The 56,739-nt window shown below is 72.3% G+C and carries 51 protein-coding genes (2 of these 51 only partly in view); 27 read left to right on the top strand and 24 right to left on the bottom strand.

All coding sequences use genetic code 11. The features are described from left to right. Positions 1-861, top strand: partial view of an LAETG motif-containing sortase-dependent surface protein gene (locus tag KBY32_RS16135; protein ID WP_210980525.1) — the 3' portion only. 69 nt of this gene lie to the left of the window's left edge; the window shows 861 of its 930 coding nt (coding positions 70-930); the start codon falls outside the window, past its left edge; the stop codon is at positions 859-861. 56 nt (positions 862-917) lie between these two features. Here the strand turns inward: KBY32_RS16135 and KBY32_RS16130 are convergent, their stop codons facing one another. Then, positions 918-1,889, bottom strand: a complete 972-nt coding sequence (locus tag KBY32_RS16130; RefSeq protein ID WP_308293742.1) for a nucleoside hydrolase — start codon at positions 1,887-1,889, stop codon at positions 918-920. 275 nt (positions 1,890-2,164) lie between these two features. Here KBY32_RS16130 and KBY32_RS16125 point away from each other — a divergent pair, with 275 nt between their 5' ends. Then, positions 2,165-2,929, top strand: coding sequence for a hypothetical protein (locus tag KBY32_RS16125; protein ID WP_210980523.1), 765 nt, complete (start codon positions 2,165-2,167; stop codon positions 2,927-2,929). A 22-nt stretch (positions 2,930-2,951) separates the two neighbouring features. On the opposite strand, the gene KBY32_RS16120 is transcribed toward KBY32_RS16125, so the two are convergent. The 3 genes from KBY32_RS16120 to KBY32_RS16110 all read right to left on the bottom strand — a co-directional run bounded on the left by KBY32_RS16120 (position 2,952) and on the right by KBY32_RS16110 (position 5,473). Continuing rightward, a complete protein-coding gene (locus KBY32_RS16120) occupies positions 2,952-3,230 on the bottom strand; it encodes a ribosomal protein L7/L12 (protein WP_055621149.1) in 279 nt (92 codons plus the stop codon). Between the two features lie 32 nt (positions 3,231-3,262). Further along, positions 3,263-4,012: a GAF and ANTAR domain-containing protein gene (locus KBY32_RS16115; RefSeq protein ID WP_308293741.1), complete on the bottom strand. Its 750-nt coding sequence runs from the start codon at positions 4,010-4,012 to the stop codon at positions 3,263-3,265. Positions 4,013-4,123: 111 nt separating this feature from the next. Beyond that, positions 4,124-5,473 carry a helix-turn-helix domain-containing protein gene (locus KBY32_RS16110; RefSeq protein WP_210980522.1) on the bottom strand — a complete coding sequence of 450 codons (1,350 nt, stop codon included), beginning with the start codon at positions 5,471-5,473 and terminating at the stop codon, positions 4,124-4,126. Between the two features lie 98 nt (positions 5,474-5,571). Here KBY32_RS16110 and KBY32_RS16105 point away from each other — a divergent pair, with 98 nt between their 5' ends. After that, positions 5,572-5,742 (top strand): hypothetical protein, encoded by a 171-nt coding sequence (locus KBY32_RS16105; protein ID WP_210980521.1) that lies wholly within the window; start codon positions 5,572-5,574, stop codon positions 5,740-5,742. A 32-nt stretch (positions 5,743-5,774) separates the two neighbouring features. Here KBY32_RS16105 and KBY32_RS16100 read toward each other — a convergent pair whose 3' ends face one another. Together KBY32_RS16100 and KBY32_RS16095 are read right to left on the bottom strand one after the other, a co-directional pair. After that, complete coding sequence (locus tag KBY32_RS16100; protein ID WP_210980520.1) at positions 5,775-6,839, bottom strand: hypothetical protein; 1,065 nt, start codon at positions 6,837-6,839, stop codon at positions 5,775-5,777. Between the two features lie 69 nt (positions 6,840-6,908). After that, positions 6,909-8,102 carry a PP2C family protein-serine/threonine phosphatase gene (locus KBY32_RS16095; RefSeq protein WP_210980519.1) on the bottom strand — a complete coding sequence of 398 codons (1,194 nt, stop codon included), beginning with the start codon at positions 8,100-8,102 and terminating at the stop codon, positions 6,909-6,911. A gap of 110 nt (positions 8,103-8,212) precedes the next feature. Here KBY32_RS16095 and KBY32_RS16090 point away from each other — a divergent pair, with 110 nt between their 5' ends. The 3 genes from KBY32_RS16090 (at position 8,213) to KBY32_RS16080 (ending at position 10,810) form a co-directional block, all read left to right on the top strand. Continuing rightward, positions 8,213-8,656: a hypothetical protein gene (locus tag KBY32_RS16090; protein ID WP_055621144.1), complete on the top strand. Its 444-nt coding sequence runs from the start codon at positions 8,213-8,215 to the stop codon at positions 8,654-8,656. A 206-nt stretch (positions 8,657-8,862) separates the two neighbouring features. Further along, positions 8,863-9,780 (top strand): hypothetical protein, encoded by a 918-nt coding sequence (locus KBY32_RS16085; RefSeq protein ID WP_210980518.1) that lies wholly within the window; start codon positions 8,863-8,865, stop codon positions 9,778-9,780. 52 nt (positions 9,781-9,832) lie between these two features. Then, positions 9,833-10,810, top strand: coding sequence for an endonuclease/exonuclease/phosphatase family protein (locus KBY32_RS16080; RefSeq protein ID WP_210980517.1), 978 nt, complete (start codon positions 9,833-9,835; stop codon positions 10,808-10,810). Positions 10,811-11,059: 249 nt separating this feature from the next. Here KBY32_RS16080 and snpA read toward each other — a convergent pair whose 3' ends face one another. Beyond that, positions 11,060-11,725, bottom strand: coding sequence for a snapalysin (snpA, locus tag KBY32_RS16075; RefSeq protein ID WP_210980516.1), 666 nt, complete (start codon positions 11,723-11,725; stop codon positions 11,060-11,062). A gap of 172 nt (positions 11,726-11,897) precedes the next feature. Between snpA and KBY32_RS16070 the strand changes: the two genes are divergently transcribed. Then, entirely contained in the window at positions 11,898-12,845 is a 948-nt protein-coding gene (locus tag KBY32_RS16070) for a LysR family transcriptional regulator (RefSeq protein ID WP_210980515.1), read from the top strand. A gap of 6 nt (positions 12,846-12,851) precedes the next feature. On the opposite strand, the gene KBY32_RS16065 is transcribed toward KBY32_RS16070, so the two are convergent. After that, positions 12,852-14,906 carry a PhoX family phosphatase gene (locus KBY32_RS16065; protein WP_210980514.1) on the bottom strand — a complete coding sequence of 685 codons (2,055 nt, stop codon included), beginning with the start codon at positions 14,904-14,906 and terminating at the stop codon, positions 12,852-12,854. Positions 14,907-15,171: 265 nt separating this feature from the next. Here KBY32_RS16065 and KBY32_RS16060 point away from each other — a divergent pair, with 265 nt between their 5' ends. Both KBY32_RS16060 and metG read left to right on the top strand, forming a co-directional pair. Next, positions 15,172-16,551, top strand: coding sequence for a VWA domain-containing protein (locus KBY32_RS16060; protein ID WP_210980513.1), 1,380 nt, complete (start codon positions 15,172-15,174; stop codon positions 16,549-16,551). Between the two features lie 156 nt (positions 16,552-16,707). Continuing rightward, positions 16,708-18,417: a methionine--tRNA ligase gene (gene metG, locus KBY32_RS16055; RefSeq protein WP_210980512.1), complete on the top strand. Its 1,710-nt coding sequence runs from the start codon at positions 16,708-16,710 to the stop codon at positions 18,415-18,417. Here the strand turns inward: metG and KBY32_RS16050 are convergent. Together KBY32_RS16050 and KBY32_RS16045 are read right to left on the bottom strand one after the other, a co-directional pair. After that, positions 18,390-18,608, bottom strand: a complete 219-nt coding sequence (locus KBY32_RS16050) for a DUF397 domain-containing protein (protein WP_210980511.1) — start codon at positions 18,606-18,608, stop codon at positions 18,390-18,392. The genes metG and KBY32_RS16050 overlap by 28 nt on opposite strands. Then, positions 18,605-19,456, bottom strand: coding sequence for a helix-turn-helix transcriptional regulator (locus tag KBY32_RS16045; RefSeq protein ID WP_210980510.1), 852 nt, complete (start codon positions 19,454-19,456; stop codon positions 18,605-18,607). The genes KBY32_RS16050 and KBY32_RS16045 overlap by 4 nt, the downstream gene beginning before the upstream one ends. Before the next feature lie 155 nt (positions 19,457-19,611). Here KBY32_RS16045 and KBY32_RS16040 point away from each other — a divergent pair, with 155 nt between their 5' ends. From KBY32_RS16040 to KBY32_RS35860, 7 genes are all read left to right on the top strand, one after another. After that, positions 19,612-20,157: an ATP-binding protein gene (locus KBY32_RS16040; RefSeq protein WP_210980509.1), complete on the top strand. Its 546-nt coding sequence runs from the start codon at positions 19,612-19,614 to the stop codon at positions 20,155-20,157. Positions 20,158-20,308: 151 nt separating this feature from the next. Next, positions 20,309-21,184, top strand: a complete 876-nt coding sequence (locus KBY32_RS16035; protein ID WP_210980508.1) for a helix-turn-helix domain-containing protein — start codon at positions 20,309-20,311, stop codon at positions 21,182-21,184. Positions 21,185-21,218: 34 nt separating this feature from the next. Then, a complete protein-coding gene (locus KBY32_RS16030; RefSeq protein WP_210980507.1) occupies positions 21,219-21,827 on the top strand; it encodes a Uma2 family endonuclease in 609 nt (202 codons plus the stop codon). Between the two features lie 79 nt (positions 21,828-21,906). After that, a complete protein-coding gene (locus tag KBY32_RS16025) occupies positions 21,907-22,383 on the top strand; it encodes a hypothetical protein (RefSeq protein ID WP_210980506.1) in 477 nt (158 codons plus the stop codon). A gap of 37 nt (positions 22,384-22,420) precedes the next feature. Next, entirely contained in the window at positions 22,421-22,786 is a 366-nt protein-coding gene (locus KBY32_RS16020; protein WP_055621131.1) for a PH domain-containing protein, read from the top strand. A gap of 18 nt (positions 22,787-22,804) precedes the next feature. Beyond that, positions 22,805-23,560 carry a nucleotidyl transferase AbiEii/AbiGii toxin family protein gene (locus KBY32_RS16015; RefSeq protein ID WP_055621130.1) on the top strand — a complete coding sequence of 252 codons (756 nt, stop codon included), beginning with the start codon at positions 22,805-22,807 and terminating at the stop codon, positions 23,558-23,560. A 132-nt stretch (positions 23,561-23,692) separates the two neighbouring features. Continuing rightward, positions 23,693-26,869 carry a VCBS repeat-containing protein gene (locus KBY32_RS35860; RefSeq protein WP_210980505.1) on the top strand — a complete coding sequence of 1,059 codons (3,177 nt, stop codon included), beginning with the start codon at positions 23,693-23,695 and terminating at the stop codon, positions 26,867-26,869. 80 nt (positions 26,870-26,949) lie between these two features. On the opposite strand, the gene aspS is transcribed toward KBY32_RS35860, so the two are convergent. Further along, a complete protein-coding gene (gene aspS / locus KBY32_RS16005) occupies positions 26,950-28,713 on the bottom strand; it encodes an aspartate--tRNA ligase (RefSeq protein ID WP_115504456.1) in 1,764 nt (587 codons plus the stop codon). Between the two features lie 190 nt (positions 28,714-28,903). On the opposite strand from aspS, the gene KBY32_RS16000 reads away from it, so the two are divergent. Further along, entirely contained in the window at positions 28,904-31,087 is a 2,184-nt protein-coding gene (locus KBY32_RS16000) for a SpoIIE family protein phosphatase (RefSeq protein WP_210980504.1), read from the top strand. Here the strand turns inward: KBY32_RS16000 and KBY32_RS15995 are convergent. From KBY32_RS15995 to KBY32_RS15985, 3 genes are all read right to left on the bottom strand, one after another. Beyond that, entirely contained in the window at positions 31,021-32,115 is a 1,095-nt protein-coding gene (locus KBY32_RS15995) for an AI-2E family transporter (RefSeq protein ID WP_210980503.1), read from the bottom strand. The genes KBY32_RS16000 and KBY32_RS15995 overlap by 67 nt on opposite strands. A gap of 127 nt (positions 32,116-32,242) precedes the next feature. Beyond that, positions 32,243-33,223 carry a pirin family protein gene (locus KBY32_RS15990; protein ID WP_055621125.1) on the bottom strand — a complete coding sequence of 327 codons (981 nt, stop codon included), beginning with the start codon at positions 33,221-33,223 and terminating at the stop codon, positions 32,243-32,245. 212 nt (positions 33,224-33,435) lie between these two features. Further along, the gene (locus KBY32_RS15985) at positions 33,436-33,921 is read right to left on the bottom strand and encodes an SseB family protein (protein ID WP_210980502.1); all 486 of its coding nucleotides are present in this window, start codon (positions 33,919-33,921) and stop codon (positions 33,436-33,438) included. A gap of 194 nt (positions 33,922-34,115) precedes the next feature. On the opposite strand from KBY32_RS15985, the gene KBY32_RS15980 reads away from it, so the two are divergent. The 3 genes from KBY32_RS15980 to KBY32_RS15970 all read left to right on the top strand — a co-directional run bounded on the left by KBY32_RS15980 (position 34,116) and on the right by KBY32_RS15970 (position 37,723). After that, the gene (locus tag KBY32_RS15980; protein ID WP_055621123.1) at positions 34,116-35,942 is read left to right on the top strand and encodes an acyl-CoA dehydrogenase; all 1,827 of its coding nucleotides are present in this window, start codon (positions 34,116-34,118) and stop codon (positions 35,940-35,942) included. A gap of 141 nt (positions 35,943-36,083) precedes the next feature. Then, positions 36,084-37,379, top strand: a complete 1,296-nt coding sequence (locus KBY32_RS15975; protein WP_055621122.1) for a M18 family aminopeptidase — start codon at positions 36,084-36,086, stop codon at positions 37,377-37,379. Between the two features lie 98 nt (positions 37,380-37,477). After that, complete coding sequence (locus tag KBY32_RS15970) at positions 37,478-37,723, top strand: DUF6458 family protein (protein ID WP_115504452.1); 246 nt, start codon at positions 37,478-37,480, stop codon at positions 37,721-37,723. Here KBY32_RS15970 and KBY32_RS15965 read toward each other — a convergent pair. Beyond that, entirely contained in the window at positions 37,711-39,537 is a 1,827-nt protein-coding gene (locus tag KBY32_RS15965; RefSeq protein ID WP_210980501.1) for an NHL domain-containing thioredoxin family protein, read from the bottom strand. The genes KBY32_RS15970 and KBY32_RS15965 overlap by 13 nt on opposite strands. 87 nt (positions 39,538-39,624) lie before the next feature. Between KBY32_RS15965 and KBY32_RS15960 the strand changes: the two genes are divergently transcribed. After that, a complete protein-coding gene (locus tag KBY32_RS15960) occupies positions 39,625-40,122 on the top strand; it encodes an LURP-one-related/scramblase family protein (RefSeq protein WP_210980500.1) in 498 nt (165 codons plus the stop codon). Positions 40,123-40,165: 43 nt separating this feature from the next. Here KBY32_RS15960 and KBY32_RS15955 read toward each other — a convergent pair whose 3' ends face one another. Further along, on the bottom strand, positions 40,166-40,960 hold the full coding sequence (locus KBY32_RS15955; protein ID WP_210980499.1) for a carbon-nitrogen family hydrolase: 795 nt from the start codon (positions 40,958-40,960) through the stop codon (positions 40,166-40,168). Positions 40,961-41,190: 230 nt separating this feature from the next. Between KBY32_RS15955 and KBY32_RS15950 the strand changes: the two genes are divergently transcribed. Both KBY32_RS15950 and KBY32_RS15945 read left to right on the top strand, forming a co-directional pair. Then, on the top strand, positions 41,191-42,012 hold the full coding sequence (locus tag KBY32_RS15950; RefSeq protein ID WP_210980498.1) for a maleylpyruvate isomerase family mycothiol-dependent enzyme: 822 nt from the start codon (positions 41,191-41,193) through the stop codon (positions 42,010-42,012). 79 nt (positions 42,013-42,091) lie between these two features. Then, positions 42,092-42,868: a cyclopropane-fatty-acyl-phospholipid synthase family protein gene (locus tag KBY32_RS15945; RefSeq protein WP_210980497.1), complete on the top strand. Its 777-nt coding sequence runs from the start codon at positions 42,092-42,094 to the stop codon at positions 42,866-42,868. A 1-nt stretch (position 42,869) separates the two neighbouring features. Here the strand turns inward: KBY32_RS15945 and KBY32_RS15940 are convergent, their stop codons facing one another. Beyond that, the gene (locus tag KBY32_RS15940) at positions 42,870-44,186 is read right to left on the bottom strand and encodes a nitrate/nitrite transporter (RefSeq protein WP_210980496.1); all 1,317 of its coding nucleotides are present in this window, start codon (positions 44,184-44,186) and stop codon (positions 42,870-42,872) included. Further along, on the bottom strand, positions 44,183-44,845 hold the full coding sequence (locus tag KBY32_RS15935) for a GntR family transcriptional regulator (RefSeq protein ID WP_210980495.1): 663 nt from the start codon (positions 44,843-44,845) through the stop codon (positions 44,183-44,185). The genes KBY32_RS15940 and KBY32_RS15935 overlap by 4 nt, the downstream gene beginning before the upstream one ends. A gap of 231 nt (positions 44,846-45,076) precedes the next feature. Here KBY32_RS15935 and KBY32_RS15930 point away from each other — a divergent pair, with 231 nt between their 5' ends. Then, positions 45,077-45,955, top strand: a complete 879-nt coding sequence (locus tag KBY32_RS15930; protein ID WP_055621114.1) for a D-alanyl-D-alanine carboxypeptidase family protein — start codon at positions 45,077-45,079, stop codon at positions 45,953-45,955. Positions 45,956-46,031: 76 nt separating this feature from the next. On the opposite strand, the gene KBY32_RS15925 is transcribed toward KBY32_RS15930, so the two are convergent. The 4 genes from KBY32_RS15925 to KBY32_RS15910 all read right to left on the bottom strand — a co-directional run bounded on the left by KBY32_RS15925 (position 46,032) and on the right by KBY32_RS15910 (position 51,640). Further along, complete coding sequence (locus KBY32_RS15925; protein ID WP_210980494.1) at positions 46,032-47,447, bottom strand: dihydrolipoamide acetyltransferase family protein; 1,416 nt, start codon at positions 47,445-47,447, stop codon at positions 46,032-46,034. Between the two features lie 10 nt (positions 47,448-47,457). Beyond that, positions 47,458-48,438, bottom strand: coding sequence for an alpha-ketoacid dehydrogenase subunit beta (locus KBY32_RS15920; RefSeq protein ID WP_055621112.1), 981 nt, complete (start codon positions 48,436-48,438; stop codon positions 47,458-47,460). Position 48,439: 1 nt separating this feature from the next. After that, on the bottom strand, positions 48,440-49,618 hold the full coding sequence (pdhA, locus tag KBY32_RS15915) for a pyruvate dehydrogenase (acetyl-transferring) E1 component subunit alpha (RefSeq protein WP_055621111.1): 1,179 nt from the start codon (positions 49,616-49,618) through the stop codon (positions 48,440-48,442). 465 nt (positions 49,619-50,083) lie between these two features. Then, a complete protein-coding gene (locus KBY32_RS15910; protein ID WP_210980493.1) occupies positions 50,084-51,640 on the bottom strand; it encodes a protein kinase in 1,557 nt (518 codons plus the stop codon). Between the two features lie 351 nt (positions 51,641-51,991). On the opposite strand from KBY32_RS15910, the gene KBY32_RS15905 reads away from it, so the two are divergent. Next, positions 51,992-53,647: a protein kinase gene (locus KBY32_RS15905; protein ID WP_210980492.1), complete on the top strand. Its 1,656-nt coding sequence runs from the start codon at positions 51,992-51,994 to the stop codon at positions 53,645-53,647. A gap of 67 nt (positions 53,648-53,714) precedes the next feature. Here the strand turns inward: KBY32_RS15905 and KBY32_RS15900 are convergent, their stop codons facing one another. After that, entirely contained in the window at positions 53,715-54,254 is a 540-nt protein-coding gene (locus tag KBY32_RS15900; protein WP_055621108.1) for a bacterial proteasome activator family protein, read from the bottom strand. A 224-nt stretch (positions 54,255-54,478) separates the two neighbouring features. On the opposite strand from KBY32_RS15900, the gene KBY32_RS15895 reads away from it, so the two are divergent. After that, positions 54,479-55,201, top strand: coding sequence for a hypothetical protein (locus KBY32_RS15895; protein WP_210980491.1), 723 nt, complete (start codon positions 54,479-54,481; stop codon positions 55,199-55,201). Here KBY32_RS15895 and KBY32_RS15890 read toward each other — a convergent pair whose 3' ends face one another. After that, on the bottom strand, positions 55,202-56,182 hold the full coding sequence (locus tag KBY32_RS15890; protein WP_210980490.1) for an NAD(P)H-quinone oxidoreductase: 981 nt from the start codon (positions 56,180-56,182) through the stop codon (positions 55,202-55,204). Positions 56,183-56,352: 170 nt separating this feature from the next. Between KBY32_RS15890 and KBY32_RS15885 the strand changes: the two genes are divergently transcribed. Further along, on the top strand, positions 56,353-56,739 hold the start of the coding sequence (locus KBY32_RS15885) for an ATP-binding cassette domain-containing protein (protein WP_055621105.1). Its footprint extends 621 nt past the window's final position; the window shows 387 of its 1,008 coding nt (coding positions 1-387); its start codon is at positions 56,353-56,355; its stop codon lies beyond the right edge, outside the window.

Raw genomic sequence — 56,739 nt, 5'->3', positions numbered from 1 at the left:
GCCGCCACCGTCGCCGCCGCGCCCGGCGCCTGGGCCCACGGCTCGGGCGGCGACGGCTGGAACTCCGGCGGCAGCTACCGGCCCGGCACCGGCGCCGGCACCCGGACGGCCACCGACCGCTGCGAGTTCTCCCTCGACGGCACGCACTTCACCGCCTCCGTCAAGGTCGACGACCAGAACCTGAAGGTCACCGGGGACGGCAAGGCCCACATCACCGTGCGCGCCGCCGACGACGCCACCACCTGCACCGCCTCGCTCGCGTCCTACCTGGCCCACGGCCCGTCCTTCGCCACCTCCGGCGAGCAGGTCTTCGTCGACTTCGACACCGTGACGGTGAAGCCGGGCGCCACCGACACCCTCGACATCGCCGTGCCGGACGCGGGCTGCTTCGCGCAGATCGACCTGTACCGCGGGGCCGTGAAGTTCGACGGGAAGCACGACGCGAACGACGGCTTCGAGCACGGCGACCTGCCCAAGGGACCGGACCGCCCGGTCATCAAGGACAAGCTGATCGCGGCCTGGAACGGCGGCACGAAGGACTGCACGACCGAACCGCCGGCCACCGAGGAGCCCCCGACGACGCCTCCGGCGGAGCCGTCCGAGCCGGCCACCGACGAGCCGTCGACCCCGGCCGACGAGTCGACCCCGCCCGCCTCGGACACCCCGTCGACGGATGCCCCGTCCCCGGAGCCCTCGGACTCGGCGTCCGCCGCCGCCCCGTCCCCGAACGGCGGCGGCGACCTCGCGGAGACCGGCGGCAGCAGCGCGACCGGGCCGATCGCGCTCGGTGCCGTGGTGCTGGTCGCGGGTGGCGCGGCGTTCGTCGTCGCCTCGAAGCGGCGCCGCTCGGCCCGCTCCTGAGCGAGCCGCCGACGGGGGCCCGGGGACCACTCCCCGGGCCCCCGCCCGCAAGCGGGTCAGACGCCCGCGACCGTCTCCAGATAGAGCTTCACGAACCGGTCGACGTCCACGTCCAGCGCCACGTCCACCAGCGACTGCTCGCGCAGCCCGTCGTGGATCTCGGACTCGCCGGGGCGGGGACGCCGGTCCACGAGGGTCTGGCCGCGGGTCGGTCCCGGCGCCAGGGACACCTCCACGGGCAGCAGCCGCGTCGCGATACCCGCCGGGTCCACGACCGCGCAGACCGCGCCCGCGTCCCCGACGCCGCCGGCCTCCGGGTCGCCGTCGACGTCCGGCGCGGCGGGGCGGTGCGCGAGCAGGTCCCCGGCGAGCCGGGCGCCCGGCTCCGCGCTCTCCCGCAGTGCGCGGACGTCCGCGCCGGGCACCACGACCCGCTGGAAGACGTCCAGGCCGTACATGGTGATCGGCACCCCGGCGGTGAGCAGGATCGCCGCGGCCTCCGGGTCGTGCCACACGTTGAACTCCGCGACCGCCGTGGCGTTCCCGCAGGCCACCGCGCCGCCCATGAAGACGATCCGCTCGATGTGGTCCGTCACCTCGGGGTGCGTGCGCAGCAGCAGGGCGATGTTGGTGAGGGGCGCCGTCGGGATCAGGGTCACCGGGCGCGGGGACGCCAGGATCTCCCGGCGCAGCAGATCGACCGCGCCGAGGTCGGAGGGGACGCGGGCCGGGGCGGGCAGACCGATGTCGCCCATGCCGTCGTCGCCGTGCACGTGCCGCGCCGAGCGGGACGGCTCGATCAGCGGACGGGCGGCCCCGCGGGCCACCGGGATCTCGGGGGCGCCGGCCACCTCCAGCACGGTCAGGGTGTTGCGCACGACGCCGGCCACGTCCGTGTTGCCGGCCACGCAGGTCACCGCGCGCAGGTCCAGCCCCGGATGGCGTACCGCGAACAGCAGCGCGAGGGCGTCGTCCACGCCCGTGTCACAGTCGATGATCACCGGGATCGGCCGGCCGTCGTTCGTCACGGCGGGTCTCCTGTCTGGAGCAGTGCGGTGGCGGGCCCTACGAACCGACCTTACGGTGTCGTACAGGTGGAGTGCGTCGCCGTATGACGTCGCCACGCGGAAGCGCGTGCGCGGCGTCATGCGGCGTCTCCGCTGTTCGGGCCCCCTATGTGTCGGGCCGGGCGGGCGTCACCCGGACGGACCGGCGCGCTGGTGGGCCCGGGCCCACGGTGGTGCCTTGGGAACACGTGCCGATCTTGAGCGCGCCCCTCACCCCAGCCCAGGGAGGCCCTGCGATGCCCCGTCCCCCGGCCCGTGCACTCGTCGCCCCGGCGCTCTCGGCCGCCGCCCTGCTGTCCGTCTCCGCGTGCGCGCTCGCCGGTCAGGAACAGGCCCCGCCCCCGCCCGTGAACGCCCCGGCGTCCGCCGCCCAGTCCCCGGCGGCCGCCCCGACGCTCACCGAGGCGCAGGCCCGGGCCGCGCTCGTCACCGAGGCCGACCTCGGGGAGCCGTGGGTGCCCACCCGGGGCTTCGCGACCTGGCGGGAGGCCATGCTGAAGGCGACCGCCGAACCGGCGGAGTGCGGGGACCTGCTCGACGCCCTGTACGCGGAGGAGTTCTTCGGCGCCGACGCCACCACACGGGCGTCGGTCGGCCTGGACGACGACTGGGGCGGCGCCCAATTGCGCTATCAGGTCGTCGCCCATCGCCCGGACGCCCTGGACCGGGCGATCGAGCGGCTCGGCGACTTCTCCCGGCGATGCGGCTCGTTCACCGCCACCGCGCCGGGCGGCCCGATGTCCGTCGAGGTGAGGACGGTGGGACTGCCGAAGCTCGGGGACGCCCGGCAGGCCCTGCGGATCGTCCTGAGCGCCGTCTCCGAGTACGGGGACGGGCCCCGGCTCACCCTGGACGTGGCCGCCGTACGGGTGGGCGACGACGCGATCGCCGTGACCAACGGCAGCCTCGGCGAGGTGCCGTCCGACGCCACGCTGACCGCCGTCGAGCTGGGCACGAGCCGGCTGGACGAGGTCAGGAAGCGAGGGCGGGCCGAGGTCTGAGCCGGGCCTCCTGGCGTACGTACTACGCCATACGGTCCACGGCGTTCTTGGCCTCCGCCAGGCCCGCGCCGGTGACCTCCCGGTAGACCTTGATCGCCTGGATCCTCTTGTCGTCCCGCAGCAGCGCCGCGACCTCTTCCAGGCGCGGGTCCTCCTCGCGCAGTCCGAGATGCCCGAGGACCAGGTCGAGCTTCTGCTCGATCCGCGCCGCGCGGCGCTCCGCCTGGGACATCCGGCTCTGCAGGCTCAGCAGGAGCAGGACAGCGGCGGCCACGGCGAAGATCATTGCCATCGTCTCCATACAGGGGAGGACGTCTCCGGGACCGCCGGGGTTCACTCGTCGTCGTCGTCGAAACGCAGCCGGTGGGCCACCACGTCGTGGGAGACGTCCAGCGCGGTACGGCCCTGTGCGAAGGCGTGCGCCCGCAGCCGGGCCAGCGCCTCGTCCGTGCCGACGGCGAGCTGGGCCATGATCATGCCGGCGGCCTGGTAGAGCGGGTCGTGGTCGGCGGCGAGCCCGCCCAGCCACACGTCCTCGTCCTGCTCGCCCGTCGCCTCCTCGTGCGGCAGCGCCATCAACGCGATCGTCATCATCCCGGCGACCAGCCGGGCCGTGCGCAGCTCTCCCCGGGTGAGCGTGCCGGGGGTGTCGCCGTAGAGGTCGAGGGTGCCGACGCAGACCCGGGCGTCGCCGAGCGGCAGCGAGTAGACGGCGCTGACGCCGGCCGCCGTGGCCTGCTGGGCGAAGACCGGCCAGCGCGCCACGTCCCCTCCGGTGGTCAGATCGCCGGCGAGCACGGGCGAGCGGCTGCGCGCGGCCCACTGGCAGGGGCCGTCGCCCAAGGTGGCCTGAATCTCGGTGACATACGCGGCCCGGGGGCCGCTCGCGCCGAGCTGGACGGGCATCCCGTCGCAGTGCAGCGACACGCTGGCGCCGGTCACGGGCAGCAGGTCGACGGCGACCCGGCACAGCCTTTCGGGCACCTCGCCGGGACCGGCGCCGCTCATGCACGCGGCGATGGCGTCCGCGGCACTTCGGGGTTCCGGGTCCGGTTCCCCGCGGTGCTCGTCTCCGCGCCGCACGACTGCCTCCCGGTAGTACCGCACACGGGCGGCCCGGTCACTCCCGGCCGCCCGCCCCGGACGCGCCCCGACTACCCCTGCGCCTGCGCGTGAAACCCGCCGGGGGTTCCGTCAGAGCGGCGGCTGTGCGGGTGCCGGGCCCAGGGTCGTCGTACCGGGGGCCGTGCGGTGGCCGAGGCCGGTGCGGTAGGCGTCCAGGGCCGCCTCGACGCGGCCGGTACGGCGGAGGAGGTCGCCCAGGAGGCGGCACAGGTCGGCCAGGTCACCGGCCGCGCCCGCGCGCTCCAGCAGGCTCAGGGCGCGGACGTAGTGCTCCTCGGCGGTGTCGGTCTCGCGGGCGTCCTCGGCGATGATGCCGAGCAGCCGGTGGGCGGCGGCGGAGTGCAGCGCGCCGCGCTCGGAGCTGAGGTCGCTGAGCACCTCGTGGAGGAGGGCGGCGGCCTCGGCGGACTTGCCGCGCCGGTGCAGGACGTCGGCGAGCTCGACGGCGACCTGGCTGGTGTAGAGGGCGGCGCGCTGGGCCGTGAGCATGGTCTGCGCCTCGCGCATCTCCGCCTCGGCGCGCTCCAGGTCGCCGTTCTGGGCGTAGACGTACCCCCGCATCCAGTGGCAGTTGGCGAGTTCGGTGCGGATCTGGAGCTGCCGGTACAGCTCGGCGGCCTTCGCCAGGGAGGCGTCGGCCTCGGCGATCCGGCCCTCGGCGAGCAGGGTGCGGGCCACGGCCCGGTGCATCCGCGCCACCAGCGCCGGGTCGCCGGCCTGCGGGGCCAGGGCGAGCGCGTACTCGGCGGCCTGCGCGGCGCGGGCGTGGGCGCCCATGTCCATGTAGGGGCCGATGACGCTGGCGTACAGCATCAGCAGGGCGTCCGGGTCGTGCAGTCCGCCGCGGTTGAGCTCGTCGAGAGCGGACTCCAGGAGGTAGACGGCGTACCGGAGTTCACCGGTGAGGTAGTGCGCCACGGCCCGTCCGCGGACGGCCGGGGCGCGGGCGGGCAGCGGTGCCCCGGCCGCCGTGAGGACCTGCTCGGCCTGCTCGAAGTGGCCGCGCGCTGCGTCCAGTTCGCCGGCGTCGAGACCGCACTCGCCGAGTCCGAGAAGGGCGGCGGCCCGCTCCTCGGCGAGGTCGTGGGCGCTCGCCTCGGCGAGCAGCGCGGTGAACTGCCCGGCCGCCGCGGCGGTGCCGCCGGTGGCGAGGAGGCGCTGGGCCTCGGTGAGCCGCAGCCGCAGATCGGTGCCGAGGTGGGCGGGGCGGCCGGTGGCCAGCTCCTCGAAGGCGACGCCGAGCCGGTCGGCGATGTGCCGCAGCGCCTCGTCGGAGGCGCGGACCCGGCCGGCCTCCAGGGTGGAGATGTAGGCGGGGGTGTACGCCGGTTCGGCCAGCTGCCTCTGGGTCAGGCCCCGGTCGGCGCGCAACTGCTGCACTCTGCGCCCGATCGTCCCCGGATCGTCACGTTCCGACACGCTCAACTCCCCCTGGGGCCCTTGCCGTTCGAGTGCGACAGCCCCTAGGTTAAACCGCGTATTAAACGTGGTTAACCCTTGGCTGTTGCGAGGTCGCCGTGCAGCAACGCACCAGCACCACCGAGCGCTACACCCGAGGCGTCGCCGCCGCGGTGGTCGCCGTGACGACCCTGATCCTGGCGGCCAACGCGGGTCCGGCGAGAGCGACGGAGCTGAAACCGGCACAGCAGCGGACTCAGCATGTCATTCCGGCGGCCCCCACACCGTAGGTCTCACACAATCGCCGTACCCGGCCGGGTGTTCACCCGCTGACCTGGAGCTGGCGCAGCTGACGGTGCACGTTCTCCAGGGCGCCCCGCCGGCGCCCCGGCACCCGGCCGCGCAGCTCCATCAGGATCGGGCCGAGCTCCCGGGCGAGCGCCGGGTCGTCGATCCGGCCCCACTGGTGGTGGGCGTGGTCGACCGCCGACTCCACCGCGGGCGCGTCCGGCGACTGCCCCGCCGTCAGCCGCGCCGAGGCGACCGTCAGCCAGGTGCGGCAGCTGCGCACCGGGTCCCCCGCCAGCATCGCCAGGTCCGCGCGGACCTCGATCCAGTGCAGCGCCTGCTCGGAGGCGGGCCCATGGGTGTGCACGGCGGTCCGCTCGTGCCGGGCGGCCAGCGCGTCCGCCTCCGTGTGCCGCCCGGCCTGCGCGGCGGCGGCGATCTCGGCGTGCGGGTCGTCCGGCGCGGGCGGGTACGCGCTCAGCACCAGGTCGACGCCCAGGCCGGCCTCCGGCGCGATCCGGGCCAGCGCCTGCTCGTGGAGCCGGTCGAGCGGCGGCCGGTGCCCGCTGCGCAGCAGTGCGGCGACCGCCTTCATGTACACCGGGCCGGCCGGCGCCCGGCGCCCCGGGGGCGGTGCGATCCGGCCGAGGACGGTGGTGCCGCGCCCGCAGTCGAGGGGCCGGGTGCGCAACAGCTCCCAGGTCTCGGCGTCGGCGTGCAGATCGAGGATCAGGGCCGTCGACCCGGGCGGGCGCAGCCGCAGCTCCTCGCCGATCCAGTGCCAGGGGAGCCCGGTGTAACGGACGGTGGCCGGTGTCGAGCGGGCCAGCGCGAGATGCGGCAGACGCTGGCGCCGGTCCAGATGCAGCTGGCCGGTGACGAACACGGTGAGCGGGCCGGGGGAGACGGCGGCGGCCCGCAGCCGGGTCAGCACGGCCTGCGGTTCCAGGGGGTCGGCGAGCTCGACGACGTTCGCGGTGTCGGTGCCCGCCAGCACCGGCGGCGGCACGGCGGCCAGCACCGGGAGCACGGAGGCCGCGTCCACCAGGCGCGCCCGGCCGGCCGGAGCGGCGGCGAGCAGCAGCACTGTTCCGGGCATCGGTCCCTCCCCGTCCCCGTCGATCACGTACGGCAGCACCGTAACCGCTGTCCGTGCGGGACGGGCATCTCAGGGCGGCGAACGGCCGTCCCCCGGTGGCTCGTTCCCCTCTGGGGGGATGCGCCGGACCGCGAACACCGTGGTGTCGTCGCCGAGATGGCCGCCGCCGTGCCGCAGCGTGCTCTCCCGGACGAAGTCGACCAGCCGCCCGGGCTGCGCCACGCCCGGGTCGGCGGCGACGGCCTCGGCGACCGCGCCGGCCAGCGGGAAGAAGGCGCCGTGCGCGTCCCGCGCCTCGGTGACCCCGTCGGTCGTCATCAGCAGCGTCTCGCCGTACCGCAGGGGCGCCCGCAGCACCGGCGGCGGCCCGGCGGACGGGTCCAGCTCGCTCATCCCGACGGGGAGACGGGGGCGGCACTCCAGCGCCCGTACCCCGTCGGGCCCGACGACGAGGGGACTGTCGTGACCGAGCACCACGGCCTCGACGGTCTCCGGCTCGGCGTCGGGGAACCCGACCAGGACGACCGTGGCGAACCGGTCGCCGTCCTCCCGCCCGAGCGCGGCCCGCATCCGCACATGCCGCTGGAGGCGCAGCTCCAGCCGGGCGGCGATCGTCGGCAGATCCGGCTCGTGGTACCCGGCCTCGCGGAACGTGCTGAGCAGCGCGGCGGCCACCTCGACCGCGCCGAGCCCCTTGCCCTGGACGTCACCGAGGATCACGCGCGTGCCGTGCAGACCGGTCTGGATGTCGTAGAAGTCGCCGCCGACCCGGGCCTCGCTGTCGGAGGCGAGATAGACGGCCGCGTGCTCCAGACCGCCCCAGCCCGGCGGCAGCGGGCGCAGCACGGTGCGCCGGATCGTGGCCGCCACGTCCTCGATGTGCAGCATCCGCTGCTCGCCGCGCACCCGGACCACGCAGGCCAGCGTGGCCAGCACCCCGCCGATGGCGGCGAGCACCAGATCGGGCAGCCCGGCCTGGAACTGGTGCGGCAGCAGCGCGTCGGCCGCGATGTACGTCAGGGGCGCCAGCACCGCGTACACGGCGGTCCCCCACACCCCGCAGATCGCGGCCGCGGTGCCCGGCACCAGCACGATCCAGGACAGGATGCGGAAGTCGCTGCTGGTGCGGAAGTCGACGGCGACGATCGCGACGAGCAGCAGCAGCGGGGCCAGCCAGGCCACGCTCCGGCCCCGCACACGCAGGGGCCGCGCCCGGCGCGCGTCGCCCAGCGGGCTGACTTCACCGTCGCTGACGGCCCTCATCCGCTCAGCGAAACACGGTGTCCCACGCCCCGCATCCGGGTCGCCGACTTGCCAGGCCGCCGCCCCAGGTGTGCTCTGGAGTGCGGGGGCGGAGAGGAAGGAGTGCTCCCATGGCTCATGCGGCACCCGCGTCCCGGCGGCGGACGGCGCGCCCCCGCCCGTCGACCGACGTCTTCAGCCCGCGCGCGCACCGGATCGCGAGCATCGCCGTCCCGGTCGTCCTCGGACTCGTCTACGGCTACTGGGTGGCGGCCGACCGCCGGTCCGGCGGCGAGATCACCGGCTGGAACCTGCTCCTGGGCTTCGTCTCCGCGGTCGTGTTCATGCTGCTGTTCGTCGCTGTACGGACCGTCTCCCGCCAGATGCCGCGCGAGACGCACGCGATCATGTGGGCCGCCTTCACCGGCTGCGCGGTGGGGTTCCTGTACAGCCAGACCGGCCACAGCGTGGTCAGGTCCTCGCTGATGGGGCTCGCGTTCGCCGCGGCCTGCTTCATCGTGCTGTTCTACCGCTACTACACGCACGAGGACGCCAAGGGCCGGCCGACGTCCTGACCCCGCACATGGTTCGGCCCCGGCCGCGCGCCGGGGCCGAACCCTTTCCCCTGTATCCGCCCACCCGGGGGTCCGGGGGTTTCTCCTCGCTCCCCTCTCTCCATGACACACCCGTTCGGGTGAACGCTCCACCGGAGAGGGAACCGGCGCGCCCGGATGCAGGCGCCCACCGCGCGCCCCGGACCGCCCGGCCCTTGGCTTGAGGGGTGTCCACCCGGCTGCGCGACGCCCTGTCGGCAGCGCTGATCGCGCTGTCGTGTCTCCTCCTGCCGTGCGGCGCCACGGCGGCCTGGGCGGCGTACGGGCTCGCCGACACCGGCCGCTACGTCACCGCCATGGCGCCGCTCGCCTCCGATCCGGCCGTGCGCGGCACGGTCGCCGACGCCCTGGGCACCGGCATCCTGCACGAGGTCGACCGGCGGCTGGGCGGCGCCCCGGGAGCACCCGAGCCCCGCACGGTCCGCCCCTTCGTCCGGGACGCCGCCGACTCCTTCACCCGCACCGCGGCCTTCCAGGCCGCCTGGGACGCCGGCAACCGGGTCGTCCACGAGGCCGTCCTGGACGCGCTGCGCAGCCGCCGCACCGGTCCCGTCACCGTCGATCTGGCGCCGGTCACCGCGCAGGTCAGACAACGGCTGCTGGACGACCACGTGACCGTCGCCCGGCACATCCCGGTCGAGCACACCGAGGTGCCGGTGCTCGGCGCCGACGAGCTGGCCCGGCTCAGAAAGGGGTACGACGTGCTGGAGGTCGCCGGTCTCTGGCTGCCCGTCGCCGCGGGCGTGCTCGCGGCGGCCGGCATCGCCGTCGCCGCCTGCCGCCGCCGCGCGGTCACCGCGACGGCGCTCGGCACCGCGCTGGGCGGCGCCCTCCTGGTCCTCGCCGTGTCCCTCGGACGCCGGCTGACCCTGGCCGACCTGCCCGAGGCCGCCCACCGCCCGGCCGCGGGCGCCGTCTACGACGCGCTGACCGGGCCGCTGCGCTCGGTGGCCTGGTCCCTGGTCGCCCTCGGCCTGGCCGTCGCCCTCGCCGCCCGTCTCACCGGGCACCTGTCCCGGCGCCGCCGCCGGCCCGCCGGACCGGCCACCGACCCCGCCCACCGGCCGACCCGCGCCCGGGTCTGACGAGGCCCGATGCTCCTGGCACCGGCGGACCCGACCTCGTAACGTCGTCGCCGTGACAGCACGGGGGACCTATGACGGACACGGACGCCATCGCGCCGGGCGGTGGCTCGCCGGGCTGCTCCTGCTCGGCGTCACCGTCGTCGGCGCCTGCCGGGCCGCCGACACCGACGCCCTGACCCCCGTCACGCAGGCGCTCGCCTTCCTGCCGTGGCTGCTCGTGCCCACGGTGACCGCTCTGCTGCTCGCGCTGCTCGCGCGCTGGTGGACCGGGCTGGTCTGGGCGGTCGCCGTGATGGGCCTGCTGGCCTGGTACATCGAGCCGTACGGCAGGACCCGCCTCCCGGACGGGCCGCCGCTGGCCTCCCTGCGGATCCTGACCGCGAACGTCGAGTTCGGGCAGGCGGCCGGCGCGCTGGCCGCCGCCGTCGGCGACCAGGACCCGGACCTCGTGTTCGTCCAGGAGTGCGACCAGCCCTGCGACGAGCTGCTCCGCCGGGAGCTCGGCGCCAGTCATCCGCACCGGGTGGCGGAACCGGCCGCCGGGTCCCACGGGTCGGTGCTGCTCAGCAAGTTCCCGCTGACCCCCGCCGAGGGCGTCGACGGCACGATGGCCATGCCGGGCGCCGTCGCCGACGTCCGCGGGCAGCCCGTACGGCTCCAGCTCGCGCACCCCATGCCGCCGCTGCCCGGCGGGACCGGGCCCTGGCGCCGCGAACTCGGCGCCCTGCGCGACCTCGCCGCCGGACACGGGCGCACCCCGCTCGTGCTCGCCGGGGACTTCAACGCCTCGCAGGACCACGCGGCCTTCCGCCGCGTCCTGGACACCGGCCTCCAGGACGCCGCCCGGCTCGGCGGTCACGACCGCACCCCGACCTGGCCCGCCCGCACGACCCCGGCGTTCGGCGCGCAGATCGACCATGTGCTGCTCTCCCGGGACTTCTCCGTGCGCACGATCCGCTTCCTCGACCTGCCCGGCACCGACCACCGCGCCGTGCTCGCCCACGTCACCCTGCACCGGCCGAGCGGCTGAACACATGGGCGCGGCCGCCCTGTGCAGGAGGGCGGCCGCGTCATGTGGGGGGTGGAACGAGGAGGAAGCTCCCTAGGTCGTGTCCGTAAAGTCGCGTCGTCCGCCCGGAGGGCGGGCCGAGCGGCGTCCGGTGCGTGCTCTCGGCGTGCCGGACGGGCTCCCGCGTACTGGTTGTACGCGGGTGGCCGGCCGGTGCGGCGAGAGTGCGTGCCGGGCGTCGAACGGCAGGCGGGACTTTGCGGACACGGCCTAGCGCAGGGCTCCCTTTTCGAGGGCCTTGTCGAGGGCGGCGGCGAACCCGTTGGCCCACAGCTGGTCGACGCGGGCCCGCTCGTTGGCGTCCGGCTGGGAGTTGGTGCACGAGGTGCCGGGACCGCCGCCCGACATCAGCTCGCTGCACGGGCCCTGGTAGTGGTCCGGCAGCCCGAGCACATGGCCCGTCTCGTGCGCGGTGACGCGGGTGGAGTCGTACTGCTGGTTCTGCGCGTAGTCGAGGAAGATGTAGCCGTTGCCGTGCCCGTCCGTCGACGCGTACGAGCCACGCGAGTCGTTGCCCTCGCGGTAGCTGAAGTCGGCGTTCGAACCGGCCTGGAGCTTGACGTTGGAGACCGAGCTGTTCCAGATCTGGGCGCTGCGGGATATCTGCGCGCTGAACGTAGGGGCGCCCGAGGCGTCGTAGACGACGGTGACGGCCGCGGCGGCCTTCGGGCGGACGGCCTGCTTCTCGGCGACCGACTTCAGCACGGCCTGGAAGAAGGCCCGGGTGGCGGCGGAGTCGGCCGAGTCGGCGGTGAAGCCGGCCTGGACGGGAGCGGGGGCCGCGGTCGCCGGGGCGACCATGCCGAGGCCGAGGGCCGCGACACCGAGAGCGGCCGCCGTCGTCGTGCGTGCGGACAGGGTGAAGGACATGCGCATCGAGGACTCCTAGGTGGGGGGTGAGTCGTCAAGGCGAGTGTCCGCGTCCGAAAAGCCCCTGTGATGATGGCAATCGGCGATAGCACGGGCCTATCAGGGCCCCGATTCGCCGCGTTCCAAGGGGATTTGGGTGGCTGGTGAAACCAGTCCTTCCGCTTTAGTCTCCCAGGGCATGGAGCTCGAGGTGAGACACCTCCGCGCGCTGTGCGCGATAGCCGACACCGGCAGTCTGCACCGGGCCGCGCGGCAACTGGGCGTCGCCCAGCCATCGTTGAGCACCCAACTGCGCCGGATCGAGCAGGAGCTGGGCGGCGAGCTGTTCCTGCGGGCCCGCACCGGGTGCCGCCCCACCCCGCTGGGCCGGCTGGTCCTCAGCCGTGCCCGCCCCCTCGTCTCCGACATGCGGGCCCTCGTCGCCGAGGCGCGGGCGGCCGCGATGGGCGGCGCCGCCCTGCGCGTCGGCTCGACCGCGAGCAAGGCCCTGGCGGGCTGGCTGCGCCGGCTGCGCGGTCACGGCCAGGACCCCACCCTCCATATGAACGTCTCCCCGAACGCCCTGCTGCGCATGGTCGCCGACGGTCAGCTCGACGTCGCCTTCGTGCACGAGGTGGAGGGCTGCCCCCTGCGCATCCCGCCCGAGCTGCGGATCCGCGTGCTCATGGACCGCGAACCGCAGTTCGTGTCCCTGCCCACCGACCACCCGGCGGCGGCCCGGCGCGAGGTCGACCTGCGCGACCTCGCCGGCGACCGCTGGATGGTCGACCCCACGGTCGACGGCGAATGGGACGCCGTGCAGCGGATGTTCCGCGCGGCGGGCGTCAGCCCGCAGGTCCTGCACGGCGACTACTACACGGCCGACGCCCTGGTGGCCACCGGCGAGGTGGTCGCCGTCTGCCAGCCCACCCACGCCGACAGCCCCACGATGGCCGTACGGCGGCTGCGCGGCGACCCCCTCGGCGTACGGCTGCTGCTGGCGGCCCGCACCGAGACCGACCTGGACGGCGTCTACCCCGCGCTGGAGGCGGCGTACTGGGAGGCGGCCCGCCAGGCACCGGCGTACCGGGACTGGCTGGAACACGACGGCGACCGCCGCCCGCCCAGGGTCCCGGCACTCCCCTGACGGGCCTCAGATGCCGATGTCCCGCCCGTCCGCCCGCCACACGGCCACCACCGCGGGCCGGTTGATCCGCCCCGGCCCGTCGGGCCAGGTACTCAGCGGCTTCTCCGCCGTCGCCCCGTCGATCTCACCGGGGTGCTGCACGGACACGAGGACCCGCCGGTCCTGGACGAGCGGTCCGCAGGTCTCGGCGCCCTTCGGCATCGTCAGGAACTGCTTGAGCTCCCCGCGCCGGTCCCCGCGCGTGGCGACGCCGAAGAGGCCGTCGTGGTGGCCGAGGGCGTTGCCGTCCGTGGAGATCCACAGGTTGCCGTGCGGGTCGAAGGCCACGTTGTCCGGGCAGGAGATCGGCGAGACCTGGTCCTTCGGGAACCCGGCGAAGTAGGTGGCCGGGTCGTCCGGGTCACCCGCCACCAGGAACAGCGACCAGGCGAACCGCTCGCTGTCGGCCCGTCCCCGGTGCTCGGTCAGCTCCAGGATCTGGCCGTGCTTGTTGGCGACGCGCGGGTTGGCCTCGTCGGGCTTGGGGTTCGACCCGACGCCCCGGTTGCTGTTGTTGGTCAGGGCCACGTACACCTTGCCGGTGTGCGGGTTGGGCTCGATGTCCTCGGGCCGGTCCATCTTGGTGGCGCCGACCTTGTCCCCGGCGAGCCGCGTGAAGACGAACACCTCTTCCGCGCTCATTCCCTCGACGTGCGAGACGGCCCCGTGCGCGGTGGCGGTGGCCAGCGGGATCCACTCGCCGCTCCCGTCGAACTCACCGTCCGCGGGCAGCTTCCCGGTCCCGTCGACCTCGATGGCGGGGGAGTCTCCGCTCAGCCGGGCGACGTACAGCGTCCCCTCGTCCAGCAGGGACAGGTTGTGTTCCCGGACGGCCCGGCCCGCCCCCTTCCGCATCCGCTTGCTGCCGACGAACTTGTAGAAGTAGTCGAAGCGCTCGTCGTCACCGGAGTACACGACCGGCCGCCCGTCGCCGGTCAGCCGCACGGTGGCGCCCTCGTGCTTGAACCGGCCGAGCGCGGTGCGCTTGCGGGGCGCGGCGGTCGGGTCGTACGGGTCGAGCTCGACGACCCACCCGAAGCGGTGCGACTCGTTCGGCTCCTGGGCCACGTCGAAGCGCCGGTCGAACCGCTCCCACTTGCGCTCGGTCGCGCCGCTGCCCAGCCCGTACCGCTTGTCGGTCGCGCGGGTGGCGTGGGCGAAGTACTGGTTGAAGTTCTCCTCGCCGTGCAGGGTGGTGCCCCACGGGGTGACGCCGCCGGAGCAGTTGTTGAGGGTGCCGAGCACCTTGGTGCCGGTGGGGTCGGCGGAGGTCCTCAGCAGCTCGGACCCGGCGGCCGGCCCGGTCACCCGGAACTCGGTGGTCGCCGTCACGCGCCGGTTCAGCGGGTGCCGGGGCACCGGAGTGAGCTTCCCCGACCGGCGGTCCTCCTCCACCACGACCGCGGACAGCCCGTGGGCCGCCCAGGCGACCTCGACCTGCTGCCGGGTCGGGTTCTCGGGGTCGTAGCCACGGAACATGAGCACCTCGTCGGTGTACTCGTGGTTGGCGACGAGGATCTGCCGGTGGGGCTCGCCGTGCAGCGGGAGCAGGGCGAGGAAGTCGTTGTTGTAGCCGAACTGCCCGGCCTGCGCCTCGGCGGTCTGCCGGTCCGGGTCGAAGGCGGGCGCACCGCGCAGGATGGGCTCGCCCCAGCGGATGACGACGTTCTGGGCGTAGCCGTCCGGGATCGTCACGGTGTCGGCGGTGTTGGGCGCGACGGGCGCGAACCGCAGCCCACGCGCACCCCGGCCCCCACGGTGACCGCCCACGGCGCTCGCCTCCGGAGCGGCGACGGTCGCGGAGGCCCCGACCGCGGCGGCCGCGGTGACGACGGCGGCGGCCCGCATCACCGTACGGCGGCTCAGGGCCCCGGCGACGACGTCCCCTACGTACAGGTTGGCACTGGTATTCGGAACCTCGTGGAAACAGGCGTCCCCACATCGGAAACGGCAGGTGAGGGCTGCTCTGCCCCCGTGGTGCGCGGCGCCGTCGACGCCGACGATGGGCAACTGGATACGCATGGCTGCTGGTACTCCCCTTGCTTCCCCTGGAGATACGGCGTGGGGGACGCTAGGGGCGCGGCCGAGCGGACGCGGGGCGCGCGCGTGAACACAGAGTGAACCGAAGGTGGCTGTCCGAGACGCCGGGAGGCGGCTCGATGCGACCTTGACGAGGGGGAGCGCTTGTGTTCACCCCTCCCCAAGATCACCACCAGGGGCCGCTAACCTTACGTGTCCGTCCTGGCCAGGGATCTACGGGCATCAACTCACGCGAAGGGTTGCGCACATGGGCATTCTCACTCTCCTGCGGAACGCGTTCGGCCGATCACGCAAGGGGCGGACCGCCGAGGCGGAGGGTGCGACTCCTTCCCAGGAACCGCAGCCGACCGCCACGACGACCGCTACCGCGACGGTCCCGGAGCCGCGCTCGTCCGAGCCGGAGAAGTCGGACACCGAGAACGAGCACGACTTGGTCTCGGCAGCCTTCGACAACGTAACGGTCCCCAAGCAATCGCCTGCGGCAGCAGAATCGGAGCCGGCGGCCCAGGCCGAGGAACCGGCCACGGAGCCGAAGCCGGCGGCCGAGGCGGCCACGGAGACCCCGAAGCCCGAGCAGCCGGCGACCGAGGAGCCGAAGGCGGAGGCGGAGACGCCGAAGGCGGAGGAACAGCCGGAACCGACCGCCGAGCCGGAGCCCGCGCCCGTCGCTGAGGCGGAGCCCGAGCCGTCCCCGGAGCCCGAGACTGCGCCCGAGCCGGTCGCGGAAGCCGAGCAGCCGGAGGCCCCCAAGGCCGAGGAGCAGCCCGAGCCCGCCACTGCCGAGCCGGAGCCGGTCGCCGAGGCCGCCCCTGAGCCGGAGGCCGAGGTCGAGGAGCCGGAGGCTCCGAAGGCTGAGGCAGAGCCGGAACCCGCCGCAGCCGCCGACGACGAGGAAGCCCCCCAGGGGCCACCCGCACCCGACGACGAAAGCAGCACGGGTGGTGCGGGTGGGAACGAAAAGGCCGAAGGCGAAGCCGAGGCCGAAGAGACACCCGTCCCCACAAACCTCCGCACCGCCCACACCGCCGCCGCCAAGGCCCTCGCCACCCACAACCTCACCGGCACCCGCGCCAAGACCTACCTCGTCCTCGACCGCTCCGCCTCCATGCGCCCGTACTACAAGGACGGCTCCGCCCAGGCCCTCGCCGAGCAGACCCTCGCCCTCGCCGCCCACCTGGACGACAAGGACCCGTCCGTCCACGTCGTCTTCTTCTCCACCGAACTCGACGGCACCGGCGAGCTCACCCTCACCGAGCACGAGAACAAGATCGACGAGCTCCACGCCGGCCTCGGCCGCATGGGGCGCACCAGCTACCACGTAGCCGTGGAGGAGGTCGTCGCCCACCACGCCAAGACGGCCCCCGCCACCCCCGCCCTGGTCGTGTTCCAGACGGACGGCGCCCCCGACGCCAAGACCCCGGCCAACCAGGCCCTCACGGACGCCGCGAAGAAGCACCCGAACGTCTTCTTCTCGATCGTCGCCTTCGGAGACCCCGAGCAGAAGGCGTTCGACTACCTCCGCAAGCTGAAGACGGGCAACACCGCCACGTTCTTCGCGGGAGAGTCCCCCTTGGAGCTCACGGACGACCAGCTCTACGACGGCATCCTGTCGTCCTGGCGCCCGTAGGACCCACAGACACCCGAGCCGCCCGCTTCCCACCCCTCAAAACGGGAGGCGGGCGGCTCGCCCATGTCGGCTACGATTTCAAGGTTCGAAAGTGACGGCAGCGGCCGCAGAACCCGGCACCCGTCACCCCACGTAACGACTTGGGAGCAGCCCGCGATGGCTCGACACCTCATCACCAGCGCCCTTCCGTACATCAACGGGATCAAGCACCTGGGCAACATGGTGGGGTCCATGCTCCCGGCGGACGTGTACTCCCGCTACCTGCGCCAGCGCGGCCACGACGTCCTGTACATCTGCGCGACGGACGAGCACGGCACCCCCGCCGAGCTGGCGGCGAAGGAGCAGGGCCTCCCCGTGGACGTGTTCTGCGCCCAGGCGCACGACGCGCAGAAGGCGGTCTACGACGGCTTCGCCCTCGCCTTCGACCACTTCGGCCGCAGCTCCAGCGCCGAGAACGTCGAGATCACCCAGCACTTCGCCCGCAAGCTGCACGAGAACGGCTTCATCGAGGAGCGCGCGATCCGCCAGGTGTACAGCCCGGCCGACGGCCGCTTCCTCCCGGACCGCTACGTCGAGGGCACCTGCCCGCACTGCGGCTACGACAAGGCCCGCGGCGACCAGTGCGAGAACTGCACGCGCGTCCTGGACCCGACCGACCTGATCGAGCCGCGCTCGGCGATCTCGGGCTCCACGGACCTGGAGGTCCGCGAGACCAAGCACCTCTTCCTCCTCCAGTCCAAGCTGCAGAACGAGGTCGCGGAGTGGGTGACCCGGCACGACGGCGTCTGGCCGCACCTGGCCTCCTCCATCGCCCACAAGTGGCTGACGGAGGGCCTGCACGACCGGGCGATCACCCGTGACCTGGACTGGGGCGTGCCCGTCCCGGCGGACACCTGGCCGGAGCTGGCGGCCGAGGGCAAGGTCTTCTACGTCTGGTTCGACGCCCCGATCGAGTACCTGGGGTCGACGAAGGAGTGGGCCGACCAGGACCCGGAGAACCGCGACTGGAAGTCGTGGTGGTACGACGTCGACACCGAGGTCCGCTACACGCAGTTCATGGCGAAGGACAACGTCCCCTTCCACACCGTGATGTTCCCGGCGACGGAGCTGGGCATCCGGGAGCCGTGGAAGAAGGTCGACTTCGTCAAGGCGTTCAACTGGCTGACGTACTACGGCGGCAAGTTCTCGACGTCCCAGAAGCGCGGTGTCTTCACGGACCAGGCGCTGGAGATCCTGCCCGCCGACTACTGGCGGTACTTCCTGATCGCCAACGCCCCGGAGTCGGACGACGCGTCCTTCACCTGGGAGCACTTCACCGCGACGGTGAACAAGGACCTCGCCGACACCCTGGGCAACTTCGTCAACCGCGTCCTGTCCTTCTCGAAGAAGCGCTTCGGCGAGGAGGTCCCGGCGGGCGGCGAGCCCGGCGAGGCGGAGACGAAGCTGGGCGAGCAGATCGCGGAACTGCTGGCCGAGTACGAGTCGCACATGGAGTCGCTGCAGTTCCGCAAGGCGGCGTCGGCCCTGCGGGCCCTGTGGTCGGCGGGCAACTCCTACCTGGAGGAGAAGGCCCCCTGGCTGGAGATCAAGACCGACAAGGACGCGGCGGCGCTGACGCTGCGCACGGCGATGAACCTGATCCACCTGTACGCGGTGGTGTCGGAGCCGTTCATCCCGACGACGTCGAAGGCCATGCGTGAGGCGTTCTCCCTGCCGGACGACACGGCGACCTGGGTGACCCCGGACGAGGCCAGGTCCCTGACCGCCGTCCCGGTCGGCACCCCCTTCATCGTCCCGCCGGTCCTCTTCGCCAAGCTGACGGACGACGACCTGGAGCTCTACAAGGAGCGCTTCGGCGGCGAGTAGTCCGACACCGGCCACCCGACGAAGCCGGCCCACGCCTCCGCCCCGAGCGCGAGGCGCGGGCCGGCTTCGCCGTACTTGGAGTCACGTACGTGCACGGTGCCGGGGGCGAGGGCGAGCTCGACACAGGAGTTGCCGTCGTTGCCGCCGCTGTAACTGCTCTTGAACCACACCAGCTCGGTCTCGCGGTTCATGTCTCTCCCAGCATTCGCTCGATCAGGGCCAGCGACTCCCTCGGCGAGAGCGCCTGAGCCCGGATGGTGCCATACCGCAGTTCGAGGATGCGCAGGTGTTTGGGCTCATGGGTCGGCCGCCCGTTGAACGCTCCGTCCGAGCGGCCCACCGCCGTGCCGTCCGGGAACTTCAGCAGCTCGATCCGGCCGTCCAGACCGGAGTGGGTGTCGCAGTCCATCGGCATCACCTGCAGCACGACGTGGTGCAACCGGCCCACCTCCAGCAGACGTTCGAGCTGCTGACGCCACGCCATTGTGCCCCCGATGGGACGCCGCACGACCCCTTCTTCCAGGACGAAGCTCATCGCGGGCGCGGGTGAGCGCTGGAAGACCGACTGCCGGGCCAGACGGGCGGCGACCATGCGTTCCGCGTCATCAGGCGAGTACGGGGGTTGCGCCGCACCGATCACCGACCGGGCGTGATCCGGCGTCTGGAGCAGGCCGGGAATGATGTGGCACTCGTACAGAGCGATCTCCACCGCCCGCGCCTCCAGTTGCCCCAGCTCGCGAACCCTCTTCGGGTACCGGACCCTCTTCACGTCCTCCCAGGCCGCGGCGATGAGCCCACCCGCCCCCAACACCTCGTCCGCCCTGTCCAGATACTCCTGCCGGGGAATCCGCTTGCCACTCTCGATCTTGTAGACGAGGTCCTCCCCGTACCCCACCGCCCTGCCGAACTCCCCGGCCCGCATCCCCACCGCCTCGCGCCGGAGCTTCAACTGCCGCCCCACGGTGGCGACCACGGCCACGCCCCACTCGTCGTCCGGGTCCACCTCCCACCCCGGCTCGTCGGCCTCCGTCCTCAGCATGCGCACCCCTCCGTCGTCCGCCTCGCACCGCTCACGCCCTACCCGTACGCAACGCCCCGACAGGCCCGGACAGCACCGGACAACGACTGGACAGTGACCGTACGCAACCACGGCATCACTCCCCACGGTAGGCACATGCGACCACTCTGAGTGACGTGAATCAGAAGCCCGACGCCCCCGGACACCCCGTCCGCAACTTCAGCGTGCTGCTGTCCCCGACCCCCCGGGGTGCCCGCCTCGCCCGCCTGCTCGCCACGGAACAACTCCGCCGTTGGGGACTCCCGTTGGACCCGGCCCAGCTCATCGTGGCGGAACTGGCCAACAACGCCGCCACCCACGGCCGCGTCCCCGGCCGGAACTTCCAGCTCCTGCTCTACGTGGTCGGCACGACGCTCCGCATCGAGGTCACGGACACGTGCGGTGACGAACTCCCGCACCACGAAGCCCCCGACCCCACCGCCGAATCCGGCCGCGGCCTCACCCTCGTGACCGCCCTCGCCGACCGCTGGGGCGTCGCCCGCAGCCTGCCACCCCGCAAGACGGTCTGGGCCGAAGTCACCGTCCGCACCGCGCTGTCACCGGAACTTGACCGCCCAATCTCCGGTCCCACCTGCGCTCCCTATGTACTACCCACTGGGGAGAAAGCACCCCGCCAAGCCCCACCCCTCCCTCCCGCCGAGCAAACTCACTCCCGCGAGTGAATATGCCCAAGTGGGCTGGATATGGGCCCGGTTGCCTGCCTTACGCTCAGCGCCAGCAGCACACGACAACCCCAAGACATGCGACGGCCCTCGCCGGGACTAGCACTCCCAAGGCGAGGGCCTGACCACCGAGGAAGAAGAGAGCTTCCCGATGGATAGCGAAAACCCTAGCGCGCCCGCGCGCGCCCAGTCCCGTATCCGGCGCAAGAACCACCCCGACGGGCACCGGACCGCCGGCGTCGTCCACGACCACGTCCGCCACACCGAGAACTTCACGGTGATCGGCAACGACCTGGTCCAGCACCCGGACCTGTCCCTGCTCGCCATCGGACTGGCCTGCCACATCCAGTCCGTACGGCCGGGCACCGCCGTCGACATCAAGACGCTCGCCGCCCGCTTCCCCGAGGGCCCCACAAGGATCGCCGCCGCCCTGCGCGAGCTGGAAGAGCGCGGCTACCTGCGCCGCACCCGCGAACGCACGGCGACGGGCCGGATCGTCACCCGCACGGTCTCCTGCAACCGGCCGGGCCACCGGGGCGCCCGCGAGCAGACCACCCGCAGGCCCGCCCGCCGCACCTCCCCCGAGGAGCCCGCGCCCCGCAAGCGACTGCCCACCGTCCCCCAGCCGTCGCGCCCCTGGACGGCCCTCCTCCAGACGGCCGTCGACGTCCTGTCGGGCCTGCGCCGCGAGGACCCGCGCCTGCTCCTGTCCGCCACGGACGCCGAACACCTCGCCCCCGGTGTCGCCGCCTGGCTGGAGCGCGACATCACCCCCACCGCCGTACGGCGCGCCCTCACCGAGAACCTGCCGCACGAGCCCCTGATCCGCCCGGCGGCCTTCCTGGCCCACCGCCTGACGGCCCAGCTCCCACCCCCACCCCCGTTCCGCCCCCCGGCGCCACCGGCCCCTGAACCCCGCCACCGGCTCCAGACCTGCGAAGGCTGCGACCGAGCCTTCCGCTCCCCCACCCCAGGCCACTGCCGCGACTGCCGATCCGCTCGACATGTCGCAGGGCGCCTAGCATGAAGCCCCTGGGCAGAGACGACGAGGAGCGAGCGCCATGACCATCGCACCGGACAACGCGCAGCGGGGCGCTTCCCTCCTGTACCGGGCCATGCGCGACTTCGTGGAATCCACGGCCGGCACCCTCCCGGGCAAGTTCGAGATCACCAAAGAAGGAATCGTCGTCGACATGACGTCGCCTGTGCGGCCGCACGAGCTCACCGCGCTGCGTCTTCGGAAGCGCCTGGAGAAGGTGATGCCCGAGGAGATCGTGGCGCACGCGGGCGAACCCGACGTCGAGATGGTGCCGGAAGGCATCATGCGCCGCCCCGACCTCATGGTGATCGCCGAGGCCGACATGGAGGGGCAGGGCTCCTTCGATCCTCGGACGCTCATCGCCGCCGTCGAGATCGTCTCGCGCTCCAACCCGGACAACGACTGGGTCACCAAGCTGCGGGACTACCCCCTGATCGGCGTCCCGGTCTACGCGATCTTCGATCCCCGCACGGGGACGGGCGCCGTCCTCACCGACATCCACGCCACCCCCGACGGCCCCCGCTACGCCACCCGCAAGGATTTCGTGTACGGCGAGGACGTCACGATCGCCGACTGGACCATCTCCACCGACGACCTGCCCCGCTACGAGGACGCCAACTCGGGAGCTTAGAGAAGAATCGCCCCGCCGCTCGGCAACGATCCGACCCCACCGCCACCACCACCCCCGCTACGACCGTATGGTTTTCGCCATGGCAGTCCCAGAGGTCATTCCGATCGCCTACGAGCCCCACGGCCGCACCGAGGCGATCGGCTGTTACGAGGACGGGCAGTTCATGGGCTCCGTCACCTACGCCTTCCCCAAGGGCTTCGAGCTCGGTCCCGGCTGGGAAGAACAGAAACGCCTCTACGCGGTGCTGCACACCTTCGAATCCGACGGCACGTACCGCGACTCGGAGATCTGGTGCGCGGGCACCTGGGCCGAGCAGCAGCGCGACCCCGACGGCCCGGACTCGGTGCTCTCCCGGGCCCGCGTGCACCTCGCGACCCGGCTGCGCGGCCTCCCCCGGCGCACGTACACGGACATCGCCGTACGGCCCTTCCAACTGACCGTCGACAACGTCCTGTTCGGTCTCGTGACCGGCGAGGACGACGGGGAGGGCTGGGCCGAGCTGTACCCGGACCACCTGGGGTTCGGCGAGCCGTGGGACGGAACGTACGACACCTGATCCCATACGATGGCTGGCCTACCAAGGGGGGTCATCCATGGCACTGTTCGGCAACGCCCACACCATCGACCAGGGGCAGGCGCAGCAGGACTACGCGCGGCTGCTGGGGCACGGGGAGCAGGTGCACGCGGCGTACCTGCTGATACGGGACACCATCCTGTTCACCGACCGGCGGCTGATCCTGGTCGACAAGCAGGGGATCACCGGCAAAAAGGTGGAGTACCACTCCATCCCGTACCGCAGCATCACGCACTTCGCGGTGGAGACCGCCGGGACCTTCGACCTCGACGCCGAGCTGAAGATCTGGGTCTCGGGCAACTCCGTCCCGATCGAGAAGACGTTCACCAAGGGCGTCGACATCTACGAGGTGCAGGCGATCCTGACGCAGTTCGTCGCCGGGTAGGACCATAATCGGCGGATCATGATCCCGAGCCGCCGTCATCTCACCACCGACGTCCTGACCGTGGGCGCCCGTTACGCACTCGTCCTGGCCGGCGAGTGCGCCGTACGGGCCCACGGGCTCGCGCCCGCGCCGCGGCGGGAGGCGCCCCCGCGCGACGTGGGCGCGGAGGCGTTGGAACTGCCGGGCGCGGAGGACCACCGGCGTCGGCGCCGGCCGCGCCCGCTGGAGTTCGCCACGCAGGCCGCCGAGCCCATGGACCGGCTAGCAGCCGTGCTCCGCGCCGGGCTCGCCGAACGCGGCTGGGACGTACGGCCCGTGGAGACCGACCCGCTGTCGGCGCGGCTGCTCGTCACCGACCCCGACACCGGCGAGGAACGCACGGTCGACGTCGTCAAGGAGACCTTCTGGCGGCCCCCGGTCACCACCGACCTGGGCCCGGCGCTCGCCCTGGAGGACGTCATCGGCACCAAGGTCCGGGCCCTGACCGACCGCGGCACCGCCCGGGACGTCGTCGACGTGTATCTGGCCGCGCCCGGCTGGAGCTTCCCCGACCTGGAGGAACAGGGCCGCCGGCACGCCTGGGACACGTTCGACCCCGCCGATCTGCAGTCCCGGCTGGAGGCGACGGACCTGCTGGACGACCGCGAGTTCACCGCCCGGGGCCTCGCCGAGGACGCCGTGCCGGAGCTGCGCCGCTGGATCCGTGCCTGGGCCGACGACATCGCGGAACGCCTGCTGGAGGAGGAGGCCCTGCGGCCACCCCCCGAGGAGTGAGAACCGGCCAGGCCCACCTCGCCATTCACCCGGCTTCACCTGCGCAAACGCCCTCCCGGGAAGATCCCTGCCACTGGTAGCATTCGGCCACTTGTGCGAGGGCAGGGGCCCTCGTAGGGGAGGGAACCTCACGTGGGCAGACACGCCCTGAGACGGGGCGGTCGCGCCGTCCTGGTCTCCACGCTGACGGCCGCCCTTGCGGCCGGCACCATCACCTTCTTCTCCGGGGCGCGGGACGGCCGCGCCGAGGCGGCCACCACGAACGCGGCGCCCGCCACCACGGAGATCGTCCTGGACGCCCCGCGCGACGAGACCCGGCGCAGCGACCGGGTGCTCGTGGCCGGCGAGACCGGCTTCCTGCACCGGCAGGCCAGTGTCGCGGGGCTGCTCTGGACGGACTACGACGACGGCACCACCGTCACCGTCGAGGACGCGTCCGGCGTCTACAAGCCGACCACCACCAGCTGCTACGACCTCGGGTCCCGCTGCGCCTCCGGCGTGTTCGGGCAGGGCGCCGACACCGTCGCCCTGCCGCACCGCAGCTACGGCGACCCGGTGACCCTGTGGAGCCCGGGCGGCGGCGCCCTGCGGACCGTGGACCTGCGCTCGTCCGCGTCCCGGATCGGCACCTACGGCACGACCACGGTCGCGATCGAGCGCGAGGGCGAGGGATACGTCCCGCACCTGGTCGACCTGGTCGACGGCGCCCAGCGCGACCGGGCGGTCACCGGGTTCCCGGCCGGTGGTGTGTGGGAGAACAACTTCGGGCGCACCGGCGACGCGAAGGGCGCCCTGCTGACCTACCCGGACCGCGACGCGAACGGCGACCTGACGACGTACACCGTCGCCTACCTGGACTTCGCGGACGCGCACCTCACCCCCGTCTTCACCGGCCTGTCCCGCGAGACGACCCCCGAGGTGCTCCTCACCGAGGACCGCGTCGGCTGGTACACCAAGGCCGCCGGTCTGCACCTCAAGCCGCGCGCCGACCTCACCGCGGCGGAGACCGTCCCGGTGCCCGGCTCCGACGACACCACCACACCGGTCCCCACCCCGGCCCTGGTCGGCGACTGGCTGGTCCTGGCGGGCGCCCCCGGCGTCAAGGCGGTCTCGCTGACCGACGGCACCAGCAGAACGCTGCTCAGCGCGTCGTACGCCAACCCGGTCGCCACTCCCGATGGCGGCGCCCTCGTCACCGGCGGCACCACCTCCGCCGACTGGTGGGTGCAGCGCGTGAGCGCCGGACCCGACGGCACCCCGCAGCTGACCAAACTGGTCAAGGTGGCGCCGTACGAGAACACCAAGACCGGCATCGCCCTCGCACGCGGCAGTCTGCGCGTCGCCGAGGACGACCCGAACCGCTCGGCCGACAGCACCTCCGTGCGCGCGCTCACCACCGACGGCGGCGCGAAGCTCACCGCGTCCGCCGCCACGGCGAGCACCTCGATCGTCGCCAAGTGCCCCTACCCGGACACCGCCTGCTCGGCGCTGTGGGGCCGCTACCGCGACGGCCGCTCCAGCGACGTTCACCTCAGCACGTACTACGACGGCGACGAGGGCGGCAGCGGCCTGGACAACGCCGACCGGATCGACTCCATCGGCTCGCACACGCTGGAGTTCCACACGGCGGGCGGCACCCTCGTGGACGTCTCCGACGACCACGCCGTCTACAACTCGGGCGGCTCCTCCCCGATGCAGTACATCGGCGAGTTCGGCCAGGGCCAGCAGCTGAAGCGGTCCGTCCGGGCCGCCGCGCTGAACGGCCCCACCCTGTGGAGCGCCACCACGACCGCCGGGCAGCTCACCTCGTACAGCCTGATCACGGACAAGACCCTCGCCACGGTCACCGTGCCCGGCCTGTCCTGTGTGCCGAGCGAACTCCAGGCGGCGGGCCGCTGGGTGTACTGGGCCTGCGGGACCGCCTCGGCGGGCGTGTACGACAGCACGGCCCGCACCTCCCGGGCGGTCACCCCCGGCGACGTACTGCTCGGCGACGGGTTCACCGTCCGCCACGACCACGCGGCCGGCCGGCTGGTCCTCACCGAGGCGGCGACCGGCACCACGCGGATCATCGCCTCCGGGCTGCCGGACAAGGGACCCGCCGACCGGCGCTACCGCTGGGCCGTCGACGAGTACACCGGCCTGGTCGCCTGGTTCGACTCCTTCGAGCAGACCCATGTCGCGACGACCGGTGTCACGCCGTCGCCGCTGACGGCCTTCGAGACCAAGGTGTCGAGCTATGTGGACAGCGCCGAGCCGCTCACCGGCTTCTGGTACCTGTCCCGTCCGGTCGGCTCGTGGTCGCTGACCCTGACGTCGCTGCAGAGCGGCGCCGCGGGCAAGGCCACCCGCACGATCACCGGTGGCGCCGCGCAGGACCTGGTGTCGGCCACCTGGAACGGCAAGACCTCGGGCGGCAGCTGGTTCCCGACCGGGAAGTTCACCTGGACGCTGAAGGCGACCGCCCAGGGGACGTCCTCCGCGCTCACCGTGAGCTCGGGCTCCGCCTTCCTCTCGCGGGGCGCGGCCGTCCGCCACGACCACACCAGCCCCGACGGGCCCGACGGCCGCGGCGACCTGCTCACCCTCAACTCCTCGGGCGGGCTGACGTTCCACAGCGGCACCGGCACCGGCAAGTTCAGCTCGAAGTACACCGGCAGCGGCTGGGCGACGAGCGTTCTGGCCGTTCCGTTCGGCGACCTGAGCGGGGACCGCTGCAACGACGTCCTGGTCCGCTACAGCAGCGGCGCGCTGCGGCTGTACAAGCCGGGCTGCGGCAAGGCGGTGACACCCTCGACGTCGTACACGACGCTGGCGAGCAGCGGCTGGACCCAGTACAACGTGCTGACCTCGCCCGGTGACGTCACCGGGGACGGCCGTCCGGACCTGATCGCGCGGGCGTCCTCGACCGGCACGGTCTATCTGTTCAAGGGCACCAGCACCGGCAAGCTCTCCTCCCGGGTCACGCTCTACTCGAACTGGAAGAGCCACCGGAAGATCGTCGGCGTCGGCGACATCACCGGCGACGGCAAGGCGGACCTGCTCGTGCAGGACTCGGCGAACACGCTGTGGCGCTACAACGGCAAGGGCGACGGCACCTTCGCCGCCCGCGTGAAGGTCTTCTCCGACTGGGGCGGCTCCTACAACACCGTGGTCGGCGTCGGCGACATCACCGACGACGGCAAGCCGGACCTGGTCTCCCGGGACAGCAACGGCTACCTGTGGCGCAACAACGGCGACGGCAAGGGCTCGTTCGGCTCGCGGACGCAGATCGCGACCGGCTGGAAGGGCTACAAGTTCGTGTCCTGACCCTCCTCGGGCCGGCCATGCGAAAGGGCGGTGGCCCGGAACCCCGCGGTTCCGGGCCACCGCCCTTTTGTGCGTCGCGACTACTTCGGCTGGGGCTTGCGCACCGACAGGTGCAGCTCCTTCAGCCGGGCCTCCTCCAGCTCCGTCGGCGCGCCCATCATCAGGTCCTGGGCGTTGCCGTTGAGCGGGAAGGCGATCGTCTCGCGGATGTTCGGCTCGTCGGCGAGCAGCATCACGATGCGGTCGACGCCGGGGGCGATGCCGCCGTGCGGCGGGGCGCCGAAGCGGAACGCGCGCAGCATGCCGGCGAACTTCTCCTCGACCGTCTCACGGTCGTAGCCGGCGATCTCGAACGCCTTGAGCATGATCTCGGGCTCGTGGTTCCGGATCGCGCCGGAGGACAGCTCGACGCCGTTGCAGACGATGTCGTACTGCCAGCCCAGGATGTCCAGCGGGTCCTGGGTCTCCAGGGCCTCAAGACCGCCCTGCGGCATCGAGAAGGGGTTGTGCGAGAAGTCGATCGTGCCGGTCTCCTCGTCCTTCTCGTACATCGGGAAGTCGACGATCCAGCAGAAGCGGAAGACGTTCTCCTCGAAGTGGCCGGCGCGCTTGGCGGCTTCGACGCGGACCGCGCCCATGATCTTCGAGACCTCGTCGAACTCACCCGCGCCGAAGAACACCGCGTGGCCGGGGGCCAGTGCGAGGCGCTTGGTCAGCTCGGCGACGTTCTCCTCGGTGAGGAACTTGGCGATCGGGCCGGTCAGGCCGCCGTCCTCGCCGACCCGCACCCAGGCGAGGCCCTTGGCGCCCTGGGAGACCGCGAAGTCACCGAGCTGGTCGAAGAACTTGCGGGGCTGGGCGGAGACGTCCGGCACCGGCAGCGCGCGCACGTGCTTGCCGGCGAACGCCTTGAACTCCGAGCCCTCGAAGATGTCGGTGATGTCGACCAGTTCGAGCTGAGCGCGCAGGTCCGGCTTGTCGGAGCCGTACTTCAGCATCGCCTCGCGGAACGGGATGCGGGGGAACGGCGAGGTGACGTGGCGGCCGTTGCCGAACTCCTCGAACAGCTCGGTCATGAGCTTCTCGATCGGCTGGAAGACGTCCTCCTGCTCGACGAAGCTCATCTCGACGTCGAGCTGGTAGAACTCGCCCGGCGAGCGGTCGGCGCGGGCGTCCTCGTCGCGGAAGCAGGGCGCGATCTGGAAGTAGCGGTCGAAGCCCGAGATCATCAGCAGCTGCTTGAACTGCTGCGGCGCCTGCGGCAGGGCGTAGAACTTGCCGGGGTGCAGCCGGGACGGGACCACGAAGTCGCGGGCGCCCTCGGGGGAGGTCGCGGACAGGATCGGCGTCGCCATCTCGTTGAAGCCGAGGGCGACCATCTTCGAGCGGATCGAGGCGATGACCGACGACCGCAGCATGATGTTCTTGTGCATGCGCTCGCGGCGCAGGTCCAGGAAGCGGTACTCCAGACGCCGCTCCTCGTTGACCCCGTCCTCGGCGTTGATCGTGAACGGCAGCGGGGCGGCGGCGCCGAGCAGCTCGACCTCGCCGACCTCGACCTCGATCTCGCCCGTGGGCAGGTCGGGGTTCACGTTCTCGGCGCCACGGGAGACGACCTTGCCGTCGACGCGGACCGTGGACTCCTTGGAGACCTTGTCCAGGGCCTCGTAGGCGGGGGTGCCGGGGCGGGCCACGAGCTGCGTGATGCCGTAGTGGTCGCGCAGATCGATGAAGAGGATGCCGCCCAGGTCGCGCCGATTGTGCAGCCAGCCACTCAGCCGGACGTCGGTGCCGACGTCAGAGGAGCGGAGCTCGCCGCAGGTGTGGGACCTGTACCGATGCATCGTCGTTCATCCAGTCTTCGCGGATCGGGGGCGTGGTTCCCGTGAGGGAGAGGCTTTGTTTCACGTGAAACTCCACCCAAGCCTACCGGGCAGCCCGTGATCGCCTCCCCACCGTTTTCCCGCGCCCGGAACCGCCGGACCGCGACGGCTTCGGTGGCAGTAAGCGATCAGCTCTTCTTAGAGTGGGGCCATGCGCACTGGTGAGGCCCTGCCCGCCGTGGAGGAGGTCCTCACCGTCCTCGCGACGGGTTTGTGGCACTGGGACACCGAGACGGGGCTGGTCACGGTCGACGCGGAGGCGGCACGGCTGCTCGGGCTGCCGGCCGAACCCCGCACGCTCAGTCAGGCCCAGGTCCGCTCGCGTCTGCATCCGGTGGACTGGAACGAGATCACCTCCGTGATCCAGCTCACCGTGGCCGAGGGCACGCTCGGGGAGGTGCGCGTACGGATCATGGACGACCGGGGGAGGGTCGTCCGGGTCGGGCGCAGCCGTTTCCATGCCGCCTTCGACCAGGAGAAGCACACGTTCGAGGTGACCGGCTCCCTCCAGGAGGTCACCGAGCCGGCGCCGGGCACCTCCTCGGAGCGCACCGCCGTCACGGGTGACTGGCGCCGCTCACGGGAGGCGTTCCTGCTGGACGCGGGCCGGGCGCTGGCGGAGGCGCGCTCGACGTCGGAGGTGCTGCGGGTCGCGGCGGGCCTGGCCATGCCGGGCTTCTCCCCGGACGGGCTCGCGGTGTTCGGCGTGACGGGCGACCGGCTGACGGTCATCGGCTATCACGGGTACGAACCGGGCGACGAGGACCCCTTCAAGGGGCTGACCCTGGAGTCGGACTACCCGGCGTCCGAGGTCATCCGCGCCGGCCGCGCGGTCTATCTGTCCTCCCCCGAGCAGTACAAGGAGCGCTATCCGGCGACCTGGCCGATGGCCGCGCGCTTCCACCGGCGGTCCTGGGCGTTCCTGCCGCTGGTCGTGGCGGGCCGCACGATGGGCGCCTGGATGGCGGCGTTCGCCTATCCGGTCGCGTTCACCCCGGACGAGCGCTCGGTGCTGACGACGGTGGCCCGCATGCTCGCCCAGGCCCTGTCCCGGGCCGAGGCCGCCGAGACCGCGCGGGAGCTGACGGACGGCCTCCAGCGGTCGATGCTGCCCCGGCTGGGCCCCGAGATACCGGGGATGGCGGTCGCCGCACGCTATGTCCCGACCGGCGGCGGGCTCCAGGTCGGGGGCGACTGGTACGACATGATCCCGCTGCCCGGGGGGCCGTCCTCGGGCGGTGGCCGTTTCGCGCTGGTCATCGGCGATGTGCAGGGCCATGACGTGCGGGCCGCCGGGCTGATGGGCCAGCTGCGGATCGCCCTGCGCGCCTACGCCTCCGAGGGCCATCGCCCGGACGCCGTGCTGTCCCGCGCCTCCCGCTTCCTGCACGGCATGACGTTCGGCACCGCCGAGGAGGACCCTGCCGCGCTGCGCTTCGCGACCTGTCTGTACGTGGAGGTCGATCCGGTGACCGGGGTGCTGGAGGTCGCCCGCGCCGGTCACCCGGACCCGGCCATCCGGATGGCCGACGGCACGGTGCTGAACCGCTCGACGGCCGGCGGGCTGCCCCTGGGCATCGACCCGGACGCCGACTACCCCACGACCACGCTCACGCTGGAACCGGGCGAGACCATGCTGATCTGCACGGACGGCCTGATCGAGACCGGCGGCCACGACCTGGGCACCGGCTGGCGCCGGATCCGTACCGTCCTGGAGGGCCACGACGGCGATCTGGAGTCCCTCGCCGACGCGCTCGTCCAGGCCGTCCACGGCCCGTCCTCCCATCACACCCCCGGCCCGCTCGCCGACCGGCGCGAGGACGACATCGCGGTCCTGCTGCTGCGCCGGCAGGGCGAGGGCCCGTCCGGCACCCGGGCTCCCGGACGGCCCGCGGTCCGTCGCACGATGATGTCGGTGGCACAGGCGGAGCCGGAGCGCGTGGCGGCGGCGCGGCAGCAGCTGCGGGAGCTGCTGCACGACTGGGCGGTGCCCGACCAGGTCGACTCGGCGGTCCTCCTGCTCTCCGAGACGCTGACGAACGTCCTCGTGCACACCGACGCGGACGCCCTGCTGCGCGCCGAGGTGCGGGGCGGGACGGGGGACCGCCGGCTGCGGATCGAGGTGTCCGACACCAGCGACGACCTGCCGCACATGCGCCGGCCCGGAGAGCTGGCGTCGTCCGGGCGGGGGCTGATCCTGATCGAGCTGCTGGCGCACGCCTGGGGCGTCGACCCCCTGGGCGAGGGCAAGACCATCTGGTTCGAGCTCTACGAGTCCGGCGGCGGCGACGGCTCCGGCACGGCCGTGGCGCCGGGCGGGTCGGGACGGGCGTAACGCTCCCTCAGTTCATGGGCGACGCCGGTGGCGGCGGCCGTCAGGGGCACGGCGAGCAGCATCCCGAGGATGCCGGCCACGGACGCGCCCGCGGTGATCGTCACCATGACGACGGCCGGGTGCATCTGGACCGTGCGGCTCTGGATCATCGGGGTCAGCACATGCCCTTCCAGCTGCTGCACGGCGAGCACGATGCCGAGGACCCACAGCGCGATGACGAACCCCCGGTCGGCGAGCGCGACCAGCACGGCGACGGCACCCGAGATGAACGCGCCCAGATAGGGGATGTACGCCCCGATGAAGACGAGCGCGCCGAGCCCGACCGCGCCCGGTACGTCGAGGATCAGCAGGCCGACGGTGATGCACAGGGCGTCGATGAGGGCGATGAAGGTGGTCCCCCGCATGAACCCCTCGACGGCCCGGAAGGCCCGCCGGGCCATGGCCTCGGTGAGGTCGCCGCTGTGCCGGGGCACCAGGGAGCGCAGCACGCCGGCGGCCCGGTGGGAGTCGCGCAGGAAGAAGAACACCAGCAGCAGCGCGAGCACGCCGATCGCGATGGTCTCGCCGACCACGCTGACCCCGCTGATGACACCGGAGGCGGCGGTCCCGCCGAACTTGGAGAGCAGTTCGCGGGAGTTGCCGGCGAGGTCGTCCAGCGAGGTCCCGGCGGGCCCGAAGCGCTCGGTGAGATCGCGTCCGGCCTGCTGGAGCGAGGCGACGATCTCGTCACCGCTCTCCACGACGGCGGCGGCGACGATGTAGACGGCCCCGCCGACCACGGCCACCACGGCGACACAGGTGAGCCCGGCGGCCAGCGACCGGTTCACGCCCGCCTTGACCAGCCGCCGGTGCAGCGGGCCCAGCAGAGCGGTCCCGAGCAGCGCGAGCAGCACGGGGACGACCGCCGTGCTCAGCTCCACCGTCAGCAGGACGCCGACGTAGACGACCCCGGCGACGAGCAGGAAGACGGCACACCACGCGGCGAGGCGGCGGACGGGCCCGGGCAGCAACGGTGGGGGAGCCTGCACCCCTCCAGCGGATCATGAGCCGGGCCGGGTGTCGTGCGCGGCGATCCGGGCGGGTGACGGACGGGAGAAGGCCCGCGGCCGCACCGTGTCGGTGCGGCCGCGGGCCTCTTCGTGCGCCGTGCGCCGGTCAGTCCTGGTCGGGACCGTCGGCGCTCATGCCGTGCACCGCCGGGACCGTTCCGAGGCGGCCCTTCTGGAAGTCCTCGAAGGCCTGCATCAGCTCGTCCTTGGTGTTCATCACGAACGGGCCGTAGTGGGCCATCGGCTCCCGGATGGGCCGGCCGCCCAGGAGGACGACCTCCAGGTCCGGCGTGTGGGAGTCCTGCTTCTCGTCCGCGCGGACGGTCAGCGAGCCGCCGGCGCCGAAGACCGCGGTCTGGCCGAGATGGATCGGGCGGCGCTCGGCACCGACCGAGCCCTTGCCCGCCAGGACGTACGCCAGACCGTTGAAGTCCTCCCGCCAGGGCAGGGTGATCTCGGCGCCCGGCGCCACCGTCGCGTGGATCATCGTGATCGGCGTGTGCGTGATGCCGGGACCGGCGTGCCCGTCCAGCTCACCGGCGATGACACGCAGCAGCGCGCCGCCGTCGGGGGTGGTGAGCAGCTGGACGCTGCCGCCGCGGATGTCCTGGTAGCGCGGGGCCATCATCTTGTCCCTGGCCGGGAGGTTCACCCACAGCTGGAGGCCGTGGAAGAGGCCGCCGGACATGACGAGGGCCTCCGGCGGCGCCTCGATGTGCAGGAGGCCCGAGCCCGCGGTCATCCACTGGGTGTCGCCGTTGGTGATCGTGCCACCGCCGCCGTTGCTGTCCTGGTGGTCGAAGATCCCGTCGATGATGTAGGTGACGGTCTCGAAGCCGCGGTGCGGATGCCAGGGGGTGCCCTTCGGCTCGCCCGGCGCGTACTCCACCTCGCCCATCTGGTCCATCATGATGAACGGGTCCAGATGGCGGTAGTTGATCCCGGCGAACGCGCGGCGCACCGGGAAGCCCTCACCCTCGAAACCGCTCGGCGCGGTCGTGACGGTGAGCACGGGACGGGCCACGGCCTCCGCGGGCGCGGCGACGCGGGGCAGCGTCAGCGGGTTCTCGACGGTCACTGCAGGCATGTCGGTACCTCCTTGTGCGGCCAGTTTAGTTGAGCGTTGAACTTCTTGCCACCCCGAACGCAGAAAGCCCGGAGGGCATTCCCTCCGGGCGCTTGATCCGGGAAAGCGGCTCAGTGTGACAGCAGGCGAGCGGCGGGCGCGCCGGGGTCACCCGCTCCGGACCACCTGGTCCGGTGCGTTCCGGCCGTGCGGGCGGGCCGTACCGGCGGTCACTAGCCGTACATACGGCGCATGGCGAACTCGACCATCTGCTCGACGGCCTTCGCGTCGAAGACCATGCGGTGCTCGCCCTCCATGTCGAGGACGAAGCCGTAGCCGGTCGGCAGCAGGTCGATCACCTCGGCGCCGGTGATGACGAAGTACTTGGACTCCTTGCCCGCGTACCGGCGCAGCTCCTTCAGCGAGGTGAACATCGGGATCACCGGCTGCTGGGTGTTGTGCAGGGCGAGGAACCCGGGGTTGTCGCCGCGCGGGCAGTAGACCTTCGACGTGGCGAAGACCTGCTGGAAGTCCTCGGCGGTCAGCTGGCCCGTGGTGAACGCGCGCACGGCGTCCGCGAGGGACGGCGCGGACGGCTCGGGGTAGAGCGGCGGCTGCTGGCCGTACCCGCCGACGCCACCGGCCATGGGCTGCTGCGGCGGCGGGGCGTACTGCTGCTGCGCAGCACCACCGTCCATGGGCTGGCCGTATCCATACATGCGCGCAAGCGTACCCACGGCGACCGCGTCCATGGACCGGTACGGGCACCAAGGTCGTCCCGGTGGGACCTGTCACAGATCCGGGATCGGGGTTGCGTCTTATTACTGGCGGGTAGCATCATCGTAGCTACTTGTTGGTACGTGAACTAGCGCGAGGATCCAGTGCCTCGCCGACCCGCTACGGAGCCGTGACCATGGGGCACTACAAGTCGAACCTCCGCGACATCGAGTTCAACCTCTTCGAAGTACTCGGACGCGACAAGCTGTACGGCACGGGTCCGTTCGAGGAGATGGACGTCGAGACCGCGAAGAGCATCCTCGAGGAGCTGACCCGCCTCTCCGAGAACGAGCTCGCGGAGTCCTTCGCCGACGCCGACCGCAACCCGCCGGTCTTCGACCCGGAGACCAACACCGCGCCCGTCCCGGCGTCCTTCAAGAAGAGCTACCAGGCCTTCATGGACTCCGAGTACTGGCGGCTCGGCCTGCCCGAGGAGATCGGCGGCACCACCGCGCCCCGCTCCCTGATCTGGGCCTACGCCGAGCTCATCCTCGGTGCGAACCCGGCCGTGTGGATGTACTCCTCGGGCCCCGCGTTCGCCGGCATCCTCTTCGAGGAGGGCAACGAGGTCCAGAAGCACATCGCGAAGTTCGCCACCGAGAAGCAGTGGGGCTCCACCATGGTCCTCACCGAGCCGGACGCCGGCTCGGACGTGGGCGCCGGCCGCACCAAGGCCGTGCAGCAGGAGGACGGCTCCTGGCACATCGAGGGCGTGAAGCGCTTCATCACGTCCGGTGAGCACGACATGTCGGAGAACATCCTCCACTACGTGCTCGCCCGCCCCGAGGGCGCGGGCCCCGGCACCAAGGGCCTGTCCCTCTTCCTCGTCCCGAAGTACCTCTTCGACTTCGAGACCGGCGAGCTGGGCGAGCGCAACGGCGTCTACGCCACGAACGTCGAGCACAAGATGGGCCTCAAGGCCTCCAACACCTGCGAGATGACGTTCGGCGACAAGCACCCCGCCAAGGGCTGGCTGATCGGCGACAAGCACGACGGCATCCGCCAGATGTTCCGCATCATCGAGTTCGCCCGCATGATGGTCGGCACGAAGGCGATCTCCACGCTGTCGACGGGCTACCTGAACGCGCTGGAGTACGCCAAGGAGCGCGTCCAGGGCCCCGACCTGGCGAACTTCATGGACAAGAGCGCCCCCAAGGTCACCATCACCCACCACCCCGACGTGCGCCGCGCCCTCATGACGCAGAAGGCGTACGCGGAGGGCATGCGCGCCCTGGTGATGTACACGGCCTCCGTCCAGGACGCGATCCAGGTCAAGGAGGCGGCCGGCGAGGACGCCAAGACCGAGCACGCGCTCAACGACCTGCTCCTGCCGATCGTGAAGGGCTACGGCTCCGAGAAGGCCTACGAGCAGCTCGCCCAGTCGCTGCAGACCTTCGGCGGCTCCGGCTTCCTGCAGGAGTACCCGATCGAGCAGTACATCCGGGACGCCAAGATCGACACCCTGTACGAGGGCACCACCGCCATCCAGGGCCAGGACTACTTCTTCCGGAAGATCGTCCGCAACCAGGGCGCGGCCCTGAACTCGCTCGCCGAGGACATCAAGAAGTTCCTGGCGGTCGGCGAGGGCGGCGAGGAGCTGGCGGGCGCCCGCGAGCACCTGGCCAAGGCGGCCGTCGAGCTGGAGGCCATCGTCGGCCTCATGCTCACCGACCTCGCGGCCACCGAGCAGGACGTCAAGAACATCTACAAGGTGGGCCTGAACACCACCCGCCTGCTGATGGCCTCCGGCGACGTCGTCGTCGGCTACCTGCTGCTCAAGGGCGCCGCGATCGCCGCCGAGAAGCTCCCGACGGCCTCCGCCAAGGACAAGGCGTTCTACACCGGCAAGATCGCGGCGGCGAAGTTCTTCGCGGCCAACGTCCTGCCGGGCGTCACCGGCGCGCGCAAGCTCGCCGAGAACGTCGAGCTGGACCTGATGGAGCTGGACGAGGCGGCCTTCTAGTCCTTCGAAGGACCCGCCGGACGCGGGAACGGCTCACCGGCAACGGGCCGTTCCCGTCACTCACGGACAATCCACATCGCCCGCACGAGGGCCCGCTCCCCTTCCCGGGAGCGGGCCCTCGCACGTCGTTAAGGTGAACCCATGAGCGCACCCCCCCGCTTCGACCGCGGCCACACCGACGACCTCATGTCCTTCCTCGCGGCGAGCCCGTCGCCGTACCACGCCGTGGCGAACACCGCCGAACGGCTCGAGAAGGCCGGCTTCCGCCAGGTCGCCGAGACGGACGCCTGGGACGGGTCGAGCGGCGGCAAGTACGTGCTGCGCGGCGGGGCGATCGTCGCCTGGTACGTCCCCGAGGGCGCGGCGCCCCACACGCCGTTCCGCATCGTCGGCGCCCACACCGACTCCCCCAACCTCCGGGTCAAGCCGCTCCCCGACACCGGCGCGCACGGCTGGCGCCAGGTCGCCGTCGAGATCTACGGCGGACCGCTGCTCAACTCCTGGCTCGACCGCGACCTCGGCCTCGCCGGCCGGCTCACCCTGCGGGACGGCTCGACCCGGCTGGTGAACGTCGACCGGCCGCTGCTGCGCGTCCCCCAGCTCGCCATCCACCTCGACCGCGCGGTCTCCACCGACGGCCTCAAGCTCGACAAGCAGCGCCACCTTCAGCCCGTGTGGGGCCTCGGCGACGTCCGCGACGGCGACCTGATCGCCTTCCTGGAGGAGACCGCCGGGATCGCCCCCGGCGAGGTCACCGGCTGGGACCTGATGGTCCACTCGGTCGAGCCCCCCGCCTACCTGGGCCGCGACAAGGAACTCCTGGCCGGTCCGCGCATGGACAACCTGCTCTCCGTCCACGCCGGGACCGCCGCGCTGACCTCCGTGGCCGGCTCCGGCGCCGGGCTGCCCTGCATCCCGGTGCTCGCCGCCTTCGACCACGAGGAGAACGGCTCCCAGAGCGACACCGGCGCCGACGGCCCGCTGCTCGGCGGCGTCCTGGAGCGCTCGGTGTTCGCGCGCGGCGGCTCGTACGAGGACAAGGCGCGCGCCTTCGCCGGCACCGTCTGTCTCTCCTCGGACACCGGCCACGCCGTGCACCCCAACTACGCCGAGCGGCACGACCCCACGCACCACCCGCGCGTCAACGGCGGCCCGATCCTCAAGGTCAACGTCAACAACCGCTACGCCACGGACGGTTCGGGCCGTGCGGTGTGGGCGGCGGCCTGCGAGAAGGCGGACGTCCCCTTCCAGTCGTTCGTCTCCAACAACTCCATGCCGTGCGGCACCACGATCGGTCCCATCACCGCCGCGCGGCACGGCATCCGCACCGTCGACATCGGCGTGGCCATCCTCTCCATGCACAGCGCACGGGAGTTGTGCGGCGTCGACGACCCGTGGCTGCTCGCGAACTCCCTGGCGGCCTTCCTGGAGGGCTAGTTGAGGACCGCCCGCCGAACGCCTCGGTGTGAGCGCCGCCGACCGGGGTACCCGGACGTCCGGACCGGATCGTCCGGACCGGACAGGAGGCGACACTCATGGGCCTCGGCGGGTGCATCATCCTCATCGCCGCGGGAGCCATCCTCACGTTCGCGACCGACTGGGAGATGGACGGGGTGAACCTCGACCTGGTCGGGGTCATCCTGATGATCGTGGGCCTGATCGGCGTCACGACCTTCAGCAGCATCGCCCGGCGCAAGCGCGTGGTGGTGCCGCCCGCGACCCCGGTCGTCAGCGAAGAACCCCACCGGCGGGACGGCTACAGCGACGGCTACGGCGTCTGAGCGTCCGGCTCCGCGAACACCAGTGGCAGACGCTCGGCGCCCCGGGCGGCCGGCCGGACGGGGACGTCCCAGTCGCGCCGGTGCACATGGCAGGCCGGATACGGGATCGCGGGGTCGTCGTCGCAGGACACGACCGTCGCCGAGACACGCAGGACGCCCGGCCCGGCGGACGGGCCGAACACGAGGGTGCGGGAGAGCGACGTCCCCGCACCCTCGCCCGTGCGCAGCAGCTCCGGGGGCGTCGCGGACACCAGCAGCCGGGCCGGCGGCCCGTACCGGTCGTCCGCCCGCTGCCCCGCCGGGGCCTCGAAGACCACGTCCAGCACGACCTCGCGGGCCACGTCCATGACGTCCCGCCGCGTTCGGCGCTCCGCCGCGCCCTCCAGGGCGTCCTCCGGCAGCCGCAGCCGGGTCAGCCGGTGCCGGGCCGACTCCACGACCACGATGTCCGCGCCCACCGTCACCGCGTCCGACGGCTCCCGCAGATCCGTGGCCAGCGTGGAGAGTTCGCCGGTCTCCGGGTCGTAGCGGCGCAGCACCTGGTTGTAGGTGTCGGCCACCGCGACCGAGCCGTCCGGGAGCGCCGTGACGCCCAGCGGATGCTGGAGCAGTGCCTGCCCGGCCGGACCGTCGCGGTACCCGAAGTCGAACAGTCCGGTGCCGACCGCCGTACGGACCACGCCGTCCCGGTCCACCCAGCGCAGCGCGCTGGTCTCCGCGTCGGCCACCCACAGCCGGTCACCGTCCGGTGACACCGCGAGCCCCGACGGCTGGGCGAACCACGCCTCGTCCGCCGGGCCGTCGACCAGCCCCTCGTTCGCCGTCCCCGCCGCCACCGCGGCGGTGTCCGCCGCCGGGTCGTACGTCCACAGCTGGTGGACGCCCGCCATCGCGATCCACACCCGCCCGGCGAACACCGCCACGTCCCAGGGCGAGGACAGGTCCGCCTGCAGCGCCGGGCCCGCCGTCGCCGCGCCCCGCCGCCACGGGCGTCCGGTGCCCGCGAGCGTCGTGACGGCGCCGGTCGCAAGGTCGAGGCGGCGCAGCGCGTGGTTGACGGTGTCGGCGACCACCACCGACCCGTCGGGCAGGAGCGCCAAGCCCTGCGGCTCGGCGAACGACGCCGCCTCCGCGGGGCCGTCGGTGAACCCGCGCGCACCGGAGCCGATCCGCCGTACGACGCTCTCGCCGTCCTCGGCGAACTCCACGAGCTGGTGCCGGGTGGTGTCGCTGACCAGGAATCCGCCGCCGGGCAGCGCCATGAGCTTCCCGGGGTGGCGCAGCACGGTCGGCTCCGGTTCCGGCGCCACGTACGGCCCGTCCCCGCGCCGCAGCGTGCCCTTCGCCGTGTGCTCGGCCTCCAGCCCGGTCACCAGCCGCTCGATGGCGTCCGCGTGCCCCTCGCCGGAGAGCTGCGCGACGACGTACCCCTCCGGGTCGATCACCGCGAGCGTCGGCCACGCCCGTACCGCGTACTGCCGCCAGGTCGCCAGCTCCGGGTCGTCCAGGACGGGATGCTCGACGCCGTACCGCTCGACGGCGTCGGCGACGGCGGTGTGCTCCTTCTCGTGCGCGAACTTCGGCGAGTGCACGCCGACCACGACGACGGTGTCCCGGTGCTTCGCCTCCAGCTCCCGCAGTTCGTCGATGGCGTGCAGGCAGTTGACGCAGCCGGACGTCCAGAAGTCGAGGATCACGACGCGTCCGCGCAGCTCGGCCAGGGTGTACGGGCGGCCGCCCGTGTTGAGCCAGCCGCCCGCGCCGGTCAGCTCGGGGGCGCGGACGCGGGCGTGCCGGGGTGCGCGGTCGGTCATGTCCCCAGGGTGCCACCGGCCGCGCGGAGTCAGCCCGACGGCCTACAGGCGTGGTTCCGGGGCCGGTGGCGGGGAAGCCCTCGTGGCATGAGATTTCTCGTGCGGGACCGGCTGCTCGGCTTCGGTGACGACTACTGGATCGAGGACGACCGGGGCAACAAGGTGTTCCTCGTCGACGGCAAGGCCATGCGGCTGCGGGACACCTTCGAGCTGAAGGACGTGCAGGGCCGCGTCCTCATCGACATCCGCCAGAAGATGCTCGCCCTGCGCGACACCATGGTGATCGAGCGGGACGGCCGGCCGCTGGCGACGATCCGGCGCAAGCGACTGTCGCTGCTGCGTAACCACTACCGGGTGACGCTCGCGGACGGCAGCACCGAGCTGGACGTCAGCGGCAGGATCCTCGACCGGGAGTTCGCCGTCGAGTACGACGGGGAGCTGCTGGCCGTGGTCTCGCGCCGCTGGCTGCACGTCCGGGAGACGTACGGCGTGGACGTGGTGCGCGAGGACGCCGACCCGGCGCTGCTGATCGCGGTGGCGGTGTGTGTGATCCACCTGGCGGAGAAGGAGCGCGGGGACGACTGAGGCGCGGCCGGCACCGGCGCGGGGCTCGGCGCCGGGGCGCGGTTCAGCGCCGGGGCGGGTCGAGCCCGAGCACCCGGTCCTTCAGGGCCGGGAACTGATCCCGTGTCATCGCGACCCGGCCGGGGTCGAACTCCACGGTGAGGACCTCTTCGCCGGGTCCGGCCTGGGCCAGCACCTCGCCCCAGGGGTCCACGACGATGGAGTGGCCGGCCTGTGGAACTCCCGCGTGCGTCCCGGCCGTTCCGCAGGCGAGCACATACGCCTGGTTCTCCACGGCGCGGGCCTGGGCGAGCAGCGTCCAGTGCGCCCGGCGGCGCTCCGGCCAGCCGGCGGGGATCACGAGGGTCTCGGCGCCGGCGTCGACGAGACCGCGGAAGAGTTCGGGGAAGCGCAGGTCGTAGCAGGTGGCGAGGCCCAGGGTGGTGTCGGGCAGCCGGACCGTCACGAGGTCCCGGCCGGCGCCCATCAGGACGGCCTCGCCCTTGTCGAAGCCGAACCGGTGGATCTTGCGGTAGGCGGCGGCGAGGTCGCCGGAGGGGGAGAAGACCAGCGAGGTGTTGTAGAGCGGGCCGTCGGGGTCGCGCTCGGGGACGGACCCGGCGTGCAGCCAGACACCGGCGTCGCTCGCGGCCTTGGCCATCGCCTCGTACGTGGGTCCCCCGAGCGGTTCGGCCTCGGTGCCGAACCCCTCGTAGGCGAAGGCGCCGGTGGTCCACAGCTCGGGCAGGACGACGAGATCCGCTCCGGCTTGATCTCGTACCAGGGAGGCGACCCTCACCCGGCGCGATTCCACCGATTCGTCCTCATTCACGTCGATCTGGAGCAAAGAGGCGCGCACACTACCACCGTCCTGGCATTCGAGCCGTCCACACGGGCCTACGATCGTCACACGAAAGCACTGCCGGGGTGCCTCACAGCAGCGTAACTTTGGGGGTCCCCCCTGTTCGAGCGCAGCCGAGAACGTGGGGGGACAGCCGAGACACCCGCCGACAGCCGCCGCCGCCCACTGGCACCGCCGCCAGAACCTGCCCGCGAACCGACGTACCAACCGCCGAGGGGTCCCGTTCCGTGAGTCTGCATCCCACCCTCCAGCCCTACGCCGACGCCTGGACCCACTCCATCGAAGCGATATCCGAGCTGGTCACCCCGCTCGTCGAGGGGGAGTGGAACCGGCGCACCCCCTGCCCCGGCTGGTCGGTGCGCGATGTCGTCTCCCATGTGATCGGCCTGGACTGCGAGATGCTGGGCGACCCGCGCCCCATCCACACGCTGCCGCGCGACCTCTTCCACGTCACCAACGACCACCAGCGCTACATGGAGATGCAGGTCGACGTCCGCCGCCACCACACGGCGCCGGAGATGACGTCGGAGCTGGAGTACACGATCATCCGCCGCAACCGCCAGCTGCGGAACGAGAGCCGCGACCCCGGCACCAAGGTGCGCGGCCCGCTGGGCGCGGAGCTGACCCTGGAGGAGGCGATGCGCACGCACGCCTTCGCCGTGTGGGCGCACGAGCAGGACCTGCGCGCCGCGCTGGGCCGCCCCGGCAACCTGGACTCCCCCGGCGCGCTCGTCGCCCGTGACGTGCTGCTCGGCCGGATGCCGGAGGTCATGGCGAAGGTGGACGCGCCGCGCAGTTCGGCGATCGTCCTCGACGTGCACGGCCCGGTCGAGTTCCTGCGCACGATCCGGATCGACATCCAGGGCCGGGGCACCCTGGAGACGGCCCCCGCGCTGGGCCCGGCCGCCTCCCTGACCCTGGACTGGGAGACGTTCGTACGGCTGGCCTGCGGCCGGGTGACGCCGGAGGCCGTGGCGGACCGGGTGAAGACGGAGGGCGACCCGGATCTGACGGCGGCCATCCTGCGGAACTTCACCGTCACCCAGTAGCCCTTCACGGGCGCGGCGGGAGGAGGCGGCGGGCCGAAAACCGGTGTCGCCGCCACCCGGCCACGGCTAGCGTCCCGCCGTGACCAAAACAGACACGCACCTCTCCGCCGGCCCGCCTCAATTGACCCGGCTGACCTTCCACGGGCCCCTGTCCGAGCAGCGCGCCGGCCGGCTCGTCGAGCGGCTGGCCCGGACGGGCCCCGCCACCGTCCTCGACATCGGCTGCGGCTGGGGCGAGTTGATGCTGCGGGTGCTGGAGGCGGTGCCCGGGGCCACCGGGGTCGGCATCGACCTCAAGGCCCAGGACCTGGCCCGGGGCCGGCGTGCCGCCGGGGAGCGCGGGCTCGCCGGCCGGGTGGAGTTCGCCGAGGAGTCGGCGACGGGCACGACCCGCGGCCCGGCCGACCTGGTGCTGTGCGTGGGGTCCAGTCAGGCCCTCACCGCGCTGGAGCCGCCCGCGCTCCTCCCCGACGCGCTGCGGGCGCTGCGTGGTCTGGTCGCCGACGGGGGCCGGGTGCTGCTCGGGGAGGGCTTCTGGCAGCGCCGGCCGACCGAGGCCGAGCTCGCGAACATGTGGCCGGGCGCCTCCGCCACCGACCACCACGACCTGGGCACCCTCCTGGACCTCGCCGTCGAGGCCGGGTTCCGTCCGGAGTGGACGGAGACGGCGGACGCCGGCGAGTGGGAGGAGTTCGAGTCGGCGTACCAGGCGGACGCCGAGGTGTGGCTGGCCGACCACCCGGACCATCCCCTCGCGGCACAGACGCGGGAGCGTCTCGACCGGCACCGCGCCCAGTGGATGGGCTACCGCGGCATCCTGGGCATCGCCTACCTCACGCTGGTGCCCGTGCGGTGACTCAGGCGGGGACGTGCACGGTCTCCACCCGGCTGGCGACCAGGCGTTCCCGCTCCCGGCGGGCCGCCCGCCCGCGCAGCCGCAGGATCTGGCTGACGCCGAGGGCCTGGAGGACGAAGACCGCCGAGAAGGCGATCCGGTAGTCGTCGCCGGTGGCGTCCAGCAGCACCCCGACCGCGAACAGCGTCGTCATGGAGGCGATGAAGCCGCCCATGTTGGTGATGCCGGAGGCGGTGCCCTGCCGCTCGGGCGGGTTGGCGGGGCGGGCGAAGTCGAAGCCGAGCATCGAGGCCGGGCCGCAGGCGCCGAGCACCACGCACAGCACGACGAGCAGGCCCATCGGCGCCGTCTCGCCGGGCCAGGCCAGAGTCGTCGCCCACAGGACGGAGGTCGCGGCGACGGTGCCGAGGGCGAGCGGCAGCCGGGCGCCGTGGTGCCGGGCGACGACCTGGCCGTAGACGAGGCCGACGGCCATGTTGGACAGGACGACGAGAGTGAGGAGCTCCCCGGCGGTGGCGCGGCTCAGACCCTGCGCCTCGACCAGGAAGGGGAGCCCCCACAGCAGCAGGAACACCATCGCGGGGAACTGCGTCGTGAAGTGCACCCACATGCCGAGCCGGGTGCCGGGCTCCCGCCAGGACGCGGCGATCTGCCGGCGGACGTAGGCGGCGCCCTGGTGCGGCACCGGCTCCGGTTCGTGGCCCTCGGGGTGGTCCTTGAGGAACAGCAGGGTCAGCACGAGCACCACGACGCCGGCGCCCGCGCTGCCCGCGAAGGCCGCCGTCCAGCCCACGCCGTGCAGCAGCCGGGCCAGGACGAGGGTGGAGACGAGGTTGCCCGCCATGCCGACGAGTCCGGCGAGCTGGGCGACCAGCGGGCCGCGCCGGGCCGGGAACCAGCGGGTGCCCAGCCGCAGCACGCTGATGAACGTCATCGCGTCGCCGCAGCCCAGCAGCGCCCGCGACGCCAGCGCCATGCCGTACGACGGGGAGAAGGCGAAGGCGAGCTGGCCCGCGGTGAACAGCACCGCGCCCATGGCGAGCACCTTCTTGGTGCCGAGCCGGTCGACGAGCAGGCCGACGGGTATCTGCATGCCCGCGTACACGAGCAGCTGGAGGATGGAGAACGTCGACAGCGCGGAGGCGTTCACGTCGAAGCGGTCGGCTGCGTCGAGTCCGGCCACGCCCAGCGAGGTGCGGAAGATGACGGCGACGAAGTAGACGGAGACGCCGATGCCCCAGACGGCGATCGCGCGGCGGCCGCCCAGGGGTGCCCGCTCCGGGGCGGGACCGCCGGGCCGGGTGGAGGCGGGCTTCATCGCTCCTCACCCCGGGCCAGGTGGGAGAACCAGTCGATGTGCCGGTGGACCAGCTCGACGGCCGCCTGCGCGTCGCCGGAGCGCAGGGCCGTGAGGATCTCCTCGTGCTCGCCGAGGGTCTTGGCGATCCGGTCGGGGTGGGAGTGCATCACGGCGGCGCCCATGCGCAGCTGCCGGTCGCGGAGCTGGTCGTAGAGGCGGGAGAGGATCTCGTTGCCGCCGCTGCGGACGATCTCGGCGTGGAAGCAGCGGTCGGTGACGGCGGCCCCGGCGAGGTCCCCGGCGGCGGCCTGCGCCTTCTGCCGCTCGAGCAGTTCCTCCAGGCGCTCGAGGAGCCCGGGGGGCGCGGGGATGGCCTTGCGCGCCGCGTGCTCCTCGACGAGCATCCGCGTCTCCACGACGTCCTTGATCTCCTGCGCGGAGACCGGCAGGACCAGGGCGCCCTTCTTCGGGTAGAGCTTCAGCAGCCCCTCGGCCTCCAGCCGCAGCAGCGCCTCGCGGACCGGGGTGCGGGAGACCCCGACGGCGTCGGCGAGCTCCCCCTCGGTGAGCAGGGTCCCGCCCTCGTAGCGGCGCTCCAGCACGCCCTGTTTCACATGGCTGTAGACACGGTCGGCGGCGGGCGGCTGCTTCACGGGGGCGGGCGGGGCGGTAGGCATGCCCACAGCATAGATACAACACGTACGCAAGGCGGGCACGGTCCACGATGCGGACCCGTCCGATGGAATCTCCCGGCAAAGAAGCACCGTCCGGACCAGCGGCGGCACAACCTTGTGTGCTACTTACGTGTCACACACGTGCGGCCCCACTTTCTTCCCCTCCAACTCGGCCGCATCGCAGGGGCATAAGACGCAATCGGGGTAAATCAGTTGATAACTGCACACAAGGGCATGCGCGTTCGCAGAGCCGCCGCCGTCGTCCTCACGACCGGCGCCGTGTTCGCCACCGGCGCCCTCACCGCGGCGCCCGCGCAGGCCGTCACCACGCCCTCGATCAACGCCAAGGGCGGGTTCGTGATGAACGGCGCCACCGGCAAGACGCTCTTCACGAAGTCGGCGGACACCAAGCGGCTGACCGCCTCGACGACGAAGGTCATGACCGCGAAGGTCGTCCTCTCGCAGTCGAACCTCAACCTCGACACGAAGGTCACCATAAAGAAGGAGGTCAGCAACTACATCGTGTCCAAGGGGGCGTCGTCCGCCAATCTGATCGTCGGTGACAAGGTCACCGTCCGTCAGCTGCTGTACGGGATGATGCTCAAGTCCGGCTGCGACGCCGCGATGACGCTCGCCGACAAGTACGGCACCGGCTCCACGGTCAACGCCCGCGTGAAGTCGTTCATCGGCAAGATGAACACCATGGCGAAGAGCCTCGGCATGACGAACACGCACTTCGACTCGTTCGACGGCATCAGCAACGGCTCGAACTACTCGACGCCGCGCGACCTGACCAAGCTGGCCCGCAGCGCGATGAAGTCCTCGACGTTCAAGACGATCGTGAAGACGAAGTCCTACACGGCGAAGACCATCACCAAGACCGGCTCCACCCGCACGATGGCGGCGTGGAAGAACACCAACACCCTGCTCGGCTGGAACGGCACGCTCGGCGTGAAGACCGGCTCGGGCTCCGAGGCGAAGTACTGCCTCGTCTTCGCGGCCACCCTCAACGGCGAGTCCGTGATCGGCACCGTGCTCACCGCCTCCTCGGAGGCCAACCGCACGGCGGACGTGAAGAAGCTCATCACGTACGGCTACGCCAAGATCAGCTGACCTTCGGCGAGCGGCCGGGCATGACGAAAGGGGCGGTCACCGCGAGGTGACCGCCCCTTTCAGCGCCTTCCGGGGCTCACGCCCAGGTGATCAGCCGCTTGGGCTGCTCCAGGATCGCGGCCACGTCCGCGAGCACCTTGGAGCCCAGCTCGCCGTCGACCAGACGGTGGTCGAAGCTCAGCGCCAGCGTGGTGACCTGACGCGGCTTCACCTTGCCCTTGTGCACCCACGGCTGGGGCTTGATGGCGCCGACCGCGAGGATCGCCGACTCGCCCGGGTTGAGGATCGGGGTGCCGGTGTCGACGCCGAAGACGCCGACGTTGGTGATGGTGACCGTGCCGCCCTGCATCGCGGCCGGCGTGGTCCGGCCCTCGCGGGCCGTCGACACCAGCTCGCCCAGCGCCTCCGCGAGCTGCGGCAGCGTCTTGGCCTGCGCGTCCTTGATGTTCGGGACGATCAGCCCGCGCGGGGTCGCCGCGGCGATGCCCAGGTTCACATAGTGCTTGCGCACGATCTCCTGGTTGGCCTCGTCCCAGGAGGCGTTGATGTCCGGGTTGCGCTTGATCGCGACCAGCAGGGCCTTGGAGATCAGCAGCAGCGGGTTCACCCGCAGACCGGCGAACTCCTTGTCCCCCTTCAGCTCCTCGACCAGCTTCAGGGTCCGCGTCACGTCCACCGTCACGAACTCCGTGACATGCGGGGCGGTGAACGCCGAGCCGACCATCGCCGCCGCCGTGGCCTTGCGGACGCCCTTGACCGGGATACGGGTCTCCCGGGCGCCGTCGTACGAGGCGGCGGGCGCCGGGACGGCCGCGGGGGCGGGCGCCTGGGCCTGCGGGGTCTCGGGCGCCGGCTCGGCGGCCGGGGCCTGTGCCGCCACCGCCGCGTGCACGTCCTCGCGGGTGATGATGCCGTCGGGGCCGGTCGGCGTGACCGTCGCCAGATCGACGCCCAGGTCCTTGGCCAGCTTGCGCACCGGCGGCTTGGCCAGCGGACGGCCCAGGGCCGGCGCGACGGCGGGACCGTGGCCGTTCAGCTCGGCCTGGAGGGCCTGCGCCGCCGGCTCGGGCTCCTGGCGGGGCACCTCGGCGCCCTTGCGCGGGCGGCGCTTGGTGGACGAGGCGGAGACGCCGTAGCCGACGAGCACCGGCTGGCGGCCCTGCGGCTCGGCCTCCTCCTCGGGCTCGGCCTGCGGCGCCGCGGCGGGCGCCTCGGCGGCCGGGGCCGCCCCGCCGGAGACGTCGACCGCGATGATCGACGTGCCGACGTCGACCGTGGTGCCCTCGGGGAAGTGCAGGGCGCGGACCACGCCGTCGTACGGGATGGGCAGCTCGACGGCCGCCTTGGCGGTCTCGACCTCGCAGACCACCTGCCCGTCGGTGACGGTGTCGCCCGGCTGGACGTACCACTTGAGGATCTCGGCCTCGGTGAGTCCCTCACCGACGTCGGGCATCTTGAACTCGCGCACGGACGCGTCTGTCATCGTCGTCACGACCCTCTCCTCAGTACGCCAGGGCACGGTCGACGGCGTCGAGCACCCGGTCCAGGCCCGGCAGGTACTCCTCCTCCAGGCGCGCCGGCGGGTACGGGGCGTGATAGCCGCCGACCCGGAGCACCGGGGCCTCCAGGTGGTAGAAGCAGCGCTCGGTGATCCGGGCGGCGATCTCCGCGCCCGAACCGAAGAACACCGGGGCCTCGTGGACCACGACCAGCCGGCGGGTCTTCTCCACCGAGGTCTGGATGGAGTCGAAGTCGAGCGGGGAGACCGAGCGCAGGTCCAGGACCTCCAGGTCGCGGCCCTCCTCGGCGGCCGCCGCGGCGACCTCCAGACACGTCTTCACCATCGGGCCGTAGGCGGCCAGGGTCAGGTCGCGGCCCTCACGGACCACCTTCGCCTTGTGCAGCGGGCCGGGGATGGCGTCGGTGAGGACCTCGCCCTTGTCCCAGTAGCGGCGCTTGGGCTCGAAGAAGATCACCGGGTCGTCGCTCTGGATGGCCTGCTGCATCATCCAGTACGCGTCGGACGCGTTCGACGGGGAGACGATCTTCAGACCGGCCACATGCGCGAACAGCGCCTCGGGCGACTCCGAGTGGTGCTCGACCGCGCCGATGCCGCCGCCGTAGGGGATGCGCACGACGACGGGGAGCTTGACCTTGCCGAGCGAGCGGGCGTGCATCTTCGCGAGCTGCGTGACGATCTGGTCGTACGCGGGGAAGACGAAGCCGTCGAACTGGATCTCGACCACCGGGCGGTAGCCGCGCAGCGCGAGGCCGATCGCGGTGCCCACGATGCCCGACTCGGCGAGCGGGGTGTCGATGACCCGGCTCTCGCCGAAGTCCTTCTGCAGGCCGTCGGTCACCCGGAAGACACCGCCGAGCTTGCCGACGTCCTCACCCATCACGAGGACCTTCGGGTCCGTCTCCAGGGCGCGGCGCAGCGATTCGTTGATCGCCTTGGCCAGAGCCATCTTTTCCGCTGCCATCTCAGGCTCCCTCTACGTCCGCGAACGACGCCTGGTAGGCGGCGAACTGGGCGCGCTCCTCGTCGACGAGCGCGTGCCCGTCCGCGTACGCGTTCTCGAAGATGGCGAAGTGGTCCGGGTCCGGCATGGCGCGGACCGCCTCGCGCACTCGTTTGCCCAACGCCTCGCTCTCGGTCTCCAGTTCCGCGAAGAATCCCTCGTCCGCGTGGTTTGCGGACTCCAGGTATGCGCGCAGGCGCAGGATCGGGTCCTTCGCCTCCCAGGACTGGCGCTCCTCGTCCCCGCGGTAGCGGGTCGGGTCGTCGGAGGTGGTGTGGGCGCCCATGCGGTACGTGAACGCCTCGACGAGCGTCGGGCCCTCGCCGCTGCGGGCGCGCTCCAGCGCCCACTTCGTCACGGCGAGGCAGGCGAGGACGTCGTTGCCGTCGACGCGGACGCCGGGGAAGCCGTAGCCCTGCGCGCGCTGGTAGAGCGGCACGCGGGTCTGCTTCTCGGTGGGCTCGGAGATCGCCCACTGGTTGTTCTGGCAGAAGAACACCACGGGGGCGTTGTAGACCGCGGAGAACGTGAAGGACTCGGCCACGTCGCCCTGGCTGGAGGCGCCGTCGCCGAAGTAGGCGATGACCGCGCTGTCCGCGCCGTCCTTGGCGATGCCCATCGCGTAGCCGGTGGCGTGCAGCGTCTGGGAGCCGATGACGATCGTGTACAGCTGGAAGTTGTTGCTGTTCGGGTCCCAGCCGCCGTTGTTCACGCCGCGGAACATGCCGAGCAGATTGGTCGGGTCGACGCCCCGGCACCAGGCGACGCCGTGCTCGCGGTACGTCGGGAAGACGTAGTCGTCCTCGCGGGTGGCGCGGCCGGAGCCGATCTGGGCGGCCTCCTGGCCGAGCAGCGAGGCCCACAGGCCCAGCTCGCCCTGGCGCTGCAGGGCGGTGGCCTCGGCGTCGAAGCGGCGGGTGAGCACCATGTCGCGGTAGAGGCCGCGGAGCTCTTCGGGGGTGATGCCGGCGACGTACTTGTCGAACTCGGCGTTCTTGACGCGCTTGCCCTCGGGCGTCAGCAGCTGGACGAGCTCCGGTTCGGTGCTCGCCGTCTTCCTCGCGGATGTGGTCTTGCCGGCCGTGCTCTTGGTACCGGCGCTGCGTCGCGGCTTTCGCGCGGCAGTGCTCTCCACGGTCACGTGTGCTCCTCCGTCGGTCCGGCTACCCGGGTTCGCCGGGTGCTGGGGTTACCCCCAGTTCCGCGGTGGGAACGTGGGGGCGCGGCTCACCTGCGGCCCTCGGACGCACGGGGTGGGTGCGGCTCGTTGGGGACAGGCGTGACAGGTGCCCCGGCGAGCGCCCTGCAAAAGGCACGTTACCCAGTGCTCCACATTTCTGTGAAACCCCTCCTGACCTGCGATTTTGCTTGGAAATCCAAGTAAATCGCGAAAGTCGGGAACAGTCCTGGTCACAGCCTTGCAGGGGGCCGGAACAACGGCACGTTATATCGGTGAGCCAGGTCACGGGAAGGGTCGTCGTGTCACGGTCCGTGCCCGGCGGTCACGTGGTGTGACAAAGCGCAGCTCAGGGGTGTACCGGGGGTAAGAGAAGCGCGCGTGAGCCCGTTCGGGGCGCACGCGCGCGTGGGGGTGGAGGGGTGCGGATCAGCCGCCGTTCGTGCCCACCGGAGGGGTCGTCGGCACCGTCGGGTCCACCGTCGGGTCCTCCGTGGGCTCCTCGGTCGGCTCCTCGGTCGGGTCCTCCGTCGGCTCCTGCGTCGTCGGGTCCTGGGTCGGCTCCTGGGTGGGCTTCTCCGTGGGCTGCTGCGTCTGGTCCTGGGTCGGCGACCAGTCCGGGTCGGAGCCCGTGTCCGTGCCGCCGTCCTCGTACTCGCCGGAGTCGTCCTCGGTGACCTCGTCGGTCGGCTGCTCGGACGGCTTGTCCCGGTCCTCGCTCTGCGTCGCCGTGGGCTTGGTCGGCGTGTTGTCGCTGCCGCCGCCCTTGCCGTTGTTGACGGCGAGCGCGACACCGGCCGCGATCGCGATCACCGCGAGGACGGCGAGGATCCACAGCTTGCCGCGGCCGCTGCCCCGGTTGCCGTGCCCCTCGAAGCCGCCGTCGTCCCCGCCGCCGTAACCGCCGGGCAGGATCGGCTGCGGGATCTGCGTCGTACCGGAGGCCGGGTCTCCCGGGTGCCCCATGACGGCCGTGTGCGCGAAGCCGCCGGCCGGGGTGTGCCGGCCCTCGTGCATCGTCACCGGGCCGGTGTTCCAGGTGCCGGTGTGGCCGCCCTGGTCGTACAGCATCTGCAGGGCGTACTGGACGAGGCCGCGCATCTCCTCGGCCGTCTGGAACCGGTCGTCCGGCTCCTTGGCGAGCGAGCGCATGACGAGGCCGTCGAGCTCCGGCGGCGCGGCGTCGGACGCCTCGGACGGCGGCGTCGGGATGTCCTGGACGTGCTGGTAGACCACCGACAGCGGGGTCTCGCCGGTGAACGGCGGGCGCAGCGCGAGGAGTTCGTACAGCAGACAGCCGGTCGCGTACAGGTCGGAGCGGTGGTCGACGGCCTTGCCGAGCGCCTGCTCGGGCGACAGGTACTGCGGGGTGCCCATGACCATGCCGGTCTGGGTCATCGTCGACTGCGCGCCGTGCAGGGCGCGCGCGATGCCGAAGTCCATCACCTTCACGGCGCCGTTGTCGGTGATGATGACGTTGGCCGGCTTGATGTCGCGGTGCACGATGCCGTGCTGGTGCGAGTAGGCGAGCGCCTCCAGGACGCCGGAGACGATGATGAGCGCCTGCTCCGGGCCGGGTGCCTCGGCGTTGATGAGGAGGTCGCGGATGGTGCGGCCCTCGACGATCTCCATGACGATGTACGGCACGGAGTGGCCGCCGACGACGTCCTCGCCGGAGTCGTACACGGCGACGATCGCGTGGTGGTTGAGGCCGGCCACGGACTGGGCCTCGCGTGTGAAGCGGGCCTTGGACACCGGGTCCTCGGCGAGGTCGGAGCGCAGCAGCTTGACCGCCACGGTGCGGCCCAGGCGCACGTCCTCGGCGGCGAACACCTCGGCCATGCCGCCCCGGCCGAGTCTGCGGGTCAGCCGATAACGGCCGTCCCCGACAAGCCCGCCGTTACCCCACATCTCCGGCGCGTCTGACATACCGCCGCCAGCCGCCTCGGGGTCGGACGGGCCCTGAGCGCGCTGCTGCTGTGCCATCGGTCCTCGCCGTCGTTTCTGCCCGCGGTGCGCGCGGTGTTGTTACGGTCTCCGTCGGGCCACGCTACAGCCTCATCGCAAGGCGCCGGTCCGGGACGGCCGCCCCGGTCCGACGAAGACGGACCGGTCATGAAACCTTCACCCGGCCCCCACGTGCAAATTGTGTGCACCGACGGTACGGCCCCTGTAACGCTTGGGCGACGCTGCCTTCGCGTACGGTCACGGAACGGGCACCTCGCTTGACCTGTCGGTGCCGTGCGGCAGACTTGGCCGGGAATAGCACATTGGATCAAGCGGGATCATCGGATCCCGGCAGCCGCAGGCGCCCAAGGGGCACGGGGGACGCAGAACATGAGCCAGGACGGCGCACAGAACGCGCACGCGGGACGGTCGCTGGCCGGTGGCCGCTACCAGTTGCGCGACCTGCTCGGCCAGGGCGGCATGGCCTCCGTCCACCTCGCCTACGACTCCGTGCTCGACCGCCAGGTCGCGGTCAAGACGCTGCACACCGAGCTGGGCCGCGAGCCGGCCTTCCGTGAGCGGTTCCGCCGCGAGGCCCAGGCAGTGGCCAAGCTCACGCACACCAACATCGTCTCCGTCTTCGACACCGGCGAGGACGAGATGGACGGCATGACGACGCCGTACATCGTCATGGAGTACATCGAGGGCCGTCCGCTCAGCTCCGTCTTCGACGAGGCCGTGCGGCAGTCCGGCGCGATGCCCGCCGACCAGGCGCTGAAGGTCACCGCGGACGTGCTCGCCGCGCTGGAGATCAGCCACGAGATGGGCCTGGTCCACCGCGACATCAAGCCGGGCAACGTCATGCTGAACAAGCGCGGCGTGGTCAAGGTCATGGACTTCGGCATCGCGCGCGCCATGCAGTCCGGGGTGACGTCGATGACGCAGACCGGCATGGTCGTCGGCACCCCGCAGTACCTCTCGCCGGAGCAGGCCCTCGGCCGGGGCGTGGACGCCCGCTCCGATCTGTACTCGGTCGGCATCATGCTGTTCCAGCTCGTCACCGGGCGGCTGCCGTTCGACGCGGACTCGCCGCTGGCCATCGCGTACGCGCATGTGCAGGAGGAGCCGGTCGCCCCGTCCTCCATCAACCGCTCGCTGCCGCCGGCGGTGGACGCGCTGGTGGCCCGCGCGCTGAAGAAGAACCCGAACGAACGCTTCCCCAGCGCCGAGGCCATGCGCGACGAGTGCCTGCGCATCGCTCAGTCCTTCCAGGCGGCGCCGCCGAGCATCGTGCCGGGCGCGCACACGCAGAGCGGCCAGGGCGTCGGCGCCTCGGTGTTCCCGCCGGTCGGGCAGACCCCGCCGAGCACGGGCCCCGTCCAGACGCCGTACCAGCCGGGCCCCACCCCGTCCCCGTACGGCGCCCCCGGCACCCCGCCGCCGTCCGGGCCGTCCCCGGCGTACGGCTATCCGCAGCAGTCCGGCTTCGCGACGCCGGCACCCGCCTCCTACGGCGGCCAGCCCGGCCACGCGACGCCTCCGCCGTACACGATCGCGCCCCAGGGGCAGGGTCAGGGCGGATCGGGCGGCGCGAAGAGCAACCGGCCGGTGATCATCGGCTCGATCGTCGTGTCCCTGCTCGCCGTGGGCGGTCTGGTCCTGGCGCTGTCGCTGAAGGGTGGCGACGGCGAGGAGGGCAAGGGCGGCGGGGGCGGCGGTTCGACCGCGGCGACCGAGATCGCCAAGGAGCCCGGCTGGCGGCAGGGCGACACCTCACGGACCGTCGAGACGAGCGAGTGCACCGAGCCGCGCGAGGCCTACCTCGACCCCGACAAGGTGACGATGCCGGACCTGACCTTCCGGTACTGGCCGTCGGTCGAGAAGTGCCTGAAGGCCGCCGGCTGGAAGTACGAGAAGGTCGACAAGAACGAGAACACGTACGGCCAGGGCACCGTCATGGAGCAGGACCCCAAGGTCCGCCAGGACTTCGACCCGGACAACCCCCCGGTGATGACGTTCACGGTGTCCACCGGCAATCCGGAGTGACGGACCCACGGAGAAGGGCCCGGCGGCATCGGCCGCCGGGCCCTCGTCGTCTCTGATCCAGGACGCCCTACAGGTACGGGCCGCCCGTCCGGCCGGCCTGCGGGTGGTCGCCGTCGTCGCCGCCGACACCCGGCGGGAGGGCGCGGCGCATCTGCTCCAGCTGGGCGCGCGCCGCCATCTGCTGGGCGAACAGGGTGGTCTGGATGCCGTGGAAGAGGCCCTCCAGCCAGCCGACCAACTGGGCCTGCGCGATGCGCAGTTCCGCGTCGGACGGCGTCCCCTCGTCCGTGAACGGCAGGGACAGCCGCTCCAGCTCCTCGACGAGCTCGGGGGCGAGGCCGTCCTCCAGCTCCTTCACCGAACTGGCGTGGATCTCCTTCAGCCGGGCCCGGCTCGCCTCGTCGAGGGGAGCGGCGCGCACCTCTTCGAGCAGCTGCTTGATCATGCTGCCGATGCGCATGACCTTCGCGGGCTGCTCCACCTGCTCCGTCACCGGGACCTCGCGGGAGTCGTCGTCTCCGCCGCCGCCACCGAGCGCCATCCCGTCCTGGCCCACGACCAGGATCTGAGGGTTCTCGGGTTGCCTGTCGTTCCTCGGCATCTCCATGCCGCCATTCTCTCGCACGGGTACAGCTCATCATCGGGGTGCCCCCTGTGCGGGGTGATCCACCGTTTCCGCCACAGGACTTTCCGCGGGGCGGGTCGGCCGGGTGGCGGCGCCCGGAATGCCGGGTGCGCCGGGTCCTGTGAGGCTTGTCCCCTGAAGGGTGGGTTCTGGCTCGGGGTGCCGCGGACTCTTGGGTGGTGAAGGCAGTGGGAGCGATGGGGGTCATGCGCACGACCGGGCTGCTGGGTGTGCTGGTCGTCGGGCTGGTCACGGGAGCGGCCGGCTCCGGCCCGGCCTACGCCGCCGGACAGGGCCTCACTGCCGATATGCGGAGTGCCACGGCGGACCCGTCCGACGGCAGGTCGGAGGGGCCGCACCGGCCCGGCACCGGGTTGTCTCGGCCGTCCGCCGAGGGAGCCGAGGGACGGGACCCCACCGGGGCGCCGTCCACCACGCCCGCGCGCCGCGGCGACCGTCACGAGCACCGCGGGCGCGAGGAGGCCCGGGAAGCCCGGGACGAGGGGGAGGTCCGAGAGACCTGGCACTCCGGGCGGCGGGAGCCGTCGCCCAGCGCCAGCGCGCACGGGCCCGGCGGCCGGACCAAGCCGTCCGGCGAACCGTCCCGGGCCGGCAGCCGCGCCGGTGAGGGCCGCGAGCGGCCCGGACGCCCGAAGGCGCCGCCGGAGGAGTCGGAGGCGACGGTGCGCCCGGCGGGCGACCGGGACGCCACGGCACCGGCCGAGGAGGACACCGCCCCCGTCGACCAGGACCCGGCCGCCGACGCCACCGCGCAGCCGTCCGGCACTGCGGCGGACGACGCGGGAGGCGCCGGCACCGGTCAGCGGGCGCAGCCCGTCCTGCAGGTCCTGCCCCTCGGCACCGGCCTGGTGCTCATCGGGCTCGGCCTGGGCCTGGCCTTCGTCGGACTGCGCCTGCGCCGCGGCTGACTACGGCACCACCAGCAGCACCTTGCCGACGTGTCCGCTCTCCTCGACCACCCGGTGCGCCTCGGCGGCGTCGTTCATCGGGATCTCGCGGTCCACGACCGGACGGACGTGACCGGCCTTCACCAGCGGCCAGACGTGCTCGCGGACGGCCGCGACGATCGCCGCCTTCTCCTCCAGCGGGCGGGACCGCAGCGAGGTCGCGCTGATCGCGGCGCGCTTGGCCAGCAGGGCGCCCAGGTTGAGCTCGCCCTTCACCCCGCCCTGCAGCCCGATGATCGCGAGGCGGCCGTTGGCGGCGAGGGCCCGGACGTTCCGGTCGAGGTACTTCGCGCCCATGATGTCGAGGATCACGTCGGCCCCGGCACCGCCGGTGGCCTCCTTGATCTCCTCGACGAAGTCCTGCTCGCGGTAGTTGATCAGGATGTCGGCGCCCAGTTCGGCGCATCGGTCCAGCTTCTCCTTGCTGCCCGCGGTGACCGCGACCTTCGCGCCGACCGCCTTGGCGAGCTGGATCGCCATGGTGCCGATACCGCTGGATCCGCCGTGGATCAGCAGCGTCTCGCCCGGACGCAGATGGGCGATCATGAAGACGTTCGACCAGACCGTGCACACCACCTCGGGCAGCGCGGCGGCCCGGGTCAGGGTCACGCCCTCCGGGACCGGCAGCAGCTGCCCGGCCGGCACGGCCACCTTCTCGGCGTAGCCGCCGCCCGCGAGGAGGGCGCAGACCTCGTCGCCGACGGCCCAGCCGGAGACACCGGGCCCCACCTCGGCGATCCGGCCGGAGCACTCGAGGCCGGGGTACGGGGACGAGCCGGGCGGCGGGTCGTAGAAGCCCTGCCGCTGCAGCAGGTCGGCGCGGTTGACGGCACCCGCCACCACCTCGACCAGCACTTCGCCCTCGCCCGCCACCGGGTCCGGGACCTCCTGCCACACCAGGGCCTCGGGCCCACCGGGTTCCGCAATCGTGATCGCATGCATGCCCCGGACGCTACTCCCCGGCCCCCGCCCGGGTCAGCGTCCGCCCGCCCGTGCGCCGAGGCGCGTCCCGCCGAAAATCCTGTGCGTCACCGATGAGTTTGCGAGACCGTAAAAGTCTCCCCATGCGTGACCCAAAAACGCGGAAGGACCCCCCGGAAGGACCACGAAGCATGAGCACGCAGACGACCGGTCTCGCCATCGAGACCGCGGGCCTGGTGAAGACGTTCGGTGAGACACGGGCCGTCGACGGCGTGGACCTCGCGGTTCCGGCCGGCACGGTCTACGGCGTCCTGGGCCCGAACGGCGCCGGCAAGACGACCACGGTGAAGATGCTCGCCACCCTGCTGCGCCCGGACGGCGGCGAGGCCCATGTGTTCGGCCACGACGTGGTCCGCGAGGCCGACGCGGTCCGCGGCCGGGTCAGCCTCACCGGCCAGTACGCCTCGGTCGACGAGGACCTGACCGGCACGGAGAACCTCGTCCTGCTGGCCCGCCTCCTCGGCCACCGCAAGCCGGCCGCACGCGAGCGCGCCGCCCAACTGCTGGAGGCCTTCGGG

Origin of the sequence: Streptomyces sp. RK62, from assembly GCF_018070255.1 — a bacterium.
Taxonomy (GTDB): domain Bacteria; phylum Actinomycetota; class Actinomycetes; order Streptomycetales; family Streptomycetaceae; genus Streptomyces; species Streptomyces nigra.
This window is presented reverse-complemented; position numbering and strand designations above follow the sequence as displayed.

Coding starts and splice junctions, on each gene's coding strand:
- KBY32_RS15890 (WP_210980490.1), bottom strand. CDS start 56,182: ATGCATGCGATCACGATTGCGGAACCCGGTGGGCCCGAGGCCCTGGTG.
- KBY32_RS16070 (WP_210980515.1), top strand. CDS start 11,898: ATGGAGCTCGAGGTGAGACACCTCCGCGCGCTGTGCGCGATAGCCGAC.
- aspS (WP_115504456.1), bottom strand. CDS start 28,713: ATGCATCGGTACAGGTCCCACACCTGCGGCGAGCTCCGCTCCTCTGAC.
- KBY32_RS15895 (WP_210980491.1), top strand. CDS start 54,479: ATGCGCACGACCGGGCTGCTGGGTGTGCTGGTCGTCGGGCTGGTCACG.
- snpA (WP_210980516.1), bottom strand. CDS start 11,725: ATGCGCATGTCCTTCACCCTGTCCGCACGCACGACGACGGCGGCCGCT.
- KBY32_RS16065 (WP_210980514.1), bottom strand. CDS start 14,906: ATGCGTATCCAGTTGCCCATCGTCGGCGTCGACGGCGCCGCGCACCAC.
- KBY32_RS16120 (WP_055621149.1), bottom strand. CDS start 3,230: ATGGAGACGATGGCAATGATCTTCGCCGTGGCCGCCGCTGTCCTGCTC.
- KBY32_RS16125 (WP_210980523.1), top strand. CDS start 2,165: ATGCCCCGTCCCCCGGCCCGTGCACTCGTCGCCCCGGCGCTCTCGGCC.
- KBY32_RS16050 (WP_210980511.1), bottom strand. CDS start 18,608: ATGAACCGCGAGACCGAGCTGGTGTGGTTCAAGAGCAGTTACAGCGGC.
- KBY32_RS15985 (WP_210980502.1), bottom strand. CDS start 33,921: ATGTATGGATACGGCCAGCCCATGGACGGTGGTGCTGCGCAGCAGCAG.
- KBY32_RS16090 (WP_055621144.1), top strand. CDS start 8,213: ATGGCTCATGCGGCACCCGCGTCCCGGCGGCGGACGGCGCGCCCCCGC.
- KBY32_RS16025 (WP_210980506.1), top strand. CDS start 21,907: ATGGCAGTCCCAGAGGTCATTCCGATCGCCTACGAGCCCCACGGCCGC.
- KBY32_RS16030 (WP_210980507.1), top strand. CDS start 21,219: ATGACCATCGCACCGGACAACGCGCAGCGGGGCGCTTCCCTCCTGTAC.
- KBY32_RS15900 (WP_055621108.1), bottom strand. CDS start 54,254: ATGGAGATGCCGAGGAACGACAGGCAACCCGAGAACCCTCAGATCCTG.
- KBY32_RS15930 (WP_055621114.1), top strand. CDS start 45,077: ATGCGCGTTCGCAGAGCCGCCGCCGTCGTCCTCACGACCGGCGCCGTG.
- KBY32_RS15910 (WP_210980493.1), bottom strand. CDS start 51,640: ATGGCACAGCAGCAGCGCGCTCAGGGCCCGTCCGACCCCGAGGCGGCT.
- KBY32_RS15960 (WP_210980500.1), top strand. CDS start 39,625: ATGAGATTTCTCGTGCGGGACCGGCTGCTCGGCTTCGGTGACGACTAC.
- KBY32_RS16045 (WP_210980510.1), bottom strand. CDS start 19,456: ATGCTGAGGACGGAGGCCGACGAGCCGGGGTGGGAGGTGGACCCGGAC.
- KBY32_RS16095 (WP_210980519.1), bottom strand. CDS start 8,102: ATGAGGGCCGTCAGCGACGGTGAAGTCAGCCCGCTGGGCGACGCGCGC.
- KBY32_RS15970 (WP_115504452.1), top strand. CDS start 37,478: ATGGGCCTCGGCGGGTGCATCATCCTCATCGCCGCGGGAGCCATCCTC.
- KBY32_RS15920 (WP_055621112.1), bottom strand. CDS start 48,438: ATGGCAGCGGAAAAGATGGCTCTGGCCAAGGCGATCAACGAATCGCTG.
- KBY32_RS15980 (WP_055621123.1), top strand. CDS start 34,116: ATGGGGCACTACAAGTCGAACCTCCGCGACATCGAGTTCAACCTCTTC.
- KBY32_RS16100 (WP_210980520.1), bottom strand. CDS start 6,839: ATGCCCGGAACAGTGCTGCTGCTCGCCGCCGCTCCGGCCGGCCGGGCG.
- KBY32_RS15990 (WP_055621125.1), bottom strand. CDS start 33,223: ATGCCTGCAGTGACCGTCGAGAACCCGCTGACGCTGCCCCGCGTCGCC.
- KBY32_RS15965 (WP_210980501.1), bottom strand. CDS start 39,537: ATGACCGACCGCGCACCCCGGCACGCCCGCGTCCGCGCCCCCGAGCTG.
- KBY32_RS16020 (WP_055621131.1), top strand. CDS start 22,421: ATGGCACTGTTCGGCAACGCCCACACCATCGACCAGGGGCAGGCGCAG.
- KBY32_RS16015 (WP_055621130.1), top strand. CDS start 22,805: ATGATCCCGAGCCGCCGTCATCTCACCACCGACGTCCTGACCGTGGGC.
- KBY32_RS15905 (WP_210980492.1), top strand. CDS start 51,992: ATGAGCCAGGACGGCGCACAGAACGCGCACGCGGGACGGTCGCTGGCC.
- metG (WP_210980512.1), top strand. CDS start 16,708: ATGGCTCGACACCTCATCACCAGCGCCCTTCCGTACATCAACGGGATC.
- KBY32_RS16035 (WP_210980508.1), top strand. CDS start 20,309: ATGGATAGCGAAAACCCTAGCGCGCCCGCGCGCGCCCAGTCCCGTATC.
- KBY32_RS15940 (WP_210980496.1), bottom strand. CDS start 44,186: ATGAAGCCCGCCTCCACCCGGCCCGGCGGTCCCGCCCCGGAGCGGGCA.
- KBY32_RS16060 (WP_210980513.1), top strand. CDS start 15,172: ATGGGCATTCTCACTCTCCTGCGGAACGCGTTCGGCCGATCACGCAAG.
- KBY32_RS16000 (WP_210980504.1), top strand. CDS start 28,904: ATGCGCACTGGTGAGGCCCTGCCCGCCGTGGAGGAGGTCCTCACCGTC.
- KBY32_RS15975 (WP_055621122.1), top strand. CDS start 36,084: ATGAGCGCACCCCCCCGCTTCGACCGCGGCCACACCGACGACCTCATG.
- KBY32_RS15935 (WP_210980495.1), bottom strand. CDS start 44,845: ATGCCTACCGCCCCGCCCGCCCCCGTGAAGCAGCCGCCCGCCGCCGAC.